60 protein-coding genes and 1 tRNA gene (1 of these 61 only partly in view) are annotated in these 57,671 nt (G+C 42.0%); 32 read left to right on the top strand and 29 right to left on the bottom strand.

From position 1 onward, the window contains the following. On the bottom strand, nt 1-157 hold the 5' portion of the coding sequence (locus RG47T_RS27020) for a type II toxin-antitoxin system RelE/ParE family toxin (protein WP_354524260.1). Its footprint begins 125 nt before the window's first position; 157 of the gene's 282 nt are visible here — the first part of the coding sequence; the start codon lies at nt 155-157; its stop codon lies beyond the left edge, outside the window. 369 nt (nt 158-526) lie between these two features. Here RG47T_RS27020 and RG47T_RS01655 point away from each other — a divergent pair, with 369 nt between their 5' ends. The 7 genes from RG47T_RS01655 (at nt 527) to RG47T_RS25510 (ending at nt 12,419) form a co-directional block, all read left to right on the top strand. After that, complete coding sequence (locus RG47T_RS01655; protein WP_074487654.1) at nt 527-1,570, top strand: hypothetical protein; 1,044 nt, start codon at nt 527-529, stop codon at nt 1,568-1,570. Between the two features lie 16 nt (nt 1,571-1,586). Then, a complete protein-coding gene (locus RG47T_RS01650) occupies nt 1,587-2,882 on the top strand; it encodes a hypothetical protein (protein WP_074487652.1) in 1,296 nt (431 codons plus the stop codon). 21 nt (nt 2,883-2,903) lie between these two features. Continuing rightward, a complete protein-coding gene (locus RG47T_RS01645; RefSeq protein ID WP_139235626.1) occupies nt 2,904-3,947 on the top strand; it encodes a hypothetical protein in 1,044 nt (347 codons plus the stop codon). Nucleotides 3,948-3,982: 35 nt separating this feature from the next. Next, the gene (locus RG47T_RS01640) at nt 3,983-7,249 is read left to right on the top strand and encodes a hypothetical protein (RefSeq protein WP_074487649.1); all 3,267 of its coding nucleotides are present in this window, start codon (nt 3,983-3,985) and stop codon (nt 7,247-7,249) included. Between the two features lie 30 nt (nt 7,250-7,279). Next, nucleotides 7,280-10,618: a DUF6443 domain-containing protein gene (locus RG47T_RS01635; RefSeq protein ID WP_074487647.1), complete on the top strand. Its 3,339-nt coding sequence runs from the start codon at nt 7,280-7,282 to the stop codon at nt 10,616-10,618. Between the two features lies 1 nt (nt 10,619). Continuing rightward, a complete protein-coding gene (locus RG47T_RS01630) occupies nt 10,620-11,048 on the top strand; it encodes a hypothetical protein (protein ID WP_139235627.1) in 429 nt (142 codons plus the stop codon). Nucleotides 11,049-11,732: 684 nt separating this feature from the next. Further along, nucleotides 11,733-12,419 (top strand): TIR domain-containing protein, encoded by a 687-nt coding sequence (locus tag RG47T_RS25510; protein ID WP_139302405.1) that lies wholly within the window; start codon nt 11,733-11,735, stop codon nt 12,417-12,419. 141 nt (nt 12,420-12,560) lie between these two features. Here the strand turns inward: RG47T_RS25510 and RG47T_RS01615 are convergent. Both RG47T_RS01615 and RG47T_RS01610 read right to left on the bottom strand, forming a co-directional pair. Next, a tRNA-Phe gene (locus RG47T_RS01615) sits at nt 12,561-12,633 on the bottom strand. 163 nt (nt 12,634-12,796) lie between these two features. Next, nucleotides 12,797-13,276 (bottom strand): hypothetical protein, encoded by a 480-nt coding sequence (locus RG47T_RS01610; RefSeq protein WP_074487644.1) that lies wholly within the window; start codon nt 13,274-13,276, stop codon nt 12,797-12,799. Nucleotides 13,277-13,322: 46 nt separating this feature from the next. Between RG47T_RS01610 and RG47T_RS01605 the strand changes: the two genes are divergently transcribed. Then, nucleotides 13,323-13,808, top strand: coding sequence for a serpin family protein (locus tag RG47T_RS01605; RefSeq protein WP_074487642.1), 486 nt, complete (start codon nt 13,323-13,325; stop codon nt 13,806-13,808). A gap of 7 nt (nt 13,809-13,815) precedes the next feature. Then, nucleotides 13,816-14,103, top strand: coding sequence for a YciI family protein (locus RG47T_RS01600; protein ID WP_074487640.1), 288 nt, complete (start codon nt 13,816-13,818; stop codon nt 14,101-14,103). A gap of 12 nt (nt 14,104-14,115) precedes the next feature. On the opposite strand, the gene RG47T_RS01595 is transcribed toward RG47T_RS01600, so the two are convergent. Continuing rightward, nucleotides 14,116-14,319: a type II toxin-antitoxin system antitoxin gene (locus tag RG47T_RS01595; protein WP_074487638.1), complete on the bottom strand. Its 204-nt coding sequence runs from the start codon at nt 14,317-14,319 to the stop codon at nt 14,116-14,118. A gap of 5 nt (nt 14,320-14,324) precedes the next feature. Beyond that, nucleotides 14,325-15,179 carry an SPFH domain-containing protein gene (locus tag RG47T_RS01590; RefSeq protein ID WP_074487636.1) on the bottom strand — a complete coding sequence of 285 codons (855 nt, stop codon included), beginning with the start codon at nt 15,177-15,179 and terminating at the stop codon, nt 14,325-14,327. 338 nt (nt 15,180-15,517) lie between these two features. On the opposite strand from RG47T_RS01590, the gene RG47T_RS01585 reads away from it, so the two are divergent. Then, nucleotides 15,518-15,901, top strand: coding sequence for a hypothetical protein (locus RG47T_RS01585; RefSeq protein ID WP_074487634.1), 384 nt, complete (start codon nt 15,518-15,520; stop codon nt 15,899-15,901). A gap of 135 nt (nt 15,902-16,036) precedes the next feature. Here the strand turns inward: RG47T_RS01585 and RG47T_RS01580 are convergent, their stop codons facing one another. The 5 genes from RG47T_RS01580 to rpsF all read right to left on the bottom strand — a co-directional run bounded on the left by RG47T_RS01580 (nt 16,037) and on the right by rpsF (nt 18,519). Further along, complete coding sequence (locus RG47T_RS01580) at nt 16,037-16,429, bottom strand: group III truncated hemoglobin (RefSeq protein ID WP_074487632.1); 393 nt, start codon at nt 16,427-16,429, stop codon at nt 16,037-16,039. Nucleotides 16,430-16,621: 192 nt separating this feature from the next. Further along, a complete protein-coding gene (gene mtgA, locus RG47T_RS01575; RefSeq protein ID WP_074487630.1) occupies nt 16,622-17,311 on the bottom strand; it encodes a monofunctional biosynthetic peptidoglycan transglycosylase in 690 nt (229 codons plus the stop codon). Between the two features lie 119 nt (nt 17,312-17,430). Then, nucleotides 17,431-17,874 (bottom strand): 50S ribosomal protein L9, encoded by a 444-nt coding sequence (gene rplI / locus RG47T_RS01570; RefSeq protein ID WP_074487628.1) that lies wholly within the window; start codon nt 17,872-17,874, stop codon nt 17,431-17,433. Between the two features lie 16 nt (nt 17,875-17,890). Next, the gene (rpsR, locus tag RG47T_RS01565) at nt 17,891-18,154 is read right to left on the bottom strand and encodes a 30S ribosomal protein S18 (RefSeq protein WP_074487626.1); all 264 of its coding nucleotides are present in this window, start codon (nt 18,152-18,154) and stop codon (nt 17,891-17,893) included. Next, the gene (gene rpsF, locus RG47T_RS01560) at nt 18,154-18,519 is read right to left on the bottom strand and encodes a 30S ribosomal protein S6 (protein ID WP_074487624.1); all 366 of its coding nucleotides are present in this window, start codon (nt 18,517-18,519) and stop codon (nt 18,154-18,156) included. The genes rpsR and rpsF overlap by 1 nt, the downstream gene beginning before the upstream one ends. Before the next feature lie 444 nt (nt 18,520-18,963). Between rpsF and RG47T_RS01555 the strand changes: the two genes are divergently transcribed. Continuing rightward, nucleotides 18,964-19,170, top strand: a complete 207-nt coding sequence (locus RG47T_RS01555) for a hypothetical protein (RefSeq protein WP_074487623.1) — start codon at nt 18,964-18,966, stop codon at nt 19,168-19,170. A gap of 117 nt (nt 19,171-19,287) precedes the next feature. Here the strand turns inward: RG47T_RS01555 and RG47T_RS01550 are convergent, their stop codons facing one another. The 3 genes from RG47T_RS01550 to RG47T_RS01540 form a co-directional block, all read right to left on the bottom strand. Next, the gene (locus RG47T_RS01550; RefSeq protein WP_074487622.1) at nt 19,288-20,838 is read right to left on the bottom strand and encodes a carboxylesterase/lipase family protein; all 1,551 of its coding nucleotides are present in this window, start codon (nt 20,836-20,838) and stop codon (nt 19,288-19,290) included. Between the two features lie 632 nt (nt 20,839-21,470). Next, nucleotides 21,471-22,193, bottom strand: a complete 723-nt coding sequence (locus tag RG47T_RS01545) for a LytR/AlgR family response regulator transcription factor (RefSeq protein WP_074487620.1) — start codon at nt 22,191-22,193, stop codon at nt 21,471-21,473. Next, on the bottom strand, nt 22,190-23,284 hold the full coding sequence (locus tag RG47T_RS01540) for a sensor histidine kinase (RefSeq protein WP_074487618.1): 1,095 nt from the start codon (nt 23,282-23,284) through the stop codon (nt 22,190-22,192). The genes RG47T_RS01545 and RG47T_RS01540 overlap by 4 nt, the downstream gene beginning before the upstream one ends. A gap of 260 nt (nt 23,285-23,544) precedes the next feature. On the opposite strand from RG47T_RS01540, the gene RG47T_RS01535 reads away from it, so the two are divergent. The 3 genes from RG47T_RS01535 to RG47T_RS01525 all read left to right on the top strand — a co-directional run bounded on the left by RG47T_RS01535 (nt 23,545) and on the right by RG47T_RS01525 (nt 27,883). Continuing rightward, a complete protein-coding gene (locus RG47T_RS01535; protein WP_074487617.1) occupies nt 23,545-26,394 on the top strand; it encodes a TonB-dependent receptor in 2,850 nt (949 codons plus the stop codon). A gap of 153 nt (nt 26,395-26,547) precedes the next feature. Then, a complete protein-coding gene (locus tag RG47T_RS01530; RefSeq protein WP_074487615.1) occupies nt 26,548-27,312 on the top strand; it encodes a dioxygenase family protein in 765 nt (254 codons plus the stop codon). A 16-nt stretch (nt 27,313-27,328) separates the two neighbouring features. After that, the gene (locus tag RG47T_RS01525; protein WP_074487614.1) at nt 27,329-27,883 is read left to right on the top strand and encodes a hypothetical protein; all 555 of its coding nucleotides are present in this window, start codon (nt 27,329-27,331) and stop codon (nt 27,881-27,883) included. A gap of 272 nt (nt 27,884-28,155) precedes the next feature. Here the strand turns inward: RG47T_RS01525 and RG47T_RS01520 are convergent, their stop codons facing one another. From RG47T_RS01520 to RG47T_RS01500, 5 genes are all read right to left on the bottom strand, one after another. After that, nucleotides 28,156-29,160, bottom strand: a complete 1,005-nt coding sequence (locus RG47T_RS01520) for a YXWGXW repeat-containing protein (protein ID WP_074487613.1) — start codon at nt 29,158-29,160, stop codon at nt 28,156-28,158. A 214-nt stretch (nt 29,161-29,374) separates the two neighbouring features. Then, complete coding sequence (locus RG47T_RS01515; protein ID WP_074487611.1) at nt 29,375-29,803, bottom strand: hypothetical protein; 429 nt, start codon at nt 29,801-29,803, stop codon at nt 29,375-29,377. 62 nt (nt 29,804-29,865) lie between these two features. Continuing rightward, entirely contained in the window at nt 29,866-30,540 is a 675-nt protein-coding gene (locus tag RG47T_RS01510; protein WP_074487610.1) for a hypothetical protein, read from the bottom strand. Nucleotides 30,541-30,561: 21 nt separating this feature from the next. Beyond that, the gene (locus RG47T_RS01505) at nt 30,562-31,053 is read right to left on the bottom strand and encodes a hypothetical protein (RefSeq protein ID WP_074487608.1); all 492 of its coding nucleotides are present in this window, start codon (nt 31,051-31,053) and stop codon (nt 30,562-30,564) included. Further along, nucleotides 31,050-31,922: a hypothetical protein gene (locus tag RG47T_RS01500; RefSeq protein ID WP_074487606.1), complete on the bottom strand. Its 873-nt coding sequence runs from the start codon at nt 31,920-31,922 to the stop codon at nt 31,050-31,052. The genes RG47T_RS01505 and RG47T_RS01500 overlap by 4 nt, the downstream gene beginning before the upstream one ends. 258 nt (nt 31,923-32,180) lie before the next feature. On the opposite strand from RG47T_RS01500, the gene RG47T_RS01495 reads away from it, so the two are divergent. The 3 genes from RG47T_RS01495 (at nt 32,181) to RG47T_RS01485 (ending at nt 36,244) form a co-directional block, all read left to right on the top strand. After that, the gene (locus RG47T_RS01495; RefSeq protein ID WP_074487604.1) at nt 32,181-32,498 is read left to right on the top strand and encodes a hypothetical protein; all 318 of its coding nucleotides are present in this window, start codon (nt 32,181-32,183) and stop codon (nt 32,496-32,498) included. Between the two features lie 68 nt (nt 32,499-32,566). Continuing rightward, complete coding sequence (locus RG47T_RS01490; protein WP_074487602.1) at nt 32,567-34,861, top strand: TonB-dependent receptor; 2,295 nt, start codon at nt 32,567-32,569, stop codon at nt 34,859-34,861. A 183-nt stretch (nt 34,862-35,044) separates the two neighbouring features. Next, nucleotides 35,045-36,244, top strand: a complete 1,200-nt coding sequence (locus tag RG47T_RS01485) for a glycosyltransferase (protein ID WP_074487600.1) — start codon at nt 35,045-35,047, stop codon at nt 36,242-36,244. A gap of 74 nt (nt 36,245-36,318) precedes the next feature. Here the strand turns inward: RG47T_RS01485 and RG47T_RS01480 are convergent, their stop codons facing one another. Genes RG47T_RS01480 through RG47T_RS01470 form a run of 3 tightly spaced genes read right to left on the bottom strand, consistent with a single transcriptional unit; the run spans nt 36,319 to nt 39,431 of the window. Further along, a complete protein-coding gene (locus tag RG47T_RS01480) occupies nt 36,319-37,122 on the bottom strand; it encodes an alpha-1,2-fucosyltransferase (protein ID WP_074487598.1) in 804 nt (267 codons plus the stop codon). Further along, complete coding sequence (locus RG47T_RS01475; protein WP_074487595.1) at nt 37,119-38,462, bottom strand: flippase; 1,344 nt, start codon at nt 38,460-38,462, stop codon at nt 37,119-37,121. The genes RG47T_RS01480 and RG47T_RS01475 overlap by 4 nt, the downstream gene beginning before the upstream one ends. Next, the gene (locus RG47T_RS01470; RefSeq protein WP_074487592.1) at nt 38,463-39,431 is read right to left on the bottom strand and encodes a hypothetical protein; all 969 of its coding nucleotides are present in this window, start codon (nt 39,429-39,431) and stop codon (nt 38,463-38,465) included. 257 nt (nt 39,432-39,688) lie between these two features. On the opposite strand from RG47T_RS01470, the gene RG47T_RS01465 reads away from it, so the two are divergent. After that, a complete protein-coding gene (locus tag RG47T_RS01465) occupies nt 39,689-40,546 on the top strand; it encodes an NAD(P)-dependent oxidoreductase (RefSeq protein WP_074487589.1) in 858 nt (285 codons plus the stop codon). A gap of 210 nt (nt 40,547-40,756) precedes the next feature. Next, entirely contained in the window at nt 40,757-41,662 is a 906-nt protein-coding gene (locus RG47T_RS01460; RefSeq protein ID WP_074487587.1) for a cation diffusion facilitator family transporter, read from the top strand. Nucleotide 41,663: 1 nt separating this feature from the next. Here the strand turns inward: RG47T_RS01460 and RG47T_RS01455 are convergent, their stop codons facing one another. From RG47T_RS01455 to RG47T_RS01445, 3 genes are all read right to left on the bottom strand, one after another. Continuing rightward, on the bottom strand, nt 41,664-42,080 hold the full coding sequence (locus RG47T_RS01455; protein WP_074487584.1) for a BLUF domain-containing protein: 417 nt from the start codon (nt 42,078-42,080) through the stop codon (nt 41,664-41,666). Between the two features lie 78 nt (nt 42,081-42,158). After that, entirely contained in the window at nt 42,159-42,671 is a 513-nt protein-coding gene (locus tag RG47T_RS01450; protein ID WP_074487582.1) for a GNAT family N-acetyltransferase, read from the bottom strand. A 35-nt stretch (nt 42,672-42,706) separates the two neighbouring features. Then, on the bottom strand, nt 42,707-43,042 hold the full coding sequence (locus RG47T_RS01445; protein WP_074487580.1) for a cupin domain-containing protein: 336 nt from the start codon (nt 43,040-43,042) through the stop codon (nt 42,707-42,709). A 170-nt stretch (nt 43,043-43,212) separates the two neighbouring features. On the opposite strand from RG47T_RS01445, the gene RG47T_RS25630 reads away from it, so the two are divergent. Further along, a complete protein-coding gene (locus RG47T_RS25630; protein WP_139235629.1) occupies nt 43,213-43,446 on the top strand; it encodes a hypothetical protein in 234 nt (77 codons plus the stop codon). Between the two features lie 71 nt (nt 43,447-43,517). Here RG47T_RS25630 and RG47T_RS01440 read toward each other — a convergent pair whose 3' ends face one another. Together RG47T_RS01440 and RG47T_RS01435 are read right to left on the bottom strand one after the other, a co-directional pair. Beyond that, on the bottom strand, nt 43,518-44,012 hold the full coding sequence (locus tag RG47T_RS01440) for a DUF2147 domain-containing protein (protein ID WP_074487579.1): 495 nt from the start codon (nt 44,010-44,012) through the stop codon (nt 43,518-43,520). Between the two features lie 101 nt (nt 44,013-44,113). Further along, on the bottom strand, nt 44,114-44,755 hold the full coding sequence (locus RG47T_RS01435; RefSeq protein ID WP_074487577.1) for an HAD family hydrolase: 642 nt from the start codon (nt 44,753-44,755) through the stop codon (nt 44,114-44,116). Between the two features lie 129 nt (nt 44,756-44,884). Between RG47T_RS01435 and RG47T_RS01430 the strand changes: the two genes are divergently transcribed. Beyond that, nucleotides 44,885-46,147 carry a metallophosphoesterase gene (locus tag RG47T_RS01430; RefSeq protein WP_074487576.1) on the top strand — a complete coding sequence of 421 codons (1,263 nt, stop codon included), beginning with the start codon at nt 44,885-44,887 and terminating at the stop codon, nt 46,145-46,147. Nucleotides 46,148-46,163: 16 nt separating this feature from the next. Here the strand turns inward: RG47T_RS01430 and RG47T_RS01425 are convergent, their stop codons facing one another. After that, entirely contained in the window at nt 46,164-46,526 is a 363-nt protein-coding gene (locus tag RG47T_RS01425) for a helix-turn-helix domain-containing protein (RefSeq protein WP_074487575.1), read from the bottom strand. A 213-nt stretch (nt 46,527-46,739) separates the two neighbouring features. On the opposite strand from RG47T_RS01425, the gene RG47T_RS01420 reads away from it, so the two are divergent. Continuing rightward, entirely contained in the window at nt 46,740-47,120 is a 381-nt protein-coding gene (locus RG47T_RS01420; RefSeq protein WP_074493021.1) for a response regulator, read from the top strand. Here RG47T_RS01420 and RG47T_RS01415 read toward each other — a convergent pair. Both RG47T_RS01415 and RG47T_RS01410 read right to left on the bottom strand, forming a co-directional pair. Further along, entirely contained in the window at nt 47,083-47,445 is a 363-nt protein-coding gene (locus RG47T_RS01415; protein WP_074487573.1) for a hypothetical protein, read from the bottom strand. The two genes, RG47T_RS01420 and RG47T_RS01415, sit on opposite strands and share 38 nt — an antisense overlap. 122 nt (nt 47,446-47,567) lie before the next feature. After that, complete coding sequence (locus tag RG47T_RS01410) at nt 47,568-48,263, bottom strand: S24 family peptidase (protein WP_074487572.1); 696 nt, start codon at nt 48,261-48,263, stop codon at nt 47,568-47,570. Between the two features lie 125 nt (nt 48,264-48,388). Between RG47T_RS01410 and RG47T_RS01405 the strand changes: the two genes are divergently transcribed. The 10 genes from RG47T_RS01405 (at nt 48,389) to RG47T_RS25905 (ending at nt 57,484) form a co-directional block, all read left to right on the top strand. Next, on the top strand, nt 48,389-48,592 hold the full coding sequence (locus tag RG47T_RS01405) for a hypothetical protein (RefSeq protein WP_074487571.1): 204 nt from the start codon (nt 48,389-48,391) through the stop codon (nt 48,590-48,592). 51 nt (nt 48,593-48,643) lie between these two features. Next, nucleotides 48,644-49,060 (top strand): hypothetical protein, encoded by a 417-nt coding sequence (locus RG47T_RS01400; protein WP_074487569.1) that lies wholly within the window; start codon nt 48,644-48,646, stop codon nt 49,058-49,060. A gap of 27 nt (nt 49,061-49,087) precedes the next feature. Continuing rightward, nucleotides 49,088-49,549 (top strand): terminase small subunit, encoded by a 462-nt coding sequence (locus tag RG47T_RS01395; RefSeq protein ID WP_074487568.1) that lies wholly within the window; start codon nt 49,088-49,090, stop codon nt 49,547-49,549. A gap of 12 nt (nt 49,550-49,561) precedes the next feature. Beyond that, nucleotides 49,562-50,773: a PBSX family phage terminase large subunit gene (locus tag RG47T_RS01390; protein WP_074487566.1), complete on the top strand. Its 1,212-nt coding sequence runs from the start codon at nt 49,562-49,564 to the stop codon at nt 50,771-50,773. A gap of 1 nt (nt 50,774) precedes the next feature. Continuing rightward, on the top strand, nt 50,775-51,473 hold the full coding sequence (locus tag RG47T_RS01385; protein ID WP_074487565.1) for a hypothetical protein: 699 nt from the start codon (nt 50,775-50,777) through the stop codon (nt 51,471-51,473). Nucleotides 51,474-51,786: 313 nt separating this feature from the next. Beyond that, a complete protein-coding gene (locus RG47T_RS01380) occupies nt 51,787-52,233 on the top strand; it encodes a hypothetical protein (RefSeq protein WP_074487564.1) in 447 nt (148 codons plus the stop codon). 32 nt (nt 52,234-52,265) lie between these two features. Further along, complete coding sequence (locus tag RG47T_RS01375; RefSeq protein WP_074487563.1) at nt 52,266-54,326, top strand: hypothetical protein; 2,061 nt, start codon at nt 52,266-52,268, stop codon at nt 54,324-54,326. A 103-nt stretch (nt 54,327-54,429) separates the two neighbouring features. Then, complete coding sequence (locus RG47T_RS01370; protein WP_074487562.1) at nt 54,430-56,409, top strand: hypothetical protein; 1,980 nt, start codon at nt 54,430-54,432, stop codon at nt 56,407-56,409. A 206-nt stretch (nt 56,410-56,615) separates the two neighbouring features. After that, on the top strand, nt 56,616-57,236 hold the full coding sequence (locus RG47T_RS01365; RefSeq protein ID WP_074487561.1) for a hypothetical protein: 621 nt from the start codon (nt 56,616-56,618) through the stop codon (nt 57,234-57,236). Between the two features lie 71 nt (nt 57,237-57,307). Next, a complete protein-coding gene (locus RG47T_RS25905) occupies nt 57,308-57,484 on the top strand; it encodes a hypothetical protein (protein WP_171972458.1) in 177 nt (58 codons plus the stop codon). Nucleotides 57,485-57,671 lie beyond the last annotated feature (187 nt).

The following is a 57,671-nucleotide window of genomic DNA, read 5'->3' as shown; positions in this document are numbered from 1 at the left end:
TTTTTATTTTCCCCTCCCAATGATAGTCTACGGAATCAACTAAATGCGCTTCTTCACCAATAAATTGAAAGATAACGCGGTAATTCTTATCTACCTTAACCGACCAGAAATCTTTCAAATCACCGCTTAATGAATGCAACCCATAAACCCGGCACATTCATGTCCTCAACAACTTCAGCCGCTTCGAGACGGGGCAGGATGAGCCTGATTTTGCTTTCTCAAATATAGCTTTATCCTTTATGGCGTATGCTTAAGATCATGGATAAAAATGTAACGTTAAATTTGGCAACATTTATTTTTCTTTTCTTAACCGAATATTATATTGAGATGCTTTTATTGGAGTAGACCAATTTATTTACTTAACTCTTTTTATAATTAGTAATTTATTTTTTAGTGAAATAGTTAAACCAAAAACTTGACTCGGGTAATTAATTTCTCACAGGTTAAATTTGAACGAGATCTATTAAGTGTCAAATCCACATCTTATCTTAGAGACAAGTTAAACACTTAAACGTATCACAACTTCATGAAAAAACTGCTACTGGCAATTCTGTCTTTATTAGCTACAGGCTATTCTCACGCACAACAATGGCAACCCTCTAATGGCAACATCTACTTTAACACAGGGAATGTCGGAATTGGTACTGCTGCTCCTGGTGCAAAGCTCGAAGTTGCAGGAACAGGACCAAGTCTATTTTTAGATAACGCACAACTATCCGCCAATAGAAATCCTTTAACAGGTACTGTGGTAGATGCAGCAAAAGGTTCAACAGTATTAGTTGTAGGTGCTAATTCAAATGGTGGTAATTTTCAATTTTATACCAGTTCAGCAACGGGTGGGAATGTTTACGAAAGAATGAGAATAACTGAGGCTGGAAATATTGGCATAGGTACCATCACTCCATCTGCTAAATTAAGTATACAAGGTACCGGAACTACATCAAATACTGGAGCCCCGGCAATTGCAGATTTATTCGGAACCTATGATCGCACCCGCTTGACCATTGGCAATAGCACCGTTACACAGGGAGGAACAAGAAGCAGCGCTATTGCTTTTTACAGCATGAATACAAGTGGTAGCGCTTACAAAACTAATTGGGAAATAGGCAATGATATAGGGGCCAAAGGCATTAACGATTTTTATATTTTTAGCGCAGACCTTAATAATGCCCCTTTTTATATCAGTTCGGTTGGCAATGTTGGGATCGGAACTTCTGTCCCAGGCGCATATAAACTTGCAGTAGCCGGGCCTATTCATACCCAAGCTGTAAATGTAGATATGACCGGTTGGTCAGATGATGTTTTTAATTCATCCTATGAGCTTAAACCACTTACTTCGTTAAAAAGCTATATCGTCAAAAATCACCATTTGCCAGATATGCCATCAGAAGATCGGGTCATTAAAAACGGCTTGGACCTCGGTGAGATCAGCAAAATACAAACTAAAAAAATTGAAGAATTGACGCTGTATCTGATTGAAAAAGACAGACAGTTAAAGTATCAACAATCGCAAATTAATGATTTAAAATCACAGATAAAAGCCTTGTTGAGATCATCAAATAAACAATAATAATCAACACGATTTCATGAAAAAACTTCTTTTGGCAATTCTGTCATTAATAGCAGTAAGCTATTCCTATGCTCAAACGACACTTTCAGTTGACGCGAATGGCGTTTTAAATGTTCCGAAGATTATTACTTCAACTTCATTAGGGCAATCGTTTTTTACGGGACATCAGATGGGTACAACCTATGGTTACGGAGGAGCAATATTTTCAGCCATAACGGATAATCCTAATGGTGTTCAAAATTATTATTATCACGGTATTACGAATAGTGTATTAAATTTTTCCGTTAGAGCAGACGGACAAGGGTATTTTGCCGGGAATGTAGGCATTGGGACATCGAGTCCAACTGCGGCATTACAAATTGTTAGAGGAGGTACGAATGCTACCTATGATTATCCGGCATTAAACATAACAACAAATGGTACTGGCAATATTTACGGGCCTATATTATACCTAAACGGTTTATCAGGAAATAGCGGCAGGATGTGGGGGCTAGTAAGCTCCGGTGCACTTGACGCTCCGGGTACAGGTGTAGCGGGAAATTTTGCTATTTATGATACCCAGGGTGGAAGTAGATTTGTAATCAATAGTTCAGGGAATGTGGGTATAGGTACGACAAGCCCACAGACAAGATTTCACATTAGTGATACCGGGACATCATCTAACTCAAATAGTGAATACAGTGGTAATCTGATCATTCAAGCCAATACGGGCGGTCGTAGTTTCACAACAGGCTCATCTTTGGAATTTGTAATACCGGCGAACACAGATGGCAGCAATCCTTGGGGTCAGGGAAGAATTATTACTGTCGCTGGTAATAGCAGCACTTTCGATGCAACGGGCAAGATGATAATGGGAACAAGAAGAATGTTCGATAAAGGAACAGGCAACGGAGTAACCTGGAATTATGGCGATGACCTGGTTATCGATGGGACAGGTAATATTGGGATAGGTACCACGAACCCTAATGGCTATAAGCTTGCGGTTAAAGGGACTTTACATTCACAAGCTGTACAGGTTGACATGAATGGTTGGTCGGATTATGTTTTTGACAAAGACTATGATCTAGCTTCTTTGAAAGACATCAAAACCTATATCGACAAAAATCATCACTTACCTGAAATTCCTTCGGCAGATAGAGTGGCAAAAGACGGTATTAATCTCGGCGAGATGAATGCTAAGCTGCTGAAGAAAATAGAGGAACTTACATTGTATCTGATCGAGAAAGATAATCAACTAAAAGAAGAGCAATCAATCAATAGAAAGCAGCAAGAACAATTAGACGTGATAACTAGAAAACTGAATATTAAGTAAATCAATTCTTATCACAATGTCATGAAAAGCTACGTATTAATATTAGTAATGCTATCTGTCTGCTGTGCCTCATATGCACAAAGCCAAATTATTACGACAGGTAATAATTTAGTAGACCCGACTAATCCCATGAGTGCAGATGTCGTTATTGGCAGCACCGCAGGTACAAGACACGACGGCAGTATCATGTGGTGGTCTAGCGGTAGTGCTTCCCGTATATCCGCTACCGGTGATGTTTTTAATTTTTCTATATGGAGCAGTACAACTCCGAACGTTACATTAGCTTCAGCGGTTGGCGGATCAAGTTCTTTTCAGGGTAAACTTGGCATAGGCACGCCTACTCCTCAAGCGTGGTTAGATATTGGAACAACTGCTAATAGCGGAGATCTGACAGCGGTTTTATCTCGCCTTTCAGAAGGGAATACAAATAATGGAGGGACATATCTTGGCATTAAAGCTTATGATAGCCAACCGACTGCTACGACCAGTAATTTAAGTGATATCAAGAGCTTTGCCATAGAACATAGTTTTTATGGCATAACCAATAGCTCTGTAAACTTTTTAAGGGGCCAAGGGCGAAATGGAGGGAGTATATCATTTAATACGAATGACAACTCCGAAAAAATGAGGATACTTTATAATGGGAATGTCGGCATTGGGACAAAGTCACCTGATGCCAAATTAACAGTATCCGGTACCATCCACTCCTCAGCGGTTTTAGTTGACCAAAATGTGCCAACTCCTGATTATGTTTTCGACAAGGAATATGATCTGGCGACCTTAAAAGAAGTGAAAACTTATATCGACAAAAATCACCATTTACCAGAAATACCCTCCGCAGCAGAAGTGGCTAAAGACGGCATTAACCTGGGCGAAATGAATACGAAACTGCTGAAAAAGATTGAAGAGCTGACCTTGTATCTGATTGAAAAGGACAAGGAAATAAAGCAGGAGAATTTAAAGCTGCAAAGTCAACAATCACAAATGGCTGCGATGAAACGGAACAATGATGCGAGATTCAAAAAGCTAAAAATCCAGATCAGTCAAATTAAAAGCAATAACTAGAACTTGTCACTGACTCCTTACAATACCCTAATCCAATGATCAAAAAAAATCCCCTAATTTTCGTGCTAAGCTTTTTGCTTATTATTGGCAATATAGCAAAATCACAAAACATCTATAACGCTCAAAATGATGTTCCAAAAGTTACCCCGCCATCTCCTAATGCGGCTACGCTGGGCAAATATGGTGATATTCCTGTAGGCCTTTACACTGGCATACCCAATGTATCTATACCGCTTTATACCAGTAAAGTCGGCTCTTTTACGCTACCTATTAGTTTATCTTACCATTCGCAGGGATTGAAGGTTGAAGAGAAAGCTGGTGTGATAGGATTAAACTGGGCATTAAATGCAGGCGGCGTAATCACAAGATCTGTAAGAGGACTGCCTGATGAAAATGGTACGGGATATTGGGCTCATGCCACTTGGACCAACGATTACCTCAGTAGTAATGAATCTATCGCATCAAGCTTTACCAAAGGTGAAATTGATATGCAGCCGGATTTATTTTATTTCAATTTTGGCGGCTACTCCGGAAAATTTGTAATCGATGCTACAACAGCGCATACTGTTCATATCATTCCCGCCCAGCCATCCTTAAGAATACAAATTTCAGATAATACGTTGAGCGGATTTGTTGTAACCGATGAGAAAGGCATTAAATATGTATTTAATGTCAAGGAAACCACAACAGATGATAATGCACCACCAACCATTCTTTCTTATACATCGGCTTGGTATCTCTCCAAAATCATTACACCGGCCGGGAATATTACTTTTAGCTATACTGATGAAACGACTTTTTACAGCCAGTTTATTGAGACAGATCATTTAACGACAGGGCCTGGATCAGATGCTGCACGATATAATCCCGGACACACCGCTGTTTATAACTATATTGAAATTGCATCAAAGGTTTTGTCATCTATCACCACGCCTAATGAGAATATTTCATTCAATAGTGCAAAAGACAGGCAGGATATGCCGAATGCATCCAGAATTGCTAGTTTGACTGTGGCTGATAATGCCAACCAGATCAAAAAGAAATTCACCTTTAGTTATAGTTATTTCGGCAGTGGCAATACGACAGTTAATGATAATTTTCGATTAAAACTTGACCAGGTAACAGAATGGTCTGTTGATAATACATTATCTAAGACTTATTCGTTACAATATTATAGTCCTGAAGATGTCCCATCAGTCAAATCATTAGCACAGGACTATTGGGGCTATTATAATGGAGCGACTAATTCCTCATTACTTCCATATATTGATCCTGCTATCTATGGGTTATATGTTACAGGTCAAGCTGGTGCAAGCGTTTATGGAAAAAGGGATCCTAATATTAAATATGCCATAATCGGTTGTTTAAAACAGATTAACTATCCAACTGGTGGCTCCACGCAATTTGTGTATGAAGCAAACGATTATGGTAAAGTCGGCAACAATGTCATCAGTGAGAAAGAGCGTATTCCACAGTCTCTTACAGCGGCGGCGATCAAATCCTCATCGGTAAGTCAACTTTCATCTACAAAAACATTTGTCATCGACACCGCTCAAAATGCAATTGTTACCACACAGGGAAGTTATAGTGGCGCCCCTCCGGTAGATAACGGTCCAAGCGTGTCGATTAACAGAATCAATTCGAATGGCACCCGGACCAGCATGCTGGCATATAGTATGATAAATAACACCTTAACAAGTTCGGTATACTTACTACCCGGCAATTATGAAATGATAGCCTCAGTTGACGGAGCAACACAGAGCGCTACCGGTATATTAAAATTTTTCTCACTTGGAAATGTTATACACACCAAACTTGCCGGCGGGGTAAGAATAAAGCAATTAATTAATACGGACCCGACTACTCAAAATGTCAATATTAAACAGTATGAATATAAGTCTAATACGGATACAACAGCATCTTCCGGTGTTTTGGTTTCTAGTCCAAATTTAATAAGTGTCAAGATATCTCACTCTTACGACTATTCCTGGCAGTTTAGAAGTGCCAATAGCTTGAATTATTTAGGAACTACGCAGGGAAGTTTTATCGGTTATGGTTTAGTAACTGAAAAAAACATAAGTGATAACTCGAACGGGAAAAAAGAATCTTATTTTACAACTGCATACGAGTATCCTAATATAAATTCTACTGTTAAGATGATTGTATATGACAATTCGATTCAGTCATCAAACGTAGACAGCTATCAATTGAAATTTATGACAGATTATGATGTATGCCGGGGGTTTTTAACAAAAGAAATAACTTATAATTCTTCTAACCAAATACTTAAAACCACCAATATAAATTATAATATATCAAATACAGTATTACTTTATACCACCAACTATTTTGAATTGGCTTCCAAGGCCGGGATGTATATTTGGATGTGCCATACAGGATGTAGTATATGTGACGGTACTGGTAATATATGTGTTACTTATGGATTGGAGAATATGTATCTGTTTGATACAAAGATCATTTGTCCCTGGATTTATAAAACATCTACAACAGAAACAGTCTACGATCAAAACGGGCTTAACCCAACCGCTACCTTAAACAATTACTATTATGATAATCCTACCCATGGATTGGTTACGCGGGTGGAGTTAACGAATAGTAAGGGAATTATACTCAAGACAGTAAATAAATATGCATCGGATAAAAGTCAGATCAGTAACCTGACGGCATCAGCAAGCCTGGCTCTAGACTCATTAGTAGCCAAAAACAATATAAGTCCTGTTATAGAAACAGAACAATATACAAATGGCGTTTTTAATTCCAGGCTACGGCATAATTACAAAATTTGGGACAGTGCAGGCAATATTGTATTTCCTGATACAATAAAATACCAAACGCTTTCAAATCCATTAGAAGCCCGGATGCAATTTGAGGGATATGATAATTTGGGAAATGTGTTGTCTTATCGGCAATCAGGCGGTTCTCCGACTACCTATTTATGGGGTTATAATAAACAATACCCGATAGTAGAGATTAAGAATGCAAATTTTGCAACTGTATCATCGGTATTAGCGAGTGCGGGTTATAATGTTGAGAACATTAGCAACCAGTCCTCCGTAAGTTCTACTGATTTAAATAATATCTGCACTGCCATCAAATCGGGCATCCCTAATGCGCAGGTTACGACCTATACCTACACGCCACTAGTGGGGGTAACGAGCGAAACTGATGCCAAGAACATGACAACGTATTACGAGTACGATAGTTTTCTGCGATTGATGAACATCAAGGATAAGGATGGCAACATCATTAAGCACATGGACTATCATTACCAGGGCCAATAACTTAAGCATTCAACCTATCACCTTAAGGACATGAAGAAACAAAGCAATAATCATAAGCAAGGCGTTAATGTAACGTCCTGTTTAGCTATTATCCTGGCATTTATCCTGCTGCTAATTAATAATGACGCAATCTGCCAAACGACAAGAACATTTCACGATACAACGATCACTACTTCAAAAACCTATAGCTATAATACGATCCTTATCCAGCCTAATACTGTTATTACACCGGCAGCCGGACAAAGTATTGTTTTTCAGGCTTTACCATCGGGCTGTTCACCGTTAAATACGGTCATCCGGAAATCACAAAACTATATCCTGACATCTGTTCCGCGGCAAGAGAATTACGTTCCGGGTCAACCGGGATATACCACATGCCAGCTAATGCAGACGGTGCAATTTATCGACGGTTTAGGCAGGCCGCTGCAAACCGTGCAGGTGAAAGGCAACCCTAATGCGAGCAGGGATTTGGTGCAACCCTTTGCATACGATGCTTACGGCCGGGAAGCAGTTAAATATCTACCCTATTCAGCTGCTGTTACGGATAGCACTTTTAAACCCAGTGCAATCGGAGACCAGGCCTCTTTTTATGGCACTCCTCCCATTGGGGTCGTGACCACATCGTTCCCGTTTAGTAAAACCATATTCGAACCTTCACCGCTGAATCGTATAACCGAACAGGGTGCGCCAGGTACAGCCTGGCAGCCGGGCGCTACTCCCGCCAATGACCATACCGTGCGGCTTGCTTATGGGAGTAATGACGGCACCACCTATTGGGCTAAACAATATGATGTAACGATAGACGGCTCGGGTAACCGTATTTTATCAACCTCGAAAAATTATGATGCCAATAGTTTATTTGTCACAATAACTGCTAATGAAAACTATACAGGAAGTGGGCGTGAAAACACGACTGAAGAATACAAGGACAAAGAAGGGCATGTAGTGCTTAAGCGCACATTTAACTTAAATACAGCTACCAATGCCCACGAAACTCTATCTACCTACTACGCATATGATGATCTCGGCAACCTGGCCTTTGTATTACCTCCGGGAGCCGGCCCCGATGGGGGATTATCCAGCGCAGCTAATCAAACCACATTGGATAACTATTGCTACCAGTATCGTTATGACAGCCGCAATCGTTTAAGTCAAAAGAAGCTGCCTGGTAAGAAGGATTGGGAGTACATGGTATATAACAAGCTGGACCAAGTTGTGGCTACGCAGGATGCCAAGTTGCGCCTTAGTAATCAATGGCTCTTTAGTAAATATGATGCCTTTGGCCGTGTGATCATCACCGGGGTCTGGGATAACGGAAACGTTGCTATAAATCCCGCAGATCTGCAGACGGCTATAAATGCAAATGCCAATCTATATGAAAGCCGTACGCCCGGAAATTATTACACCGCCGCTGCATTTCCAAGTACCTGGATTTCTACTATGACCATCAATTATTATGATGATTATACTTTTCCCGATCTACCCGCAGGTTACAGTGCGCCCTCAGGTTCCAGTACTGCTACCACAGGATTGTTGACCGGAACAAAAACGTGGGTATTAAACACTGCTGGTCAAATGTTATGGACGGTGGCCTATTATGATGACAAAGGGCGTAACACTTCGACTTACAACCAGCATTATCTGGGAGGTACGGTTAATAATGGAAACTATGATCTGATTACCAACACGTATGATTTTACCAGCGAAGTAACCGCATCCACCCGGCTGCATTATACCAATGGTAGCCTTGCGTTAACGGTAGCCAACACGTATGCCTATGACCACATGGGTCGCAAAACGCAAACGCATGAACAGATCAACGGCGGTACTAACGTATTGTTGAGTCAGATCGATTACAACGATATCGGGCAGGTGATGACCAAACACCTGGGCAATGACCTGCAAAAAATTAGCTATACTTATAATGAACGGGGTTGGTTAAGAACAGTTGGCACTAATGGGAACCTGTTTAGCCTTGACTTACGGTATGATCAACCGGATGGCACGACAACTGTACCTCAATTTAACGGAAACATCAGCCAGATGGGTTATTTGACCACCAAGGTAGCTACCCCAGGTATACGCACGTTTACTTACACTTATGATGCTTTAAACCGCTTGACCATTGCTGGTTTTGCAGGTGGCACAACTGCTGATGCCTTGAATGAGCAGATCAGCTATGATCTGATGGGCAACATCACCCAGCTGACCAGGAGCGGAAGCGGTGCCGGGACACTCAATTATACCAATTATACAGGTAATCAGTTAAATACAGTAACAGGCTACAGCCCGAGAAGCTACAGTTACGATCCGAATGGCAATGCCACTTCGGATGGCCAGGGTAAAGTAATCTCTTACAACCTGCTTAATCTGCCTCAAAATGTAACCCAGGGTACTACGACACTGGCTATGTATACCTACGATGCAACAGGTCAGAAACTGCGTAATACGGGCAGCGATGGATCTTGGGATTATATCAATGGCATCGTTTACAAAAACGGTGCAATAGCATTTATTAATACCGAAGAAGGCAGGATTGCCAATAATAACGGCACCTACAATTACGAGTATAACCTGCAGGATCATCTAGGTAACAACCGGGTGAGTATAGATCAATTTAACGGAACAGCTCGGATCTTACAGGAAGATGAGTATTATAGCTTTGGACTGCGCAAGAGCAACTATTTTCATGATAACCGTTATCTTTATAATGGCAAAGAAGTACAAACCGATTTAGCAAATCAGTACGATTATGGCGCAAGGTTCTATGATCCGGTAATTGGTAGATTCGGTACGATAGATCCAATGGCTGATGACTTTGAGCATTTATCGCCTTACAACTATGGGATGAATAATCCAATTAGCACCATTGATCCAGATGGTATGGAAGCAGAAAATATAATAGGTGATGGAGCAAGTAAAGAAAGCGAAAAACCTAAGCCGAAACCTAAGGCTCCTGAATTAAAACCAGTAACCTTGCAAGAAGTTGTTATTAAAGGCGTTAGGAATAGTTTAGCACCAGTAGGTACATTCTTTATAGAACATTCTAATGCAGTTCCCAAATGGCTACTTGCGATTGATACGTTTGTGCAAGAACTTCCTATAGTAAATGCTGCGGTAGATGTTGTAACGGCTGGCTTTGTATTGAATGATTTGACCAAAGACAGGCATATAAAAAAAGCACATAAATATAGTGGATTGACTGGTTCTCAAATAATTTCAAAATTCAAAAAAGGAAAAATTAGAGAAGTATTTCCTGAACAATACAATGATGAGACTTGGGAAAATATTGAGAAAGAAGCAAATCGAGGAATCAAAGAAGCTAGGACGGCGCGGAAATTGTTAAATGATAACAGATTTAATAAATAATATGGAACAGATAAAAGTTATGGTTACGGTCGATAGCGAAGATATTCTCTGGAATATTGTGAGCGAATCAGTAATTAGTTGCAATCATCCTGCATATATTTTGTTGTCAAAACAAATTGATTTAAAGCAATGGAAAAGAGACTATCTCAATTTATATAATAATTGGTTGTATAATGATGATAACAGAATATATAATATTGATGATCCTATTAATAAAAGTATGATTCTTGCATTAGCGGCTGTAAATAAACTAAATAAAAATGTCAAATTATTTTACTGGTTTGATGTAGATCGAGAAGAACATCCGGAATACAGATGGACTAAATGTCCACTCTCCAATGAGCCACTGATTACATTACCATCTTATATTCATAAAAATAACAGATATGTATCAACAGCGACTCCGTTGATATTCCCGAGTAACGAATAGTTTCTTTGTAGGGTTAAAAAAATGGATACTCTCATGCGGGCGTGAGCGTTTCGCTCGTGTCCATTAAGTATATATAAAGCAATCTTAAGCCCAGCCATAGGACTGGGCTTTTCCATTCTCTATCGCTTAGCTTTAGAATCCCTAATGAGGTAATATCTTGAATGCGGTTTAATATAATCTAACTAAATACCTGTCCTGCCAATATACTACATGACTGGCAAACTATAATATCAATGTAGGTCTAAGTGGTGGTATTAAACTTATAATTTGGATACAATTGCTGCTTTTCTTAAGTTAAGAATGATTTGATAATTCAGAATTGTCGGTGTTATCTCGTAATTCATGCTGGTTTAATTATTTACTAAAGACCATAGTGTCATCTAAAATACTACGCATGTCCACTTTATACAAAGTATATTGAACTTTCATTGAACCCCGGTGATTAGCAATATTTATTTATCGAAGATGTAATATTTAAAGTTTATTTATTCAAGAAACCTATCAATAAATTTGTTTATGAGTAAACCATCCTTAACTCATAAACAAGATCCTCTCCTTTTTAGCCCTTTTCAAACATTATTCCTGCTTAATCGGAATTTTTTGAACTGAAACTAACTGATTTTTAATCAGGATTTGTTCAAATATAAACGATGGTTTACTCATGAACGGTGGGGAAGTGACAAATTGAAACAGGCAATAGCGTATTATCGGGTTTCAACAGACAAACAGGGAAAAAGCGGCCTGGGATTGGAGGCTCAGCAATTTACAGTGGAACGATATTGTAATCAAAGTGATTATGATTTGATCACCTGTATCATTGAAGTGCAATCCACCCGAAAGTATCGTGCTGGTTTATTTGAGGCAATAACTACAACGCCATATTTTCCTACAAAAATATTTATTAGTCATGCTTCTTCAGATTCGCACTTGGTAGAGGAAGTCATTGATCTGCTTGAAAATATTGGTTTAAGTAGCAGTCAGATTTTTTGTAGCTCAATTGAAGGGTATGGAATAAAATTAGGTGATAATTTTCTTGAAGCTATTAAAAAAGAAATAGACGAATCCGTTCTTGTTCTCTTTATTTTAGGTAATAATTTCTATTCGAGTCCTGTATGCTTGTGCGAGATGGGCGCTGTTTGGGTTAAGTCCGTTCAACATATTCCCATATTGATTCCACCTTTCGATTTCTTAGACATTAAAGGTGTAATACCACTTACACAAGGCTTTAAAATTAATGATCCAAAAAAATGGAACTTGTTTAAATCAAAAATTGAAGTGGATTTTCAGCTTACGTCATTAGACCTATCAGCTTGGGAGCGAAAAAGGGATAAAGCGATTCGAGTTATTGAACGAATAATAAATTTGTCGTAATTACTTTCGTTTTTTTTCGAAAGTTTGCTTTTAAAAGTTAAATACTACCTATCAGCATTTCTTGTGTATTTGTTGTACCACTGTTGTACCAATAAAACAAAAAGGCCTTCAGATTTTTATCTAAAGGCCTAATTTTTAGTGTGGTATCAGCTGGGATCGAACCAGCGACACAAGGATTTTCAGTCCTTTGCTCTACCGACTGAGCTATGATACCATCGTCCGTTTCGGGAATGCAAATGTAGTGTCTTTTTCTATTTTATGAAACTTTTTTTCAAAATATCGCTAAAGGCACTGTTTATCAGCAATAAAAGTTTTTGAGCCTGCTAATGCCTTTGCTGCAAGCCGACAGTAAGAGCGAATTTTCTTTCCGAAAATATCTAATTTTTCTCTTTTAAATAAATAAGCGCGTTACGCAGACTGTCTAAACGGTCTGGGTCCATGTTTTTAACCTGGATGCTTAAGCTGGTGGCCATGGTATCAATATCACCTTTAGGGTCACCATAGGTCTGTACAATAATATCGTCGGCAATTGTTTTTAGCTGCAGGGTACCGGTTGTGGTAGTGCCCAGGTAGTCCAGATCATTAAACCGGTGCAGGTGGAACGAGAAATACTCTTGCTTGCCATTAGTATAAGTTTTGCGCAGGCGAACAAAGGCATTATTGGTAATGTTAAGCTCCCACTTTTTAAGTTTGGTATCACCGTACGAATTGTAGGCCTCTGCCAGGCATTTATTACTCCAGTACAGCCATTGCTGCTCGTCCATGGCGTAAGTAAAGCACAGGCCCGATAAACCGAGGGCAGCTATGCTAATGATCAAAAAATGCTTTTTAATTTTTACCCTCACAACGTTCAACATGGCAACTATTTGACATCCCTAAGTTAATAATTTGATACCTTTGTATATGCAATTTTCTGAAAATTCGAGAGTGTGGATCTACCAGGCCGACCGCAAGCTCAGCGACGCCGAAACCCAGCAGCTGCAACAGCAATTAAACAGCTTTACACAAAGCTGGACAGCACATAGCAATGCGCTTAAAGCCGGGGCAGAAATACGCTACAATCGCTTTATTGTGCTCATGGTAGACGAAAGCCAGGCCGGGGCCAGCGGTTGCTCAATCGATAAATCGGTTAATTTTATGAAACAGGTAGAGCAGCATTACGATATCAACCTTTTCGATCGCTTTAACCTGGCCTACCGCGATGGTAGCGAAGTACTGTCGGCCCCGCGCAACCAGTTCGAAGAATTGATTAAACAAGGCACCATTACCACCGATACTATTGTATTTAACAACCTGGTACAAAACCTGGCCGAACTTAATAGCAAATGGGAAGTGCCCTTTAAAAACAGCTGGCATCCGCAACTTTTCCGCGATCTTATAACTGTTTAACCCTAACATGTTCATCATCGACCTTAAATACATTGTGCCACTCGAGCAACTTGACGAGCACATGGCTGCGCACGTAAAATATCTCGACAAATATTACAAGGCTGATGTGTTTATCATGTCTGGACGCAAGGTTCCCCGCACAGGCGGCATCATACTAGCCCAAGCCGATTCTAAGGAAATATTGGAGAAAATTATTGCCGACGATCCTTTTCACCAACACAAACTGGCTAAATTTACCATCACAGAGTTCATCGCCTCCCAATCGCATCCAGATTTAAAGGGGTTAATCAGGTAATATTTAGTCCTTTTATTTCTTAAGTTTATTTTCTTTGCGCTCAATCCCTGTGTCTTGATCCTCTTCTTTCTTCAGTCTCCCTGCTTCTTTCAAAGCCTTGTGCAGCATCCACTCAATTTGGCCGTTAACGCTCCTAAACTCGTCTGAAGCCCATTTTTCAACCAGCTTCATCGTGTCTGCATCAATGCGTAAAGCGAACGACTTCTTCTCTGCCATTTTTTTTATTGATATAATGTACCTGTATTTACAATAGGCTGCGTTTCCCTGTCGCCACAAAGTACCACCATCAGGTTGCTTACCATGGCTGCTTTGCGTTCTTCGTCAAGGTTAATAATCTGTTTTTCGGATAATAGCTTCAAGGCGCTTTCAACCATCCCCACGGCACCTTCTACAATTTTATGCCGCGCAGCCACAATAGCCGATGCCTGCTGGCGCCTTAACATAGAGTGTGCAATTTCGGGCGCATAAGCCAGGTAACCTATCCGCGCCTCTACCACTTCTATTCCGGCCATTTCAAGGCGCTCTGCTATCTCTTTTTCAAGGGCGTTATTAATATCATCAAAATTAGTACTTAATGTAACAGACGCCCGCTCATCCTCAAAATGATCGTATGGAAAACTGCCGGCTAGTTTACGCACAGCCGAATCTGTTTGCACCTTTACAAATTGCTCATAATTATTTACCTCGAATGATGCCTTAAAGGTATCCTTAATGCGCCAAACCAATATCACACTAATTAAAATAGGGTTGCCCATTTTATCATTCACCTTAACTTTCTCACTCTCAAAATTACGGGCCTTTAAAGATAGCCCTATACGTTTCAATAAAGGATTTATCCAAAACAAACCGTTTTCATTAATGGTGCCTGTGTATTTACCAAACAAAAGTAAAACCTGTGCATTATTTGGGCTTACAATAATTAAACCCTTTAACTCAAACACAAGAATGATAAAACAAACTATAACCCATATCGGCTGCTCATAAAGCAAAGAAAATGCAATACCAACTACGGCAGCAATTGCACAGGCCACTGCAAAATAGCCATTATAAGGACTTAAGGTTTTTTCGGTTTTCATATTATTCAATTTGATATTAAAATGATATCACAATTGTAAGCAGTAATATTTTAATAAGCAAGGACATTGGAGAAATAATTTGCTTAAAATGAGTTACTTTAGAAGTTTAAACAAGTCGCTCTATACATTTGGACACGTTTATTTTCCATTGATCCCCGGCTCTTTATTCTTGATTCTCCCCTAGGCGTTGCCTGCGGCCCAGGCTATCCGCTCATACCACACAGGCATTAGCCACAAGGCCGGTATCCGCTCCTATCCTTAACGCAAGATATGTGCACCGACGAACAACATTGCCTAATCCCATCGCTTTTCCTTAATTTTACCACAAACACAAACAGATGAGCTGGGACGTAGTACTATTTAATTCAACCGAGGAAATTGCAGACTTGGAAACCCTTAATAAACAAGCGCTAAAACCGGCAGACTTCGGCAAGAAGCTTAAAGCCCATTTCCGCGCTATTGAAGAGGAAGATGCTTTCAGGATAATTTCGGTTCCCGATGGTAATATTGAATATGAATATACCGACCTGCCGTCCAACAACCTGCTCCTGAGCCTCGACGGCGAGCCTGCCCTTTTTGCCTTGGTAGAGTTTGCCAAAAACAATAAATACCAGATCTATGATGCCAGTTTAGACAGTATGCTTAACCTCGATAAGCCGCATGTAAATGGCTATAAAGATTACAGGGAAGAAGTGAAAGAGGATTTGAAGAAGAAAGATTAATTCATAACACAGATCCGTCATGCCGAACTTGTTTCGGCATCCCACTTGCTAAGTGTACAAATGCATAGTCTTTGACCTGTTCTGTGGGATCCCGAAACAAGTTCGGGACGACGTGCTTCCTTGGATTATTACACTCTACTGCACAAACCCATGTCCATGACTGCGGAAGTAAGCAATCTTATGCTCAAACATCTTCGCAATATTTCCGGCCCGCCACTTGGCTTCGCCGGCTTTTTCGCCGGTAAATAGTTCGTCTATAGTTGCGGTAAATAGGTTGAGCCAGTGTTCAAAATGCTCGTGCCCGACAGGCAGATTCATATGCGGCGGGAAAGGCCGGCCGTTGTAAGTATGTTCTTCCAGCAATAAGGTTTGCCAAAATGCGTACATCTTTTCCAGGTGCTGCGGCCAGCGATCCTGTATGCGCTCATTAAATATCGGGCCCAGCAATGCATCACCTTTTATTTTGGTGTAAAAAGTATCAACGAGGAGTTTAATGTCGTCGAGGGTGAGGATTTGATTGGCGGGCATGGTGCAATTTACATCATGAAGATTGAGTTATGGTAATTTGCAGGTCAAACAATGTCCTGCATTCACCCAACACGTCATGCAGAACTTGTTTCGGCATCCCACGCGTCAGGTCTAAGTATACTCATCAAGCAGATCGTCCTGTGGGATCCCGAAACAAGTTCAGGATGACGGACGGGTTCAGGTTCAGCGACCCTAAAAATCCAACGGCCCCAACCTTCTAATGTTCTTCCGGATCAAATACTGATGGTGCCTCAAATAATCGCTCGGGTTAATGGGCGACCAATGCAGCGGGTTTGGGAATATTGATGCAATGGCAGCAGCCTGGTAGGTTGTTAATTGCGATGCATGTTTATGAAAGTAAGCCTGCGAAGCTGCTTCCACACCGTAAATACCATCGCCCATTTCAATCACATTAAGGTATACCTCCATAATGCGGCGCTTGCTCCAGAAGGTCTCTATCAGCAGCGTAAAGTAGGCTTCAAAGCCTTTGCGTACATACGAGCGGCCCGGCCACAGGAAAACGTTTTTGGCAGTTTGCTGTGATATTGTACTCCCGCCCATCAACTTGTGACTGTGCGCATTTTTATCAATAGCACGTTCCATTGCCTTAAAGTCGAACCCGAAATGGTTCAAAAACTTCTGATCTTCGGCTGCCACGGCTGCGCGTTTCATCGGGTCGGCAATACTATCAAAACTTACCCAGTGCTTATCAATCTTCCAGTCTTTACCATCGGCCTTGCGCTCAAAGCCACGGGTTACCATTAGCCATGTTACCGGCGGGTTTACAAAGCGATATAGCAATACCCATAAAACGGTAATGCTGATAAAAGCAATCAGAAATATTTTAACAATACGCAGTATCAGTCTAAATATGCCTCGCATCAGGGGGATATCAAAAATGGGGTAAAAAAATAAGGTGCTCAGTAAATATACTAAACACCTTATTTCAATTTATATGTTCAAATCCGAAATCTAAATCCCGGAATCAGAAATCAATACAATTACTCGGCTACAACCTCGAAAGGAACCTTAACCTTAACTTCTTTGTGCAGGTTTAAGTTTGCAGTGTATTCACCAACAAATTTAGGGTCCTGATCAAAAGTGATACGGCGACGGTCAACTTCAAAGCCTTGTTTCTTCAATGCATCAGCTATCTGAATAGTGTTGATAGCACCGAAAATTTTACCGGTTTCACCAGCTTTGGCGCCAATGGTAAGTTTAACGTTTTCTAACTTGGCAGCAACCTCGTCAGCATCCTTACGGATTTTGTCTTGTTTAAACTGCGCTTGTTTTAAGTTTTCAGCTAATACTTTACGAGCCGACACGGTAGCTAAAATAGCCACACCCTGAGGGATCAAAAAGTTACGGCCGTAACCTGGTTTTACTTTAACGACTTCGTCTTTCTCACCGAGGTTTTTAACATCTTGTTTTAAAATAATGTCCATTTTTAAATCCTCCTGATTATTTTAACGAATCTGTTACGTAAGGTAATAAACCGATGTGGCGTGCACGTTTAACTGCTTGAGCCACTTTACGCTGGAACTTTAATGAAGTACCAGTTAAACGGCGAGGTAATACTTTACCCTGGTCGTTAACAAACTTCAAAAGGAAGTTAGCGTCTTTGTAATCGATGTATTTAATACCGTTCTTTTTAAAACGGCAATATTTTTTGCGGTTATCCTCCACTTTAGGAGCAGTAACATACTTAATTTGTTCTGTTGCCATTAGTTTGCTGTCTCCTCTGCTTTAGCTGATTTTTTGTTGAAAGCACCACTACGTTTTTTGTCATTGTAAGCAATGGCATGTTTGTCGAGGGCAATAGTTAAGAAACGCAATACGCGCTCATCACGTCTCAATTCAACTTCAAGTTTGTTAATTAATTCACCCGGAGCCTTAAATTCAGTTAAGTGATAGTATCCAGTTGTTTTCTTTTGGATTGGATACGCTAATTTTCTCAAACCCCAATTATCCTCTTGGACAATTTCGGCTCCGTTATCTGTAAGAATTTTGCTGAATTTGGCTATCGCCTCTTTCGCAACTTCGTCTGATAACAACGGGGTTAGAACGATCACGGTTTCGTACTGTTGCATTATTATACTTTGATTTTTAATGTTTTACCCGCTCTTAACGGGGACGCAAATGTAGGAATAATATTTTATTTAGCCAAGTGTAATTTAGTTGTGGATGAGTGATTTGTAAATGAGGCCCTGAATTGAATGAGCGGACTCTGAATGAGTGAGTAAAAGATGGGGGCCTTTTTTAATTCCCTCCCTAAACGGGAGGGGTGCGGCTGGCTGTGCCCTGGCAGGGAGGGATTTCTGCTATAACCCCTAATACTTAGTAAAGCAATAACAATGCTACTATCAATGCCGGCCCCGTATTATGCTCATACGCGCACAAGCCTTAACCACATTGGCCGGTATCCGCTCCACCCGGGTTTATGATGCAGTGCCACCAACCCCCACTCACTCACAACCGCTTTAACTCTTGGCACTAACATTGTACTATCCACCCAAATAATTAAAAACAACAATATGAGCCTATTAAAATATATTGCCATTGGCGCAGCAGTTGCGTATGGCATTAGCTATGCAGTTAAAAAGAATGAAGATAACGGCAAATCATTAATTGATGAACTGGCCGACAAAGCGCCCGATTTAGTAGACAAACTAAAAGAATACGCAAAAGACGCTATTGAGCAGGTAAGCGAACGCGCTAAGGAAGCTAAGCAAAGCTTCTAATCCCACCAGCCCCTAAAGGGGAGTGATAAAATAACTTTATAGAAAAGCCACCTTTCCGGGTGGCTTTTTCTTATTTTAATTACAGCAAAAGTCTAACTTCTATCCCCCTTCAGGGGGTTAGGGGGTTTTCAACATAAAATCCAATCGTTGCTTATCCAATAGCGTATGCGCAGACGTTTTATCGCCCAACACTATCACCTGATTGCTTTGCTCGTTAAACTGCGGCCATTGCGGTAGTCCGCTACCATTGGGGTTACCCGTCCTCATAAAATTAATCCAATAGGCCGACATGTTTTTGGCCAGTTGCCTATCTGCCGGCTGCCACGGGCGATTCAGGAATTTCAGGTCATCCAGCGCATAAGCAACCTCGGCCGTATGGAACGATTTATATTTTACATACTCGCCTTCTGCCGGTGGCCTGCGGGTAAAGTTGTAAACATAAACTGGTTTACTTTTACGGCTGCTTTGCAGTTTGGCCCACTGGTAACCCGATATCGCAAACGTGATGTCACGGTTTAAGTTCACCTGCGATTGCGCTGCTTCGGCATCCGTACCCGCCGGGTAATATTTCAGTATATCAGCCGCATGTGTACCATATTCGGCCCGGATCTGTTTAATATAAGTATCCTTATTTTTAATATCAGGAACAATGCCTTCATCAGCATTCCAACCGGTTAAAAGTGGCACATTATTTTGTTTATTTTCGGTATAAAGCTGGTAAACCGGCTCGGGCAGTACATTGTAACCATCAGCAATGGGTGCAAAATGGCCTTTAACTTTCTCCAGTAATTCTTTTGACGACATGGCCCTAAGATCCTGCAGCGAATTAACCTCAGCTGCCTGGGCTGCTTTTATGCCCTGGGCCTCAGCCGTGTTCAGATCCATCATTTGCCGGCTGGCATTAGCAATCATCATCGATCCGCTTTCGGCAATGGCCTTTTGAAATAAGCCCTTAGCTTTCGGCGAAGCTACCAGACAATTTACACTCATTGCCCCTGCCGATTGCCCCGCGATGGTCACATTTTCCGGGTCGCCGCCAAAGGCTGCAATGTTTTTCTTCACCCATTTCAGCGCAGCAATTTGGTCCATCAGCTCGTAGTTACCCGAACTATGTAAAAGAGATTCCTTGCTTAACTCCGGGTGGGCAAAAAAGCCGAACACCCCTACCCTGTAATTGATCGACACAAATACTATGTCCTTACGCGCCATAGCCTCACCATCATAAATAGGTACGCCGGCACCACCACTGCTAAAACCACCGCCATAGATCCACACAAAAACCGGCTTCTTGTTAGTATTAATAGTTTTAGTCCAAACGTTTAAATACAAGCAGTCCTCACTGATAGGTTCGGCCGGGATCAGAAATTCTTTAGTCCACACAAAAAATGGTTTGGGTTCGGCCTGCATCGGGCTCGGGCCAAAGGCATCGCATTTTTTAACACCATCCCAATGCGCGGCGGGCTGCGGGGCTTTCCAGCGCAGTGCACCAACAGGCGGCGCAGCAAATGGGATGCCTTTAAAAGAAGTTACATCGCCGGCAGAACTTTTAATACCAGACACCATGCCTGCCTCTGTTTTTACGGCATCGGGCAGATCATTATTTTGTTTAAAAGCAAGCAGTACACACCCTGCCAAGAGGACATATAATAGCGTAGAAAGTTTTTTCATTGGTAGGCTTTAATTGGTAACTAAAGCTAATTAATAATGTTTGATTGGCAAAGGAGGCGTTAATCCGTTTTTCATTAGGATCGGGTGACGCAGTATGAACTTCGGTCCCGCTTAATCGCCGCGGGAGGGCTTATTACTTTGGGGCGCCAAAGTAACCAAAGCGCCTGTCGGCAAAAGGCTTCTTTGCCGCACAAGCCACAGCAAACAGAACAACACAGGCCGGGATCTTTTGCCCCGCTTACGCTACATAGCCTTTACCCTGCTGCAAAATCTCCAATGCCTTTTCCTGCCCACAAGCCACCATTGTTCTGCCCGCTATTGCCGAAGCTGTTTGCCGACATTATAAAAGAAGCTAGAAAAGACATTGGGACAATCAAAGGAGCGGGAGGCCTGACGCAAAAGCGGGGCCGTGAAGTGGCATTTGTGCGGTGGAGCTTTTTTGCGTCTTGATTTTTGGTTACTTTTTATCAAGAAAAAGCAACTAAGCCCCTGCGGCCAGGAGCAGACTAACGATGATAATAGCACAGACAATTAATATTAGCCGGTGCGTTAATTAAAGCACTGTCTCTGTAGGTTTGGGATTACTTCGTCGTAACTATGACGATGGAGGATTAGCGTCTCGCCAATACACCTCAATTCCATTTACTAATAAACACATTAAAAGCATCCTTATACTGCTCGCCAACGCTGATATTTATACTGCCTATCTGCAGGGTATTGCGGGTAACAGAGTTGATCTGATCGAGCGATACAATAAATGAGCGATGCACGCGCATAAAACGGCGGGAAGGTAACTTCTCTTCGAGGGCTTTTAAACTGGTAAGAGAAAGCAAGGGTTTGGGGGCGCTTTTGAGCCAAACTTTTACATAATCCTTCAGGCCTTCTATATACAGGATATCACTAAGTGCAACGCGCACCAGCTGGTATTCTACTTTCAAAAAAAGATAATCCTCTTCCTGCTTAGGTTCCGGTTCGGCCTTGGCAATCATTTCCTGGTACTTGAGCGCTTTTTGGGCGGCTTTTAAAAACTCTTCGTAGTTGAAGGGCTTCAACAGGTAGTCCAGGGCATCAACTTTATAACCATCCAGCGCAAACTGGTTGTAGGCGGTGGTAAAAATAATACGAGGCTTGTTGGGCCTGCTGTCAAGCACACGGGCCAGCTCCATGCCATTAAGGTCGGGCATTTGGATATCTAGGAATATTAAATCTACGGCCTCGTCATTCAGGATCTTCAAAGCCTCCACCGCGCTCGACGAACGGCCTTTTAAACTTAAAAAAGGCGTTTGGTCAATAAATGCGCAAACCAGCCCCAGTGCTAAAGGTTCGTCATCAACAGCTATGCAATTTAATATCATGATAAGTCGAGCGTTAGTTTAACGATATAATGAGCATCGGCAGATCGTTCTGTGATGTCGAGCGTATATTTACCGGGGTACATCAAATCCAGCCGCCGCCGGGTATTAACCAAACCAATACCGCTGTTACCCTCCATTTGCACCTGCGAATCATCGAAAATGGTATTGTTAACATCCATACTTAGTTTCCCGCCTTCCTGTACAATCACAATACCAATATAGCTGGGATAGGTTGAACTGATGCCATGCTTAAAAGCATTTTCTACAAAAGGCAAGAATAACATTGGCGCTATTTGCTCATCTTTTAAATCCTCCGGGTAGCTAAAATTAAGGGTTACTTTTTCGGTTAGGCGTAATTTCATCAGTTCGATATAATCTTTAATAAACCCAATCTCTTTACTTAACAAGGTGGTACCGTGCTGGGTTTCATACAATAAATAACGCATCATGCGCGACAGCTTATGGATGGCCTCGCGCGACGCCGCTACATCAACCACGGTAAGCGCATAAATATTATTAAGGGTATTGAAAAAGAAATGCGGGTTAATCTGCGCTTTCAAAAACGATAGCTCTGAGGTTGTTTTTTCCTGCTCAAGTTCCTGGCGAAGCCGCTGGTCTTTCTGCCATTTCTGGATAGCTGTAACACTGGTACTAATTCCCAGAACCAGTGAAATAATAGTCAGCATCAGCACAGAGAAGTCTCGGTTATGGCCGCCATGATCACGCGGCCTTGGGGGGCCGTGCTGATGGAAGGCTTTATCCATCAATTGCGGAATGTGCAACCAGGGATCAACCAAATTATTAATAAACAAAACAGAAGCAACAAGCAGGATCAATAAGATAAAGAAATCGCGGGTGCGGTTTTGCAGCAGAAACTTAGGTACAAATATGTGCGCGTTAACATAATATGATATAATGAGCAATACCAACACAATACCCTGCTTTATCCAAAGCTGAATAGGTATGGCAATATTCCACGATAAGGGCTGATACACGAATAAAACCACCGCTATTACTGCCCATATTAAAACATGGATAAGTACAAGTACCGAAATAGATTTTTTGAATTTATGTTCCCGGGCTTCTTCCATGGAATTGATTTTTTAAACAAATACTTAATCAATATTAACCTTAATGCCGGGTAACTGCAATTAAAATCTATTAATCATAATCAAACACCGACGAAGGGTAAAAATTAATCGTTTAGTATAACTAAACAAAATCACCCCTTATTAAACAGCAACTTATAGGGTAAAATTGGGTTCCCGTCTACGTTTATCGGCTCATGGTCTATCGCCTTTTTTAATATGCTGCATACCTTATTGTTTTGCAGTATTAATTAAACACCCAAATGAAAATAATATACGCGCTACTTACTATTATGCTGTTTGCCGGCATTAAGCAGAGTAAAGCCCAAACAGCTAAAACCGTAAGCGGGATTGTAAAAGATTCGACAGGGCTGAGTGTTATTGGTGCTACCATAAAACTAAAAGCAGGCAAAGACAGCGTAATGACAGCCACCGATGCCAACGGAGCTTTTACCTTTAACAATGTACAAAGTGCCACGTTCGATCTTACGTTTACCTCCATCGGCTTTCAATCTTTAAAGCGGCATATTATAACTGCCGGTGATAACAAACCGGCTGCATTGGGTACCATCGTACTCAAGTTTGAATCGCACATGCTGAATGGCGTTACCATTACAGATATTAACCCTGTAAAGCTTAAAGAAGATACCATTGAGTTTAAAGCTGATGCTTATAAAGTACGCGACAATGCCCCGGTAGAGGACGTGCTAAAAAAGCTGCCAGGTGTTGATATTGATAAAGACGGCAATATGACGGCACAGGGCAAAAGCGTTACCAAAGTGCGTGTTAATGGTAAAGATTTTTTTGGCGGCGACCTTAAAACGGCCACCAAAAACCTGCCTGCCGACATTGTAGAGAATATCCAGATCATAGATGATTACGGCGACCAGGCCAACCTGACCGGTGTTAAAACCGGCGAACCCGAAAAAATACTGAACATTACTGTTAAGCCAAGCAAAAACTACGGCTACTTTGGCCAGGCAACCGTGGGCGATGGCGCCGATGCCATACCGCAGGAAAAAGATAACCGCTATGTAGCATCTGCCACGGCATTTAGCTTTAGCGGCGACCGCCAGCTGGCCTTGTTAGGCAATTTGAATAACACCAACACCAACCTGTTTAGCTTTGGCGGCGGTGGGCCGCGTAGTGGCGGTCCGGGTGGGCCACCGCCGGGGGCGGGTAGCTCAACAAGCGCCAATGGTATTACCACGGCACGTTCTCTCGGCTTAAACTATCGCGACTCGTGGGGTAAAAAAATTACCGCTTATGGCAGCTACAGCTATTCTGATAACACCACCAACACCATCAGCTCTACTATACAAAACAATGCAGCCCTGGGCAGCCAGATTATTAACAATGTGAGCAGCAACCAAACAGACGAGAAAATTAACCACCGCTTTAATTTCAACATCGAATATAAGCCAGATACGGTTAACTATTTAAAGTTTGTGCCAACCATTACTTATGCGGGTGTAAAAACCAACCAGTCGGCATCGAGCTTAATTCAGCAGAATGATGCAACCGTGTCTGACTATAACCTGCTCTCTACCTTAAGCTCATCGGCACCCAATTATGGCGCTAACTTATTGTACAACCATAGGTTTAACAGCAAGGGCCGTAATTTCAGCATCAATGTAAGCGCAGGTTCGGCCAAGCTGGATCAAACCCAGAACCCGGTTTACACCTACCTATCAGGCACCGCCAATGCGCCGATCAATCAACTGATCAATACCAATGTACGTACCGATACGGTGGGTACCACACTATCATACATGGAACCCATCAGCAAGCATTCTTACTTAGAGTTGAATTATGCTTACCACTATGCCTATACCACATCTGATAAAGAGACCGATACGCTGACCACACTGGGCACCCGTAACAACTACGCCTTGTTAAGCAACGATTATAATTTCACCTTTATCACCAATAAATTCGGGCTTAACTACCGCTATATTCAAAAAAAATACAACTACACGCTGGGGATCTCGGCGCAGCCGTCCATATTAGAGGGTAACTCACTTACCACCGGTACACAAACCCGTGTTACTACTTTTAACGTGGCGCCAACGGCCAGGTTTATCTATAACTTTTCGCGCAGCCAAAGCCTGAGCTTAAATTACAATGGTGCCAGCAACCAGCCTACTTATAACGAACTACAGCCGGTGGTCGATTTCTCTAATGCATCCTACCCGGTACAAGGTAATGCCAACCTGAAACCCGAGTTTAACAACAACTTTACGTTGCGGTATAACCAGTTCAACTTTGCATCGGGCAATATTTTGTTCACCAATTTATCGTTTACCCAAACAAATAATAAAATTGTAGCCAACACCATCAGCTATCCAAAAGTTTATACCCCTAATGCCAAGCTGGCCGGTACCATATTAACCAACTACTTAAATGCCGATGGTTTTTACGGCGGTAATGCCAATTATGTATTTGCCAAACCCTGGGAAAAGCGCAAGTATACACTGATGTTAACCGGTAACATTGCTTACAACAACAACATCTCCTACATTAGCAATGTGGCGGCAGATACTTACGACATGACCACCGAAAAAAACATTGCCAAAAACATGGTGATTACCCAGGGAACCAAATTCCGGCTGGATATTACCGATGTAATAGATGCCGAACTGAGTGCCAGCTACAGCATTAACCATACCGATAACTCTATTAGCACGGCCAATGTTAACAACAATTTTAAAACGATTAACCTGGGCTTAAACGGCAAAAATTATGTTTTTAAAGATTATACCCTGAGCTATGATTACAGCAAAGTAATTTACCAGGGCTATACCGGGGCTACCAACCCCAACATCTTAAACGTATATGCCGAAAGACGCTTTCTGAAGAATAACATCGGCACGCTGCGCTTGTCGGCTTTCGATTTGTTTAACCAAAATACGGGCTATACCTCAACCGGTACCGGTACGTATACCACCCAAACCCAGGCCAACCGCTTAGGCCGTTACTACCTGCTCAGCTTTACATTAAAGCTGCAAAAATTTGCAGGCAAACGCCCTTCGCCGGGTGATGGCCCTCCAGGCGGCCCGGGTGGCAGGTTCCCGGGTGGTGGCATGGGTGGTCCGCCGCCGGGTGGCGAATAATTAATACCAATGGCAATAAGCCGGTACACTGTAACAGGTTTATTACCATTCGTCGATACATACGGCTTATTTACCGATACACTTTTAATGATGCCTTGCAAAGCTGCTAATTTCATCCTATCAATTATTGATTAAACCTTTAACAAATAGGTTATGGAACGCAAAAACTTTTTACGGACACTTGCTTTTGCAGCAACAGCAGGGCCAATGGTATTAGAAGCTTGTTCAAAATCTTCGGATGCGACACCAACTACTACCACCGACGCAACAACTACAACTACCACCACCGGGACAACAACTACTACGGGTAGCTGTATAGTTACCCCAACAGAAGTAGAAGGCCCTTATCCTTATCCGGGTGGCGAAAGCACAAACCCACTGCTTCGGTCTGACGTTACGGGCGGGCAAACCGGGGTACCGCTTACGCTTAGCTTTGTAGTGGTTAATACCAACAGCAGCTGTAATGTATTAACAGGTGCCCGTGTTGATATCTGGCACTGCAATAAAGATGGTTATTATTCGGGCTATGGCAACCAAACCGGCGGCACCTCGGGCCTGGCTACAAGCTATACCGGCGAAACCTGGTTAAGGGGCTACCAAACAACAGACTCGGCAGGTGTAGCAAAATTCATCACCATATTTCCGGGTTGGTACCAGGGCCGTGCTACGCATATCCATATGGAAGTTTTTGTAGGCGGCGTGTTAAAAAAGACCGCCCAGGTAGCTTTTGATAAAACCACTGCCGATACTGTACATACAAGCAGCCTTTATAAAGCACATGGCATTAACACTACGCTTAACGCCAGCGACGGCATCTTCGGTAATTCGGCAACAGATTTGGCAAATGAAACCCTGGTACTTACCGGCAACATCACCGATGGCTACACAGGCACTTACACCATTGGTATTGCACTTTAAATTAAACAAATGATTTATGGCACTCGCATTAATTAAGCTAACATACAAACATGTGATAGATGCTTCGGCACAAACAGATTTAGAGCGTAACATCTTCCATGCTTCTTACCAGGAGTTCAGGATGAAATCTCAGGCTTATAATCCCGATGGCGACCTGCAAACCTTTAGCCAGATGAAGGCCAAAGATGGCCGTGCAAATTCGCTCCATTACAAGATCAGCTTTGCGGCCCTACACTTTCTGGCACCGCTTAATAACAAGATCCCTGTATTAACAGATGTGATGGGGAAACAGCTGGATTACGACAGCATTGTTTTTGAACTGATAGAATCTGACATAATGCAAATTAAAGCCCATAAAGTAGGCATAAAATTTACCACCGGGACGTATGTACTGCACCAGGTTATCGGCACTAACTTAGTTTTATCGGCAGAGGATGTACTGAACGAGAAAAGCAATTTCACAGAAACCTTTACGCTGAACATGGAAACAGGCCTGGCTATTACCAGTTACCGGGAGCTAAACACACGCATTGAACCAGACGTATTCAAATCACCGTTTAAGCACAATTAATAGAAGAGATGATCATTAAAGCACTGGGAATAGCACTGTTGATTATCATATTCTATTATTGCCTTACTATCAAAAAATACCCTAACCAGTAGTTAAGTATTAATATTTTCGAAAAAACAGCACCCCTATTAATAACTAAACAAACGCCCCGAACCAGAGCTGCCAATTGGCAGCTTTTTTTATGCTTATAATTAAGCGCTAAAAAAGGAGAGTTTGCTTCAAAAGCATATGAATAACAAAGGGGCATATAGCCCCTTTGTTATTCATACTTATTATCTGTGATGTTCATGCGGGGCGGGCCTACCACCGCCATGCGGCTCCCCATGTTGTACAGCCGGCCGGGCATGGTAAGCCATTGCGTTATGGTTATTATTTTGCATATGGTTTGATGCCCTGCTCATATTAGGCTGCGCCTGCATGTGCTGCTGCTGGGCATTATCATGATTATTGGGCTGGCTTCCGGTTTCTTGCGGGCGGTTTTGCTCTGCGTGATTACCCGCATTTACATTTGGGTTTCTGCCAGCCTCTCCTTCCCTGTTATTATCAGCATTACGCATGTTGGCACCATGCCCCTGGCTATCAAAATGATTGCCGTTTACCCTGTTCACGGCGGCAACACTTGGGCGGCCGTGGTTAACCGACGCCAGTTGGCCACGATCCTGACTTGCGTTTTGCTGGTGGCTTAACTGTTGCGAAGTAGGTTGCTCATGACGCTCGTTCATAGCCCTTTGCTCCTCATTATTAGGCCTTGCAGCAACCCCTCCGGGGCCATTAAAACTAGTTCTGTTAACCGTTGTATTATTAATTACCGTGTTATTTACATAGGTATTATGCACTATAGTTGTGTTTACATTATTAACAGCCGTATTGTATCTAAACACATTACCGGCCCAAACACCACCACCAAAACCTACACCACCGTAACCACAACCATAATTTATGCCGCCGTAAAAACCTACGTGCCGGCCCCAGTAGCCGCTGTGGTAAACATATACGCCACCATCATACCCCCAATAAGCAGGCGTCCACAAAAAGCCGAAATGAGGAGGCCTTACCCAAACCCCTGGTACCCAGTAATAACCATCATCGCCGTATGACCAATAGCCCGGTGTCCAGATATAACCATCGCCGGGGCACACCGGCTGTGTATAAACGGGTAGCGCAGGCGGCGCTATATGTACCGATAAACCAACACTCAAACTAACCTGAGCGTATAACTGCGGTGCTGTAAATGCCAGAACCGCTAAAAGCATTATTTTTTTTGCTATTTTTTTCATTTTACGGGGTATTAATATGAATTAAGACAACCTAACTTAGCTTGGGTTTAAAAAAAGTAATATTCTAATCCCATTCTAATGTGCTGGTCTGGTTGAATGCTGGCAGTAAAGTCTCATTTAACAACCTAATCATGAAAAGCCGGCAGCTGCAGATTATGCAATTGCTGGCTTTAAACGTTCTTTAAGATTATATGAAAGGAATATTTTATAATGGTTAATGGTTCCTTTTAGTAGTATCCACGCTAATCATATCAATGCTTTTATCCTGCCGCCAGGGTTTTGCAAGGGATACTTCATACCTAATTAGTTTTTCATTTAGGCGTTCAATAAAAAAGTATACATGTTCGTTTTTCTCATCCATGCCAAATTTTACAGCAATGCTAATCAAAGAACGAAGTGTTGCAAGTTTAATATCCTGAATATTAGAGGATATAATCCCTTTGGATAATGCCCGGCGATAAAAAACAGGATCGGTTTGCCATGGATAACATTGACATGTTAGGCGATAACCATAAATACTCCCTTCCTGTCCCACTACAAACATCCTGTCATTTTTGGGAACAGAAGCTGTATCAATCAGATAGTAGACAGTGTCCCTCTTTAATATAGTTTGGGCATGCAAAGCACTCGTTATTAAAAACATGATGATAACTATATAAGCTCGAAAGAAATTCACAAACTCACTTACTTAAGTTTATCTAAGATTTAATTGGAAATTCTAACCTCTTCATTAATTACATCATTCCCAAACAGGTAATTATATATGGGATAATCAATCTGGTTTGAGTAATCAAATGGATACGGTAATCCTCCTTTGATAAAACGTGTAAACACATGCCTGTGATTCACTTGCTTGTATAAAGGATAAATATGGTTTACTATTTTGAATAATTTCTTATACCACTCACCCGAAACATCTGCTTCCTCATTTACAGACGATATGATCCGTGTTTTTATTGGAATATGCCTTAATGTTTGGTAATTAGTGAAAGTAAAAGAATTTTCATAGTAAATAATATAGTGATTGGTCAACAAAGAGATTTTCAGACTTAGGAGCGTCACCCTTTCTATATTATTTTCTTTCGAATTGAAAAGGTTAATGCTCAGATCAATACTAGGAAACTGGTGATATAAATTATCATACACCTCTAATCCGCTAAATTCGGCTTTTACCTCGTTCAGTAAAGCAGTGCAATGCTCCGGAAGATCATTTGCGATTAATTGATTAATCTTAGTCTCTATAATATTCTTTACATCCTGATAACCTGCATAATCATTGTTTAAATGAGGCAATCCAATTGGATAATACCGATGTATAGCACTTAATAGTGCCAATATCTCTTCAGAAACTTTAACATCGACGCTTATATTTTGATCCATGATATATGTATATAATATTTACTAATTATAGTTACAGTAAGGAGCATTGGTCACCGGAATAGAACCAAGACAAGGCCCGGTTGAAAAAGCAGAACCAGCTCGATAAGCTTGTAAGTTAGCATTAATTAGTAATGTTAGTTCGCTTCTCAAATTACTAGAGGTGGTATCTTCAATTTCACTGGCGTGTATTGAATAAATCAATTGATTTAGCGCAAGATTATAAGCTTTTATAAAATTAGCAGAAGCATCTGTAGACGTTACACCATTATATGAAGGGATATTAAAACAAGTCGTTCCCAATACAACAGGAATAGTTGCGCTGGCCCCATTGTTGCTTTTTATAATCACATCTACACCTAAGTTATTGACAGATCCAGTCCATCCATTACCCACCTTAATTGTTGATATATGACCGCATAATAATGCATTATTTTGATCTACTGTTACGTCATCATAAGTAATTAAAGCAATTTCCTCTTCTGGTATTGCAACATCACAAGGTGTCGAATTCACCGTGTAATGTTTACTATCAATAGACTCATTAACCACAGGGGGGCATGGTGTTGGCCCTGGCTCATTGTGTCCGGGAATGGTTCCTGTACCAGAACCTCACCACTGCCTACACCGGGATAACCACCACTATCACCACCGCCCGGGCCATTATCATCTATTACAACACAAATTGTTTCTGTGTCTGTGTAAGTACATTTTGTTGGCCCACAACTATAATAATCGGTTGTTGTACACTCTAACGACTGTACTTGTACTTTGCTATCGCTTTTTACACCGATAGATGGGGCACCTAACTGTTGTATAATCCCGCCGGGTAAATAATTATATCCTTTAATAAAATTGCCTTGAAAATCCTCAACCAATATATATCCTGTATAGGCACGGGTACTGTCGGTACTATTTACATAGGCAGCATCCGGTACTTTGGTAACCAATTCTACATGTTGTTTTTTGTCCTTGTCTGCATATATTATCAGCCAGGTAAGCGAACTTACAGGCAGGCTATACCTACCACGGCGAATATAAAGTTCCTGTTCATAGGTAATGGGTACAACTACTGTCTTGCCAAATGATAAGTCTTGAATATAAGCTTTACCCCAGGTTGCACCCTTGGTAAGAAACTCTCGTAATGTTTTTGTTCTACCGGCGTTCGCCTCATTAGTTTTTACCTCAGTTGCCTTGGGTAAAATCTCTTTTGTAAAATAATTTTTGGCATCTGCAATTAACTTATCATCGCCTTGCAGTGTCGATACTTCAGAATTGGACGTATTAGCGTCTTTCTTGCAACTATGGATAACAATTGCTGCAATGATTAATAATACGGCTAAAAAAAGTTTTGTGAGATTTCCTTTTAGATAATTTTTATTCATGATTGCGATTAGGTTTTGACATAATACGAAAATTACCAATTACAAGTTAATGTATTTATCAAAAAACTGACTTATAAGTATCTATTAAGGATGTACTATTACTCAACACAGAAAACGATACGCCCTCCTTCTTGCCTAAACAATTTTAGTTTGCTGCTGTAAAATATTAGCAGATTGTTACTTTTACATGCTAAATGTTACAAAGTTGCTATACTGATATGAATAATATTGCACATATATCGGTTATATTTGAAGCGCATGACCATTAAACAACGATCGGCCAAAATATTGGCAGCATCCCTGCTGCTGATGACCTTCTTATTGGGTCAGCTTATCGTTATTGCGCACAGCCACAAACAAGCTTATGCCAGCCATCAAAACCAGTCTAAAAAAGACAACAGCGATGACAAGTGTAAAACCTGTGCCCAAAACAGCCATGCACAGCTGTTTTTTCAGCAACAACAAGATCTTTTTAGCCTGGCTGTTACCAATGTAAATTGTTACCAGTACCTGCAGGATAGCTATTATGGCGTTAATACGCATCAATCCTGTAACAGGGGGCCCCCGGTTAGTTAATAAACTTACAGCAGGCTGCTTAACCTGCACATTAGCTTATTACTTTTTATAAAAAGACTTCTTTTCTCATGACGATAAAATACTTGTTCAGCGCAATGCTGATCCTTTTCATCCCTGTTTATCTTTTGGCCAATGGCAATGTTACCGGTAAGGTTACTGATGCCAAAAGCGGCGAAACCGTACCGGGTGCAACCATAACAATCCCACAACTGCGCATTACTACCATTACAGATGGCAAGGGCCAGTTCACCATTAAATCATTACCCAACCAGGGAAAATATTTGGTACAGGTACAATCATTAGGTTATAAACCAATGGTTAAAACCATAGATTTTGCAGTATCGGGCTCACTTGACTTTAACTTAGAGCCAAGCAGCATAGAAACCCACGAGGTTATTATAACCGGCACACCCATTACTTCTAACAACCGGTACAACAGCACATCGGCTGCCGTGGTATCGCGCGAAGACCTGCTTGCCCCTTCATCAAACCTGATTGATGGTTTGTCGAGGCAGGTACCCGGTGTAAGCCAGATCACTACCGGCCCTGGTATTTCTAAACCCATCATTCGTGGTTTGGGCTATAACCGTGTGGTTACCCTAATGGATGGTGTAAAACAACAGGGCCAGCAATGGGGCGATGAGCACGGTGTAGAAATTGACCAAAACCAGGCCGACCGTGTAGAGGTACTGCGTGGTGCCGCTTCGCTCATGTATGGCTCTGACGCTATCGGCGGGGTTATTAACGTGCTCGAACCTTTGGCGCCTGCATCTGGCACTATTAAGGGCGAAGTACTGTCCAGCTACTCAACCAACAATGGGCTCAGCAACAGCTCGGTAATGTTAACCGGAAACGAGAATGGCTTTGTTTGGCGAGGCCGTGGTTCGTACCAAAATGCTTACTCCTTTAACACACCGGGTGGCTACTACATTAATAGTGGTTATAACAACACCAGTTTTAGCGGTATGCTGGGGCTTAACAAAGGCTGGGGCTATTCGCACTTAAACTTCTCATATTTTAAAGACAACATTGGCTTTTATGATTCTGATCCGGGCGACCCTTTGTATACCGGCAATGGCACCAGCCGTTCGCTCGATTACCCCCGCCAGGATATCCGCCAGTACAAAATCGCTTTAAATAATAATTTTATCATAGGTTCGGGGTCTTTAAAACTAGACCTGGGCTATCAGAAAAACCAGCGCAGGGAATTAGATGAGCCCACGCCTGCTCTATTCTTCGATCTTAATACTTACTCATTAGATGCTAAGTACTACCTGCCCGAAAGCAATGGCTGGCAACCTATATTTGGTATCAGCGCCAGCGATGCACATAGCGTAAACAAGGGTACCGAGTTTTTGATCCCCGCTTATGATCAAACCATGGCCGGTGCATTTGGCTACATCAAAAAAACATGGGGCCAAAATACGTTTAACTTCGGTTTGCGGTATGATTATGTGAACAACGATGGTAAGCAGCTATTTATTGATGGCGCACAAAAATTCACCGGGTTTAAAAACAACTTTAACAACGTTAGCGGCGCCACCGGTTATACCCATGTATTTAATGACCTGTTGAGCTTTAAAGCAAACGCCGGTACTGCTTTCCGCGCACCAAACCCTGCCGAGCTGGGCTCTAACGGTGTACACGAAGGTACATCCCGCTATGAAATTGGTAATCCCGATCTAAAACCCGAGCGCAGCTACCAGGCTGATGCCGCATTGGAGTTCGGCAAAAATATCATTACCGGGAGCTTGGGTATTTATGAAAACTATATTCATAACTACATCTACGCATCGGCCACCAAAGGCGACCAGATCACCCTTACCAATGATGCCGGTGCCCAGCAAACTTATGATGTTTACCGCTACGGCCAGGTTAACGCCAACCTTTACGGTATAGAAGGTAATCTCAATATCCACCCCACTTCGTTTCTGCATTTAGATAACATATTTAGTTATACCCATGCACAAAATGAATCGTTTGACAGGCCGCTGCCTTTAATACCGGCCGGAGTGATACGTAACACCTTACGTTTTGAACCTAAGGTAAAAGGGCTGAGCAATTTCTACATATCTGCCGGTTTGGATAATTACTTTAAACAAAGCCGGATAGATGCCACGTTTGAAACGCCAACCAACTCGTACACCTTAGTTAATGCCAGTATAGGCACTACCTTAAAACTAGGCTCACAGCCGTTAAAGCTGTACGTATCGGGATCAAACCTAACCAACAAAAAATATTACGATGCCCTGAGCCGGTTAAGGCCGGGCCGCCTATCGCAGGAAGACCCTACCTACGGCGTTTTTAACCCGGGCCGTAACATCACATTTGGTGTTTACTTACCGTTTAATATTCAAAAATAATTCCTTAATATCACAGCCAGAAAGCCCCTGTTGGGGCTTTACTGGTTTAAGGGTTTTTACCAAAAGGCATTAAACCGAAGTACCTTACAGGTTAACAAATCTTAACATTATAATAATTCTTACAACTCCGGGCAATATTTAGGGGAATATTTGTGAAAAAATCTTTACTTTGACGGCTCGTTTATGGCTTTAAAGGACAAAGTAATTGTAATACTAGGTAATACCCGTTTTGATAGCGCTATTAGAGCTACTTCGCTGTTTATAGCGCGCAACCTGGCTAAAAACAACAAAGTGTATTTTGTTGATTATCCTTTTACATTAAAGGATTACCTGGCGCATAGCAAATCTGATGAACTAAAAGTTCGTAAATCTAAATTTTCTCTTCTGTCAGATGGGTTTATGGATACCGATATCCCTAACCTTAAAGTTATTATTGCCCCGCCTGTAATCCCCATTAATTTCTTGCCAGAAGGTATTATCTTCCGGACAGCGCTAAAGGCCAACGAGGTTATTATTGGTACCCGTATAAAAAAGGTATTAAAAAAAGCAGGCGTTAAAGACTTCATTTTCATTAACTCCTTTAACTTTCACTACCCCGATCTGGCAAAAGCGATTAAGCCTGTTTTAACGGTTTACCAATGTGTGGACCCCATGATTGTGCCTTACGACATGAAACATGGAATTTTATCTGAAGACAAACTGGTTAAACAGAGCGACCTGGTAATTTGCACCAGCAAGGCACTTTATGACGAAAAGAAAAGCCAGAACCCCAATACCTACTTTGTACCCAACGCTGCCGATATAGACCATTGCAGCCAGGCCTTAAATGCCGCCCTGCCCTTACACCCAAAGCTTGCCAACCTCCCAAAGCCTATTATAGGTTATTTAGGCACGCTTGAGCGCCGTATGGACTATAGCCTGATACTGGAGGTTGTAAAAGCCAATCCAGAAAAAACATTTATTCTGGCCGGCCCGGTTTGGGATAATCATGTACCGCAGGAGTTGTTTAAAACAAAAAATGTACACATTACAGGCCCTGTACCTTATGCCGAGGTACCACAAATGATTAAAGGCTTTGATGTGGCTATTATCCCTTTTAAAAAGGATGAAGTAAGCGCCACCATATTCCCGCTTAAACTTTTTGAATACCTGTGTGCAGGCAAGCCGGTAGTAGTAACAGATTTTAACCCTGATTTAAAAGACTACACAGCCGGGACAGTTAGTTATGCAGGCAGCCCTGCTATATTCACCGCAGCACTTAACGAGGCTTTAAAAACTAATAGTCCCGAAAAGGTAGCAGAACGTGTAGCCGTATCTAAACTAAATACCTGGGCAAAGCGTACCGAAGATATTGAAGCGATTATCAGCAAGCATCTGAAATAATGTGCTAATTTGTTGATAGTTAATTTGACGATGCCCGTTTAGATGGATTAGGCATAACTGCCATCAACAAATTATTACGCCATTCCGTACCACTCAAACTTTTTGGTCATTACCCCTTTGGGGTGCTCTTTACCTATGCGGAAACCCATCCAGTTTTTGGGTGCAATAACCCTGTTCTTTTTTTCGCAAAGGTAGGTGGCCCACCAGGCGAAGGTACTGTTTGATATAATCGCAATATCGGCATTCATCAGCACCTGGAAATCGGTAATTTCATCATTGTGCGAAAACAGGTAATTGGGCTTTGCCGGGAAGTTCTCCTTCACAAAATCCATATCATCACTGCAGAAGATGATCTTATACTCGTCCTGGTTTTCAATGGCAGCCAGGCGTTGTTTAAAATATTCAATGGGTAACGAGATATCACGCTTGCCATAGTTCAAATAATCTGTACGGCGAATGTGCATTACAATGGTTTTTTCCTTACGGAAAAGTTCGCCATACTGCTTTTCGAAGTGAGCTATGTATTTCTTTTTAACCTTGATCTTAATAGAATTAGGCGTATTTTTAAGGTAGAAATCAGTTTGGTGAAAACCGTGATACAGCGTACGATCAGCCACTTTCAAAGGCTTCGGCACCTCAATATTTTGTATATAGATCTCCTTAAACTTACCGAACTTATACAATAGCTTGCCCAACACAGCATAGGCTTTAGTGCCCATATAATTATACGGCCCCAAATCAAAATACTTATAGATAGAAGAGTGCCGCGGGTTAGGTATAAAAATCCAATTACCTTTATTAGCCGCCTTTACGTACTGATAAAAGTGGAATTGAAATAGCTGGTTCCCCAATCGCCCGCAGTAAGTTACCCCCGTCATGCTTTAATAAAAATTGGTTTAATGTATTTGTTATACATCTCCGGATAAAAGCCAAAGGCATACACCCATGTATTTTTAAGGTTAATGTTCAGCTCGCGTTTCAGTATAATTTGTGCTATTACAAACCCGACAACGTTTGATGCCAGCGTAGCCCAGGCCGCACCCATTACTCCATATTTTTTAATGAACAGATAATTTAACAAGGCGTTGCAGCTCCCCGAAATCAGCACAATAATAAAGGTAAGTTTAGGTTTGCCCATACTATCCAGCACGGTACCAAACTGGCGGCCATAAGGGATAAGCAGGCAATATAAAACCGTAACCCGAAGCACAGGTATGGTATCTGCATAAGTTTGCCCGGCTATAATTTCAACAATGTATCCTGCGAAAAAGAACAACACGATAAGCCCCGGAAGCAAAATAGCCAGTACCGCCCCTACCGATTTCTCGTACAGGTATTTCACAGCCTCTTTCCCTTCGCTGGCCATGCGGCTGGCACTTTGCGGAAAAACGATGGTAGCGATAGAACTGGTAGGGATCTCAACCAGGTTGGTGATCCTCACGGCAACATTGTACGCCCCTGCCGAAGCAGCAGATATAATCCCGCCCAGCATCATCTGGTCGATAGTATTAGAGAGCATGGCGCTAATGGTGGTGCCAAAAGCATATTTACCGTAATGGAATAGCTTAAGCATCCAATCTTTTTGCCAGGCCCAAGCCATTTGAAACCTGTCGCGTACAAACAGGTAGGATATGATAGCACTAATTAACGTACTGATAACCTGTACATAAACCAGGTTTATTAAGGTAAGCTTAGTGAAACCCAGCCAGGCTAACAGGATATACAGAAACAACCCGCCCTGCCTGATCAATGTGCTGACAAAGATGCCTTGAAATTTAAGACCCGATTGCTCTACCGATTGAAACTGCGTTAACAAGCCCGAAAATATAAATACAAGCGTATATAACATTAGCATAGGCACCAGTTCGGGCAGCTTCCACAAATGCGATAAAAAGGCAGCCAGGCTGTAATTGATGATAATAAACAGGATGGTTAATGCACCGCTGATGGTAACCGAAGCAGAGATGATCTTCGGCCGCTCCTCATCGCTTGCGCCCGACAGGTATTTAATGAGTGCACTTTGCACCAGCCCGTTGCGGATAAACTCTAATATAGTGGTAGTTGCTGTAAACAGTGTCCAGGCGCCAAACTCGTATTTGGTGAGCAGGCGCACCAGCATGTAAAAACTGCCGAACCCCAGTAACACACCCGACATACTTTGCAACACCGTAAGCACGGCCGATTTGATCCAATACAGATCCTTCTTTTTGCCCTCCATTTAAACCTGCGCTTGCTTAACCATATAATTTTGCTGTATATACTGTGTTACCTCATCATCGGTTTTGGCATGCAGTATTTTAGCACCCGATAATTTAGGAAACAGCGTATTAAAGCAATTGAAATGGTGCTCGGGTCCTTTTTTGGAGATCACCAGGTTAACCCCGCCAAAGTAACTGGCCAGGGCTGCCGTACCGCCATGTACAGATATAAAGTGACCGGCATTGGCGTAAACCATTAATTGCAGGTGGTTAAAGTTATTGGCCTTGCCTTTATTCTCTTTCCAAAGGTCTTCCATCAATATCACTTCCGGGTGGGTTTCGGCCAGCCAGTCAAACTCATTGAGGTCGTAAATATCGCTGTTGTCCATAGTGATATTCTCGGGCCGCGGGCGGTTGTACACAATGGTATAGTCTTTTTTTAAATTGCTGATGATGAAATCAAGTGCCTCTATGCTGTAAAAGCTCACCGGTGGGCCATCCCACTCCATGTTGTAGCGGTTGGCTATAATAAGCAATGGTTTGTCGTATACATAAACATTATTTTTATAATGCTCTTTCAAAGGCACGGCCAACCACTTGCTCATGTCGTAATCCTGGCTGTATAAAATGCGTGGCGTTTCGAAATTATAGTTGCCTTGGTTAGTACGTACTTCAAAATCTTCGTGATGCTCTGGCGAAAAAAAGTAAAGTTCTTTAGTAAACTTGGCCGAGTGCGTACTTTTTAGCGTGCCATTTTTATAATGCCAATAGGCAAAAGGCAAAACAAACTCCAGTTCGGGTGCAAACTCACCATCAAAAGAGATATCCTTATACCTTTTCTTAAAAACGTAATCGTTAAACACGTATTTAAGCTGCGCCATTTCGCAGTTATAGGTGTCCCTGTAAAAGTATCTTAACTCGGGCGGCGCACTTGGGTAGCGCAGCCTTACGTATAAGCTAAACAGCTTGTTGGTAAGTGTAAAAGGCATATCCAGTAAAGTTAATTTTTTATGCCGAAGTATAAAATACCATTAGCGCCGATTATCGCATAAAGTGCTTTTTTGTTGCCCAGGGAAACTTTCTTATTGCCTATAGGTTAAACCCAATACTATCTATAAAATGAGATTACATAAATACCCAGGTACTTTGAGCAAAAGGGTATCAATTTCATCAACATTAAACCCATTGGCGAATCTGTTGACGTTTAATTGCAAAAAACAGGTTTAAGCAGTAACTATGTACCACTATGAGCAACACTAAATTAGGCTGGGCCGGCTTGGGCAACATGGGTACGCCCATGGTAAAAAATTTACTTAAAGCCGGTTTCCCGGTAACGGTTTATAACCGTACTAAAGAGAAAGAACAGGAAGCCGTGGCTGCAGGAGCAGCTTCAGCCGCATCGGCAGCAGAACTGACCAGGCTAAGTGACATTATCCTGATTATGGTATCTGACGATAACGCCGTTAAAGAACTGTTTAATGGTGAAAACGGCTTACTGCATGGCAATGCCGCGGGTAAACTGTTTATCAATGTAAGCACGGTATCGCCTGCTACGTCTCAGTTTATAAACGAAAGCTGCATGGCTAAAGGCGCTGCATTTTTAGAAGCACCGGTATCTGGCAGTGTTAAACCCGCGCAGGATGGCACCCTGATTATGTTGGTTGGCGGCGAACCCGAAAACCTGGAGAAAGCCAAACCGATACTGGATGTATTGGGTAAACTAACTGTACATAACGGCCCTGTAGGCTCGGGTAGTGCGGCTAAGCTGGCTATTAACTACTTTTTGGCGGTAACGCTGCAAGGCCTGGCCGAGACGGTACTTTTTGCCAAAGCAAACGGCATCAGCACCGAAAATATGCTTACCATTGTTAACGAAGGCGCAGTAGGCAGCGGCATTACCAAACTAAAAACCGGCCCCATTTTAAATAACGAATTCCCGGCGGCGTTTGCGCTTAAACATATCACTAAAGATTTGCGCCTGGCTACAGAGCAGGGCATTGATTCGCCGTTATCCGGACCGGTTTATACCAGCTACAAGGCTGCTATGGATAGCGGCTTGGGTGAAGAGGACTTAATGGCGATTATTAAGTATCTGGAGAAGTAAAATAAATTCTCCCTGTTGTCATTTTGTCATTCTGAACGTAGTGAAGAATCTTCTTCGCCCTGTTTATTCGATGTGTTTATTACAAAAGATTCTTCACTACGTTCAGAATGACAAGTTAGATTGATAGTAATACGTTAAGCGCAATGACGTTTATCCACAACCTTTCACTCCTTATTGTGTTACCCCTACTTACAACGACTAAATCAAATCATGGCCGAATCGAAATCATCAGTATATGGGGCACTGGCAGCAAACACAGGGATAGCTGTACTTAAATTTGTAGCAGCAAGTATCAGCGGTAGTTCGGCGATGTTGTCTGAGGCTATCCATAGTACGGTTGATGCCGGTAATGGGTTACTGATCTTACTGGGCATAAGCCGAAGCAAGCGCCCTGCTGATGACCAGCACCCTTTTGGGCATGGCAAGGAGGTTTACTTCTGGTCGCTGATTGTTTCAATATTGATATTTGGCCTTGGTGGTGGTATGTCTATTTATGAAGGCATCGAGCACCTACGCCATCCTGAAGAACTAGGCAATCCCTTTTGGAACTACATGGTATTGGGCGGCGCTTTCCTCTTCGAGGGGGCATCTTTTGTACTCGCTATCCGCAATTTTAACAAAGAGAAAGGCAACGGTAGTTTTTGGACCGAACTGCGAAAAAGTAAAGATCCCGCATCATTTGCCGTAATTTATGAAGATGCTGCTGCTTTGCTGGGGTTGATTATTGCTTTTTTAGGCGTATTTCTGGGCCACTACTTTAACAACCTTTTGTTTGATGGTGCGGCATCGTTAATTATCGGCCTGGTGCTGGCCTTTGTAGCCATTATTATGGTGATAGAAAGCCGCGACCTGCTGATAGGTGAAAGTGCACGATCTGAAATGATTGACGGTATCTGCAACCTGGTACTGGCCGACCCGGATGTACAGCATGTACGCAGACCGCTGACCATGCAAATGGCACCCAATGAAATTTTGCTAGCCTTAGATGTGCAGTTTAAAGAAATATCGGGCATCCAGGTTACCAAAGTGATTAGCCGGTTAGAGGGTAATATCCGTACGCAGTTTCCAGACATTAAGCGCATTTACATTGAGGCCCGTAACTTAGCAGTAGTTTAAATTATACCATATTGTTGGCGCTGGCAAATGTTTTAAGTACAATTACTGCCGGGTGAGTTTGGTCTTCAATTAACAATCCATTATTACGTACATCTATAAAATCTTCAAACTCTTTTACCATTTTTTTATCAACGGATTTAAAGCCCATTGACCAATTCTGGAAGTTTCTCTTTTCCATATTCCCGCTAATAATCTGGATGATATTTTTATGGCGTTTATCTGCTTTGATGGTTTCGTATGTAGCGTCCAAAATATCGGCTTCGCCTTCCAGCACCTGCACAAAAGCACCTTCGCCATAAAGCAGCATACCGGTAAGGTTTCTATCTGTGTTGTTTTTACGGCTAACGGTTAATAGCTCAAACAATTGTTCATTATTCATCAGCTCGGTAGCCGAACTCATATAAATTAAATATTTCATTGGGTCAAAACAGCATTACTGTTTCCAGATACGAAAAATACCTGCTTCAGGATTTTTGAAATTTCATTTCTATCAAATTTACAAAAGCGGCTTCTCCATTACCAGCAGTTCTATAGGTGCTTTTGCTATTCCAAAACGTTCATCATTGGGGAAAGGCCTTATCTCACCCGTTTTTACATATCCATGCCGCTCGTACCAGGCAATCAGCTCGCTGCGGGTAGTTATTACGGTAATAGTTATCGCATTGCAGTTTTTGCTCCGGGCATATTCATCAGCTTTGGCTAATAACATTTTGCCTACACCCTTACCCTGTTCCACCGGCGAAACGGTAAGCATACCCAGGTAAAGCTGAGCACCCTTAACCTCCAAGTAAACACAGCCGGTTATACAGCCACCGTGATCAATATTTTTCAGGATGGCAACATTATTATCCTGCAGGTAGCTTAACACAATAACATTGTCAATACGCTGGCCATCCAGCAGGTGCGATTCATTGGTCCACCCCTGTTTAGCACTTTCGCCACGGTAGGCACTGTTTACAAGTGCGGTTAATTCGTCGGTATCAATAATTGTAGCAATGGTAATGGGCATGCGTCAAAAATAAACATCCCGTTAAAATATCACAACTACAGCTTCTGATAATCTTCGCGCACCGGGCTAAAAACATCAATCAGTTTACAAGCTGTTACCGCCCTGCCGCTGTGCCATACATTAGATGGGATAACCGCATACATACCCTTATCCAGAACCTGTGCATTACCATCGATGGTAAGCTCAAAAACACCTTCCAGTACAAATGACAACTGCTCGTGCACGTGCTGATGATGAGGCACTGTACTACCAGCCGTAACATCAATAAAATTAAGGGTATTGTTAGCCGTGTGAACCAGTTTAGAGAAATAGCCGGGCGCTATCTCCTTTACCGGGATATCGGCAAACAGTTTAAAAAATGTAGTATCCATATGGGTGGCAAAGTACTTATTTACAAACAAAATAAAATGGCTGCCCGCATCATTTACAAGAGTTATTATATCTTATTTGTGACACAATATTGGCATCATACCAAGAAAAAACATTAAACCTTACAGTTAATATACAGTTAAACACATATACAAATAGCGTATTATAACTTATGAAAACGATTAAAAATTTATTAGTAGCTACAGGCATAGCGCTTACCATGCTGGTGGCCGGCACAAGTACTACAGAGGCAAAACCAGTTGCCGAATTTCAAAGGATTATAGTTAGAACCGGGCCTCCTGTGCATCACCGCGTTTACCATCGCAGGCCTTACCGCCGTGTTTATCACAGGCCGTACCACCGCCCGTTCCACCGTCCATACCATCGCCCGCACCACAGGTATTAATCTGTGATAGCTTATAAAACAGGAAAGCCTTAAAAAATTTTGAAGGCTTTCCTGTTTTATATTAGTTAGGGTTATCTGCTGGTTAGCAAACGGTCGCTAGATGAGATGCGGTTAAATTTGATGCTTTTACCAATAAATTTAAAATGCCAGTAACCGGTTACTTTCAATATTCCTTCTTTATCAATACTTGCACAAGAGTTCCATTCGTGGCCATTTTTGGCATCATAAATAACACCATTTTCCCAGGAGTTTGATGAGGTATTATATTCGAGGTTTTTTAACACCTGCATGCCAAGCACTTTACGGGTACGTAAACTTTTATCCGGGTTTTTGTAATCCAGGCGGGTATCCATTGGTTTACTTTTATCGTCGCTGTCGTCAAACCATACAATAGAAGCTTTAAAACTGTCTCCATCCTTATACACCTGTACCACAATGTTTTTTTCACTACCCATCCAGGTACCAATAATCTGGTCGCAGTTGGATGATGTGGCAATGCCATTAGCCGCAAATAAGGTGAGCAACAGCGTTATTCCTAATCCCCTCAGTGTAAGTAACTTCTCCATATAAGCCTATTTGCAGTAATTGAGCCATCTTAATGCCACGCAAATGACAATAAAATGACTTTAAATAAAGCTATGACTTATTTATGTCAAAAATGAGGAGTTTATAAAATATTTTTTAGCGCTTCCAGCTCTTTTAAGGTAGCAACCTGGTCTTGTTCAACTACGCCGAAGCCATATGCTGCAAAAATAAACGGTACACCCGCCTTTTTACTGGCCTCATAATCGCCCATGGTATCGCCTACATAAACTGGGGCCTTAAGCTCATAATCATTAACCACATCTACAATATTTTGCCATTTGGGCTGTGTTTTGGTACCATAGCATTGGTGGCCTATAAACAAACCGTCAAGCCCGTCCATTTTTAAAAAGGTTTCGATATAACCGCTCTGGCAATTGCTTACGATAAACAGTTTGTAACGCGTAGCCAAATCTTTCAAGGTTTCCAGCAATTGCGGGTACCAGGTACCACCTTTACGGTGCAGCACTTCCAGTTCGCTTTTTGCTGCTATCCCCTTAAACTCGTTACGCTGTTCTGCTGTAATATAAGGGAACAGCTTTTCGAATATGGCATCGTAGGCCATACCCACAATAGAGGCCACATGGGCAACCGTTACATCGTCTTTAATATAATCAACCTGCTGTTTGGCAGCCTGCCAGGCCTCGGCTACGTTGGCGGTAGAATCCCAAAGCGTACCATCGAGGTCAAATATGATGCTGTCGTATTTATTTTTAAGTGTATCCATGAAGTGTCAAAAATAGCATTTTATCTTTCCACCCCTCATAAATGCTTTCCGAAATATTTACCTTGTACCGGGCAACAATACTAACCCTTAACAGGTTATGCTCTATTACATTTAACTATTGGTTTTTATATGCACCGTGGCGGCTTTTTAACTTTCTTTATTATTGTTTCCTGCATTACCCTCTTGCTAGACTGGTATGTATTTTCTGGACTAAAAACGTTAAGCATAGGCTGGCCGCAACGCGCCAGGCTAATTACCCAGTATGGCTTCCTGCTTGTTTCTGTTGGCGTAACGGTAGTATTTCTGCTGGGTTTCGGTAGCTTTAGTACAGCCAGGGGTATGACGCCTTTTCACGAATGGATGCTGAGTTTATTTCTCACCATTTTTGTAACCAAGCTGGTTTTTATTATCGTATTATCACTTGGCGACCTGGGGCGTTTTATAACCGGCGTTGCCAGCAATGTTGCCAAACCTGCAGCACAGCAAACCCAGCCATACTTCCCAAACAGGCGTAAGTTTATCAGCGAACTGGCCGTGCTTTTAGCAGCCTTCCCTTTTGCAGGTTTTTTATATGGCATGGTGCGCGGCAAGTATGATTATAAGGTACATCGCCAAACCATTTATTATGATGACCTGCCCGATGCTTTTGATGGCTTTACCATTACGCAGCTATCAGACATCCACTCGGGTAGTTTCGATAATGCCAGGGCTGTACAAAGGGGTGTGGATTTAGCCAATGCGCAAAAATCTGACCTGTTTGTTTTTACCGGCGACCTGGTGAATAATGCGGCCTGGGAAATTGAACCATATATCAATACTTTCGGCCAGCTAAAAGCTCCTTTCGGCCAATTCTCTGTATTGGGCAACCACGATTATGGCGATTATATACAATGGGACAGCGCCGCCGAAAAAGCAAAGAACCTGGAAACCCTGAAACAGCACCACAAAGCATTAGGCTACAGATTGCTACTGGACGAAAACGTAATACTGGAAAAGAACGGGCAAAAACTGGCCCTTATTGGTGTAGAAAACTGGGGCAAAGGCTTTATCCAGATTGGCGACCTGAACAAGGCCATGCAAGGCGTTGACCCCAATGCCTTTAAAATACTATTATCTCACGACCCTACCCACTGGGAAGAAAAGGTGAGATACAACCCTAATAAAATCCATTTAACCTTAGCAGGCCATACCCACGGCGCACAGTTTGGCGTTGAAGTGGCCGGTATAAGATGGAGCCCTGTACAATACCGCTATGTAGATTGGGCCGGACTGGTGCAAAATAATGGCCGCTACCTGTACGTAAACCGCGGATTTGGGTTCTTAGCCTTCTCGGGCCGGGTAGGGATATGGCCGGAAATTACGGTAATTACGCTGAAAAAGAAAGTGGCTTAACTATCTAATGAATTTCTTAGCCTGCTTTCTGCTGGCTATTAAACCCGTTATCACGAATCTCTTTGAGCTCTAATTCGTAGGCGCGCATGCGGGCATGTAAAATATCTACCTCCGTGCGCAGCATCTGGATCTCGGTGATCAGCTTGGCCGATTCGGGTTTGCTGATCTTTTTATCGCCGGTACCCAATATCAGCCACTCGGGCGAATACTTTAACTGGAAGCAAAGCTTACGGATGAGATAGTAGCTCATCTCCTGCTTTTGATTTACAATTTTGCTAATAAACCCCTGGTCAACGCCAATAGCATTGGCTAAAGCCAGTTGCCCGCCGTGATCTTTTACAATCACTTTCATACGCTTCACTATTGCATCGTCTGTCATATTCAATCAAAATACAGGCACCTGCTTTCGGCTACCAAATTTGCAGGCAATATTAGGTTATTTTGCGTTAGCACGATAATTTTAAACGGATTAGATTTTAAATCAGCATACAACTTAATCCGCTATATACTGATTTTATTAATAATAAAAATATTATATTATTAATAAAATCAGTATATTTATAAGTTGCTAAACCAGTTAAAATCACCTGATTTGAAAATCTTAGTCATTGAAGACAATAAAGATATTTTAGAGATAATCAATATCATCCTTAGCGACGATGGATATGAAGTAGTATCACATCGGGACGGGTCATGTATTGACCATCTGAAAGATATTAATCCGGGACTGATTATTACGGACGAGCTATTACCCGGTACGAAAGGCAGCGAACTTTGCCACCGGCTAAAAGAAAGCGAGGAGTTTAAACACATCCCGGTGGTACTTATGTCAGCATCGCAGGCTCTCGAAAACATTGCCATAAAGTGCAGGGCCGACGCCTATATGGCAAAGCCGTTTGATATGGATGCACTTACAGAACTGGTTAAAGATCTGCTTAGTAAACAACAGTCCGATTCAGTTTTTGAAGTATAACACCCAGCTTATGATCATAAGCTTTCAGCGTAATTCTTTTTTCTTTATAATGTGCTAACAACTCGTTAAGCTCTTCACCCAAAGCCAGCCTGTGTGTGTTTATTTTAGTGATCTGCGGGTCATCGCCAGGGTCGTTGGTAATGGTTTGCCTCAAGGCATGCTGTATAGTACGCAACTTATTATCGGCTGCTTTTTGCAAAAACAACTGGGGCACATCTTTATTCTCTTCTATAACTTTATGAACAGACCTGTTTCTGAAAAAGTTAATAAACAGCGCCAGCGCACCAACAAAAACGGTACAAATAAGTACAATAGTAAAGTCCATTAATTAGGATATTGGAAATAAAATAAGGTATTAATAACTTAGGTATTAGCAACCGTAATATTACTAAAATTAGTAATATTTAAAAATATAACAATTTTCCCAAACAGATATTCTTTAAAGCACTAATGATTATGCTTTTTGTGGATGTCCTTTACCAGGCAAAGCTTCTTAATTTCCGATTTTTTAATTACAAATGGTGCGTATTTAAGGCGGTTACCAATCATCTCTGTGGTATTGTCAGAATGTGCAATTACCTCGTCATCACTGTCGCCTATTAACAGGCGTTTGTACATCCGGTAATCGCCCCATTCAATGTAGTATACCTCGCCGGGTAAGATTTTTTTATCATGGATTATTTTAAGCGCAACCCAGCAACCGTTTTCGAGGTATGGATACATAGAGTGCCCCCAAACCGGCAAAGCAAAATCACATTCCTCAATACCGGGAAAGTTCATATAACCTACCGGTGCAGCGTCGTTCAGGTCGTTATATACTTCTACGCCCGAGGCCGTTGCGGTAACCTCATACATGGGGATGCCTTCAAAAATCTTCGCTTCTGCCTTTTTTTCAACAACTGCCGGCTTATGCCCTTCAAAAAAATCTTTAAAATATTCTTTAAATATTCTGAGTTTTTCTGGATCTATATTCTGCCTGCTCTTTATTATTTCTGTAATAGAGCTTGGTGAATTAAAACCCAGTATTTCGGCCAGTTCTGCATTACCGTTAAAGGCCTTTCCACGTAATTGATTGTATAATATGATAAATTCAAGCGTTTCTGGCCGGATGTTTTTGATCTTATTGATTTTGGCTTCTTCCATAATGTTAATAACTTTTTACAGAAAGTTTCTTTAAATACAGAATTTTCTTTATTTTTGTTTTGTAATTAATCATTAAAGATACATAGAAATATTGATAATTACACCAACCTAATACAGAACAAGCCATGATGCACATCGTATACTCAGTTTTTAACAAAACCGCCAACGAAAATCAAACCAATAACCGGGCAGACCAGCAGCAAACCGAAGTTGATTTGGCGCTGAGACTGGCAGCATACAAGCAAGTGTGCAACAAGTACCACGATGAAATTATGGCTATCCGTAAATATATGCCGCAATGGCAACCAAAATTTAGTTGTGAATTGTGAGTTGCACTTTACTCACAACTAAACAAAAACGATAACTCAAAACTTAAATATATGAACACGATAATCAGGATTCCGCAGAAACTGCGGAACGAGTTGTGGTGGCTCGTAGTGCAGGTAGATTTCGACTACAGCCGCATTACCATTGCCGACCACGAGACCAACGACGATGAAATTACCATTTGGCTGGAAGACAAGCACGACTTTAAAAACTCGCTGGATGAATGCCTGCGTCTCAACATTTCCCTCAAGCAGTTTGCACGGTTGATTAAGGAAGAAGGCCTCAACAGTTATGAAAGCACGCAGATGCACGCCAAAAAGAAGTTTCTATACAAAACCCGGGTAATGATTAACGAAGCCATAGGCTGGTATATTAATGATGCAAGCCCGGTTGAACAGGGATGGGCCCGCGAAGCTTTGCTGAAACAACTATTAACTCAACTGGTAGAAACTGAGATTTTCGCGATCTGATTTATGCCAATTAGCATATTAAACATAATGAATACGAAGCGACGAGTTTTCCATTCCAAATCAGATCTGGAAGGTTGGATCAGCAGCTATTTTAAATATATAGAGGGCGATTTTGAACTGGCCTTACCACCGCCAAGATCAAAGCTCGAAACCGAACGGGTGGCGCACAAAATATGGTTGCGCGAACCCGAGCCGCCTACCATTAGCGGCCTGGCCTACTACCTCGGTTTTGAAAGCCGGCAGGCATTTGACCAATATGAAGTGAGCGGCCGGTTTGGCCCCGAGTTAAAGCGCGGGCGGTTACGAATAGAGACCGAGTATGAGAAAAAGCTCCATAACTCCTCATCAACCGGGGCCATGTTTGCGCTCAAGGCTATGGGCTGGAATGAAAAGGCTGAAATCATGCCCATGCTTAACGGGGATATTACCATCCACATTATTGATACCGGCGCCCAACCCGCTGCCTCAGAAAAAGAAGTTGAACTATAAATTCTCATTGCCATGTTTAAAACAACCGTACTTTTTAAAAGCAATTATCAGGCTACCGGCCATGTGGTTGTTAACCAGGGCGGCACCAGTTCGGGTAAAACGTATGCCATATTGCAAGTGCTGTTTTGCATTGCATGTGAACAGGCGCAGCAGGTAATTACCGTTGTTGGGCAGGATATACCCAACCTTAAAGCCGGTGCATTGCGCGATGCGCAGAAGATTCAGCAGGATTCGCCAATACTGCAGCAGCATATTAAAAGCTACAATAAAACAGACAGGATATTTGAGTTTCACAATGGCTCTGTTATGGAGTTTAAAAGCTACGATAACGGTCAGGATGCTAAATCGGGCAAACGCAACTACTTGTTTATTAACGAAGCAAACGGCATTACCTGGAGCATTTACAGCGAACTTTCCCTGCGTACCAGCAAACGGATTTATATTGACTATAACCCCAACGTATCTTTCTGGGTACATGAGCAGCTACAGGGACAACCCGATGTGCAGTACCTTATATCAGACCATCGCCACAACCCATTTGCAGAAGCACATGTGCGCAACAAAGTAGAGCGGTTGAAGGAAACCGATTATGAGCAGTGGAAAGTATATGCCCGTGGCCTCACCGGCAAGCTAAACGGCCTGATATTTACCAACTGGCACACCTGCAACCAGATTCCTCCCGATGCCAAACTGCTTGCCTACGGCCTCGATTTTGGTTTCACCAATGACGAAACCGGCTGCCTGGAAGTATACCTGCAAAATGGCGAACTATGGGTTAACGAACTGATATACGAAACAGGACTAACCAACCCGGATATCTCACAGCGGCTTAAACAATTGAAGGTGAACAAAAACACAGAGATTATTGCCGATAGCGCCGAACCCAAATCAATAGAAGAGCTCCGCCGGTTGGGCTGGTACATTACAGGTGCAAAAAAAGGCCCGGATAGTATTAAAAACTCGATCGATATTTTAAAACGTTACCAGATCAATATTACCCAAAGCAGTGTAAACCTGCGCAAAGAACTGATGCGTTATCAATGGAAGGTTGACCAGTCGGGTAAGCCGCTAAACGAGCCGACTGATACCTGGAACCACCTGATCGACCCGCTGCGTTACATTGCCCTCGGTAAGCTCAGGATCAATAATACCGGCAAAACCAAATCATTTTTACCATGGCAAACACCTGCTGTTTTTCAAGACGATACCTTAAATCTTTTTTAAAATGAGAGCCCAAATATTAAAAACCACCGGCGGCAAGCTGCACATTAAAATACCCGAACACCTGCATGAGGTAACGCTGGGGCAACTGATCGAGATGCAATCGACAGAGAACATGAGCGATCTGGAAGCTATCCAGATCCTGTCGGGCATACCGATGAGCGAGTTGCAGAACATTAAGAACTTCGGCGATCTGCAATTATTTAATAACCATGTGGCCGCCTTATCACTGCAGATCAAAAACCTGTACAACAGTGAAAGTTTGCCCAAAACCATCACTTTTACCATTGACGGCAAGCCTGTAAAAGTAAAAGTGATCAGCAATTTATCGATAGAACCTGCCGGGGCATTTTTGGCGGCCCGAGATGTAATTACCGAAGAAATTAACGACCATATTGAGCAGCATGGCGATAACTGGCAGGCCAACTTTAACCCCTCGCTAAAAACCTGCGCCATGCTGCTGGCCCATTACTTTTACTGCACCGTAAGCGGCAACTGGTACAACGAATACAAGGCCGAAGAATTTTACGACGAGGTAATTAAGCTACCCTTTACAGATGCCCTGCCCATAGCTAAATATTTTTTTTTGAATTATCCAAACTTATCGAAACCGAAAATAAGCTGCTGGCTTCGCGTGCAACTGCTCTGGAAGAAAAGGCTGGCATTAAGTCGTTTCAAAAATTCGGGTATGTTAACACAGTAAATGCCCTGGCAGGCGGCGACGTTACCAAATGGGCGCAAATAGTCAACCTGCCCTACTCGGTTGTCCTAACCAAGTTACTGCTTAACCAAACCGAGGCACATTATCAGAAAAGGTATCATGAATTGATGCAGGCACAGTAATCATCATAATAATACGTCATGCTGAACTTGTTTCAGCATCCCACAGCACGGGTGTACAAATGCATAGTTTTTGACCTGTCATGTGGAATCCCGAAACAAGTTCGGGATAACGGCGGATATTTCCGGATAGGCACATTTATTAACTCAAAACTTACTCATTCAAAACTAAAACCATGGCTATACGCAACCAAATACAAGCTGTTGTACATACTCTCGGCAGCAGCCCGTCATTCATCTACGGTTCGGCAAACGAACTCAATTTACTGGCAGATCAGGAAAACTTCCCCTGCGTATTTATGTACCCGCTGCAACCCATTACGGTAACCCCGTGCACCAATGGGTCGGTGGATAATACCTATACCGTCTACCTCGAATTTTTGTTCAAAACAGATTTCGACCAGTACACGGCCGACAACGAAACCTACATTAGCCAGGCCCTGCAAATGGCTAACGAGTTTATTGTAAAAGCCGCCACTTACCGCCAGGGCGATGGCCGCTACTTTAAAATCAAAGCCGGCGAAAAAGCCAAATGCACGCCCGTATACAACAAGTACGATGTAAATACAACCGGCGTAAGCCTCAGCATTACTTTGGCTACCATGTATTTCCAGGCTTATTAATAACCTTAATCACCCTCAAATAGAACCAACACATGAGCTTAATTGCAAGCATCTATAACGATACCACCACCGCGCCGGGGTTAGCTGGTTACGTTTATGTAACCGGCACTATCTATATCAAAATAACAGACGAAAACGGCAGGCCCACCAATGGCAATGGCATTATTGTAACCGTTCAAAGAAATGCCGACGGACAAATTACGAACGAAGATTACGTTGTACCAGGCCAAAACTTACCCATTTACTCGGGTACCATTAACCGCAGTCAAAACGGGCAGGTATTTAATTCCGTATCTTACACAGTGGTTAGCGCCAGTCCGGCCGCTGCTGCCCCGCCTGCTACAACCTGCAATGTGGTAATTAATTCGGTTAGCATTATTCAAAAAGAATCTAGTCCGGGTGCTCAAAACGGGCAGATTACCATCAATGCCTATTCCAGCTATGTGCTGCTGTACAGTCTCGATAATATTAACTTTCAATCATCGCCCACATTTAGCAACCTGGCGGGCGGCGCTTACAATGCCTATATTAAAGATACCAATGGCTGCGCAGCAAGTTACGCCTTCGATATCGGTACAACGCAAAACCTGTTGGTTAACGACCCATCGGTTAATCTGGGCGGTGGCAATATATCCCGCTGGAGTGCGGCTTTTAATCCCGTCGTTTTCACTTATCAGCGTAAAGATTTTGCCGTAACCAATATCTTTAATAGCTCCATCAGCAGTGGCACGCAGTTTATTGTTAATGCCGATACCAGCAGCATTAAAGCCGGCGATAGCGTGTATATTAATGCGGGGGCTTACCTTGGCGTTTACACAGTAGATGTTCCACTAACCAATGGCTTCGTAATCAAAAATCCGTTTATGGCCGGCAGCAACACTATTGGTTATATAAATTGTAATACGCTGCGCAGTTATTATAAAGTAACTACACAAATTAACTTTCAAGATCAAAATGGTGCCACAAAAACCATTATATCAACCAATCGCCCGGATAAAACAGGTTTTATTAGGGCCGATTTTTCCAGCTTTTTGCAGAGCCTGTTACAGCCTGTTGACAATAGTGACTACACACAAGTAAACTACCGCGATACGAGCCTGAGCGCAAGCTACCAACTGGCCTACCGGGAAAGCTGGACCGACGCTGCCAAAAACGAGCAATCATCTGCATGGGTTAGCATCGGCAACCCTTTTTACATCACCTACTCAGCCAAACAATTGGGCGACCAGCATGGTGGCAATATGGCGGCTTATGTGCCTTTCAAAACCGTGATCAATCCCAATCAGCTGGCCAAATGGGTAACAGATTTTGCCGAACCTGCTTACAGCACCGGCTACCCGTTTGATATTGGCTTTATCTACAGCGAAGACCTGATTGGCCTCGATCTGTATTACGAAATGGTGATGCTCGATGCCAACCGCCAGCCATTATCGGGCACACCGGGCAATGTGCTTTTATTGAATGACGACAGCAGCTATTTGCTGGGGCAGGACAACAGCCGTTTCATTATCAATAGCTACGGCGCCACACAAAACCTCACACCAAATCAGCTGGGCTTAAACAGGCTAATGATTAATGCCGGCTTCCCGCGGGAGGCTTATTATTTTAACCTTACTTTAAAATACAAGGATGCCGGTAATAACCCACATGCCGTAACGCAAACCCAAACCGTGCGCATTGACAATACGGTAGACGATCAGTCGGTTTACCTGCGCTGGATAGGTTTGAGCGGAGCCTGGAACTATTACCGTTTTGTTTACAATCAGGAGGTTACGCTGGATGTGCAGAACGCCGTGATTATTAAAAACTTCGTATCCGACTGGGAAAATCAACAGGGTATTGAGGAAGTGATCAGTAAAAGTGCCGGCCAAAAAATGAAGGTAATGGCCGAAGATCTTTCGGTAGCAGATATTAAAGGCCTGCAAGCCGTTAAATATTCGCCCAAGGTGCAAATGCTCATCAACAGCAATCCCATTAAATGGCAAACTGTGGTACTCAATACAGCCACCTTTACCGAATACGAAACCCGTTACGGCCAGTATGCTTTCAGCGTTACGTTTAACCTGCCATCAATTAATATACAGACGCAGTAGTTCATAGATCATAGTTGATAGTTCATAGCCGAAGTGTGTATGAACTATTAACCATAAACTAAGAGAACTACCATGATCTGTCAACCATTACCATGAATTAAAAATGAACCTACAAGTATACATCAATGACCAGCTGGTCGATCTGTCGGACGATAGTCCGCTGGCGCTTACCTTCCAGATCAATAACCTGGCCGAGGTGAAGAACCAGCAGGGTAATACCTCCAACCAGTTTAAACTGCCGCTTACACAGCGCAACCGAACGATTTTGGGCTACCCGGATGAGATTGCATTTTGCACAGACGCGCCCTATACCCAATACCCGGCCCGCATTATACAGGACGGTATGGAAATAGTACCCAATGCCGTTGCAGAACTTAATAGCATAGAGCAGGACACCGCCAACGTAACCATACTATCTGGCAACGTCGATTTTTTTGATGCCATAGATGGTAAGATTTATGATATGGGCAATATTGCTACAACCTATGGCGCAAACACACCATTTAAACCCTACGACCATGCCTGGACAATTGACAATGTAGCCATATCGCAAACCAAAACAGAAGGCTGGATCTGGCCCATTGTTGATTATGGCAAAATAGAAACCGATGTTACCAAACCTATTGATGTACGCTATCTGCGGCCCGGATTTTTCTTAAAAACCGCCATTGAAGTGATGGTGGGGAATGCCGGGTTTAAAGCAACCGGCTCATTAATAGCAAACGCACTTTATCAAAAACTCATTGTACAATTTGCCAATGATAACTTTCAGCATAGTACAGACATGCAAAACGCCCGGGATAGCTATTCCATTTCTGTACAAAAAACCAGCGATCAGTTTTGTGCCGAAAGTAATTCAGATAGCTTTGCAAACGGCACGGTTACTTTTTCACAAATTAATGCCGACCCATCGCATGCCTTTACGGCAAATACCTTTGTAGCGCCAATAAATATGGCTGTAACCATTGAATTTAACTATGATCTGCGTGTAAGAGGTACCCGCAAAAATCATTCGGCAGGCATCCATGTATTTATCCGTACTGCAGTTTTAAATACTGTTACAGATTTGGCTACAAATAACCACAATGCAGATCAGCCTGTTAATGTGTATGCCGTATATAACAAGCAAAAACTCTCGTGCGATGTTAACCTGGTTAAAAACCAACGTGTTATTATTGGCTACAACCTACCCCTTAAAGGCTCCGAAGCTTATGTTAATAAGGGCGCACTATTTACCATTACCAACAAACAGGCCGATGTAATATACGGGCAAACCATTCAGTGCGAACGCATCTTTCCGGATATTAGTCAGAAAGATCTGCTTAAAGACACGCTGCAACATTTTGGCGTAATATGCCAGACCGATAATACTACCAAAACGGTGAACTTTGCTTTTTTTAAAGACATTGTAAACAACATACCCATTGCTTATGACTGGACGGGTAAATGCCTTGACCAGGGCAAAACCATAACGTTTCAGTTAGGCGGCTACGCTCAGGTAAATTATATGAAATATAAGCAGGATGATAACGTGCTGCCCAATGGTTTTGCCGATAGCCAGATTAACATTGCCGATGCCACCCTCCCCGCCACTGCCGATTTATTTGAAAGCCAGTTTGCCCCTACCCTTAACCGCCCATGGATTGGCGGCACCATTGCCCAAATTAACAAAGTAGACCAAAGCGACCCCAACAATACAGATTTCAGTGTGAGCACCCAACCCCGTATTTTAATTAATGACACCCGCTTTGTAAACACGCCGGTAACATTTACCGATGGCAGCGGCAAAACACGCGTGCTCAATAACGATTACGTATCTGTGCCCTATTTTTACCGGCAGGGCGGTGAAGAGAGTTTATTATTCAACGAACTGCGCCTTAAATATTACCCCGATTTGGAGCGGATATTAAAGCAAAGCAAAAAGGTGATCCGTTACTTTTTACTTACCCCTCGCGATGTTTTGGAGCTGGATTTACTGATCCCTGTTTACCTGCAGCAGGATAGCTGTTATTACTATATTAATAAAGTAGATAGTTGGCAGAAAGGGCAACCAACCAAGGTAGAGTTAGTGAAATTGGGATAGATCAGTTCAAACCTGAAAGACTCATTAAAAGAAATAAACAAAGCCATCCCAGAATTTACCGACGGTATGGAAAACGGCCTGAAAGCCATAGTTAAAATGCTGTGTGATGTGGTTACATCTGTAATGCAGCTTATTTTTTAATTTATTTGGAAATCATATATTAGTCACTTATATTTACTAATAAAATTAGTAAACCAACTTATTACATGACTTCACAAATTAACACCGCCAATCAAAAAATCGGGTTTAAAAATAAAGGACTAATTATTGCCATTATTTGCATAGCAATTATTGGATTAATAGTAAGTTTAAACTGGCACCAGTTACGTGCACAATACCATTTACTCACAGGCCACCAATTTAAAGCAGGAGATAAACTTTATGCTACTCCCAAAATATTTGAGGGAGACCCTAAAAACAATTCAGTTATACTAATGAGATTAGTGCGGCCATTAACCGTAGCTGATATTGACAAAATGAATATCAATGCTGCAAAAAAAGAGGTACTTAAAAAAAACATAGATCCGCAAGCTCAAAGTTATTTGATTTATGGAGGTGAGTCAGCTGATTACCAAAGGTTTAATGAAGCCCACACTGCATTTGCCGGCAAATATTTAGGCAAAGCGGTATTAAATTTTCGGAATGTTACTGATAAAAAACTTGTTCCCGAAACATTTTGTATAATCGAACCAAACGAAGATGTGATGATTGGTAAATATCTGCACCTGGCTACTATTCCCGAAAATTACACCTGGGCCGACAATACTTTCTATACTTTTTATGATAGTTTAACAGACCAGGAATTACCAAAATTTATTAAAAAATAATTTTTTGATAAAGACATATTGCCTTTATTTTTAAATAAAAATATGCCAATTGGCATATTAAACACAATTATATGTCTGATCAAAATAACAACCTCGATCCGGAGCTGCTTAGCCAGCTCCCACAGTATAAAGCAGGTTTTGATAACCTGCGCGATGCTGTAAATAATCTCAATAAAGAGATTGTAAACTCAACAGATAAGTTCACCAAACTCAATATGCAAACAAGGAACTGTAAACTGGGTGTCTAAATAAAAAGTACTATTAAAGTCTGATGTGGTAACATCTGTAATGCAGCTTATTTTTTATTTATTTTGAAATCACATATTAGTTATTTATATTTACTAATAAAATTAGCAAAACCTCATTCTCACAATGAACGACCAATCAAACACAAAACCACAAAAAAAAAGTATTAACAAAGGATTATTAATTGGC

This window comes from Mucilaginibacter polytrichastri (assembly GCF_001911425.1).
GTDB lineage: Bacteria > Bacteroidota > Bacteroidia > Sphingobacteriales > Sphingobacteriaceae > Mucilaginibacter > Mucilaginibacter polytrichastri.
This window is presented reverse-complemented; position numbering and strand designations above follow the sequence as displayed.

Coding starts and splice junctions, on each gene's coding strand:
- RG47T_RS01640 (WP_074487649.1), top strand. CDS start 3,983: ATGATCAAAAAAAATCCCCTAATTTTCGTGCTAAGCTTTTTGCTTATT.
- RG47T_RS01475 (WP_074487595.1), bottom strand. CDS start 38,462: ATGGAGGGCAAAAAGAAGGATCTGTATTGGATCAAATCGGCCGTGCTT.
- RG47T_RS01460 (WP_074487587.1), top strand. CDS start 40,757: ATGGCCGAATCGAAATCATCAGTATATGGGGCACTGGCAGCAAACACA.
- RG47T_RS01600 (WP_074487640.1), top strand. CDS start 13,816: ATGTTCATCATCGACCTTAAATACATTGTGCCACTCGAGCAACTTGAC.
- RG47T_RS01510 (WP_074487610.1), bottom strand. CDS start 30,540: ATGGATCAAAATATAAGCGTCGATGTTAAAGTTTCTGAAGAGATATTG.
- RG47T_RS01540 (WP_074487618.1), bottom strand. CDS start 23,284: ATGGAAGAAGCCCGGGAACATAAATTCAAAAAATCTATTTCGGTACTT.
- RG47T_RS01580 (WP_074487632.1), bottom strand. CDS start 16,429: ATGCCCGCCAATCAAATCCTCACCCTCGACGACATTAAACTCCTCGTT.
- RG47T_RS01650 (WP_074487652.1), top strand. CDS start 1,587: ATGAAAAAACTTCTTTTGGCAATTCTGTCATTAATAGCAGTAAGCTAT.
- RG47T_RS01590 (WP_074487636.1), bottom strand. CDS start 15,179: ATGAAAACCGAAAAAACCTTAAGTCCTTATAATGGCTATTTTGCAGTG.
- RG47T_RS01445 (WP_074487580.1), bottom strand. CDS start 43,042: ATGGATACTACATTTTTTAAACTGTTTGCCGATATCCCGGTAAAGGAG.
- RG47T_RS01405 (WP_074487571.1), top strand. CDS start 48,389: ATGATGCACATCGTATACTCAGTTTTTAACAAAACCGCCAACGAAAAT.
- RG47T_RS01605 (WP_074487642.1), top strand. CDS start 13,323: ATGCAATTTTCTGAAAATTCGAGAGTGTGGATCTACCAGGCCGACCGC.
- RG47T_RS01595 (WP_074487638.1), bottom strand. CDS start 14,319: ATGGCAGAGAAGAAGTCGTTCGCTTTACGCATTGATGCAGACACGATG.
- RG47T_RS01370 (WP_074487562.1), top strand. CDS start 54,430: ATGAACCTACAAGTATACATCAATGACCAGCTGGTCGATCTGTCGGAC.
- rplI (WP_074487628.1), bottom strand. CDS start 17,874: ATGGACATTATTTTAAAACAAGATGTTAAAAACCTCGGTGAGAAAGAC.
- RG47T_RS01630 (WP_139235627.1), top strand. CDS start 10,620: ATGGAACAGATAAAAGTTATGGTTACGGTCGATAGCGAAGATATTCTC.
- RG47T_RS01390 (WP_074487566.1), top strand. CDS start 49,562: ATGTTTAAAACAACCGTACTTTTTAAAAGCAATTATCAGGCTACCGGC.
- RG47T_RS01395 (WP_074487568.1), top strand. CDS start 49,088: ATGAATACGAAGCGACGAGTTTTCCATTCCAAATCAGATCTGGAAGGT.
- RG47T_RS01375 (WP_074487563.1), top strand. CDS start 52,266: ATGAGCTTAATTGCAAGCATCTATAACGATACCACCACCGCGCCGGGG.
- RG47T_RS01470 (WP_074487592.1), bottom strand. CDS start 39,431: ATGCCTTTTACACTTACCAACAAGCTGTTTAGCTTATACGTAAGGCTG.
- RG47T_RS01490 (WP_074487602.1), top strand. CDS start 32,567: ATGACGATAAAATACTTGTTCAGCGCAATGCTGATCCTTTTCATCCCT.
- rpsF (WP_074487624.1), bottom strand. CDS start 18,519: ATGCAACAGTACGAAACCGTGATCGTTCTAACCCCGTTGTTATCAGAC.
- RG47T_RS01535 (WP_074487617.1), top strand. CDS start 23,545: ATGAAAATAATATACGCGCTACTTACTATTATGCTGTTTGCCGGCATT.
- RG47T_RS01555 (WP_074487623.1), top strand. CDS start 18,964: ATGAGCCTATTAAAATATATTGCCATTGGCGCAGCAGTTGCGTATGGC.
- RG47T_RS01365 (WP_074487561.1), top strand. CDS start 56,616: ATGACTTCACAAATTAACACCGCCAATCAAAAAATCGGGTTTAAAAAT.
- RG47T_RS01545 (WP_074487620.1), bottom strand. CDS start 22,193: ATGATATTAAATTGCATAGCTGTTGATGACGAACCTTTAGCACTGGGG.
- RG47T_RS01385 (WP_074487565.1), top strand. CDS start 50,775: ATGAGAGCCCAAATATTAAAAACCACCGGCGGCAAGCTGCACATTAAA.
- RG47T_RS01410 (WP_074487572.1), bottom strand. CDS start 48,263: ATGGAAGAAGCCAAAATCAATAAGATCAAAAACATCCGGCCAGAAACG.
- mtgA (WP_074487630.1), bottom strand. CDS start 17,311: ATGCGAGGCATATTTAGACTGATACTGCGTATTGTTAAAATATTTCTG.
- RG47T_RS01515 (WP_074487611.1), bottom strand. CDS start 29,803: ATGTTTTTAATAACGAGTGCTTTGCATGCCCAAACTATATTAAAGAGG.
- RG47T_RS01430 (WP_074487576.1), top strand. CDS start 44,885: ATGCACCGTGGCGGCTTTTTAACTTTCTTTATTATTGTTTCCTGCATT.
- RG47T_RS01455 (WP_074487584.1), bottom strand. CDS start 42,080: ATGAAATATTTAATTTATATGAGTTCGGCTACCGAGCTGATGAATAAT.
- RG47T_RS01450 (WP_074487582.1), bottom strand. CDS start 42,671: ATGCCCATTACCATTGCTACAATTATTGATACCGACGAATTAACCGCA.
- RG47T_RS01380 (WP_074487564.1), top strand. CDS start 51,787: ATGGCTATACGCAACCAAATACAAGCTGTTGTACATACTCTCGGCAGC.
- RG47T_RS01415 (WP_074487573.1), bottom strand. CDS start 47,445: ATGGACTTTACTATTGTACTTATTTGTACCGTTTTTGTTGGTGCGCTG.
- RG47T_RS01520 (WP_074487613.1), bottom strand. CDS start 29,160: ATGAAAAAAATAGCAAAAAAAATAATGCTTTTAGCGGTTCTGGCATTT.
- RG47T_RS01610 (WP_074487644.1), bottom strand. CDS start 13,276: ATGTTGAACGTTGTGAGGGTAAAAATTAAAAAGCATTTTTTGATCATT.
- RG47T_RS01655 (WP_074487654.1), top strand. CDS start 527: ATGAAAAAACTGCTACTGGCAATTCTGTCTTTATTAGCTACAGGCTAT.
- RG47T_RS01480 (WP_074487598.1), bottom strand. CDS start 37,122: ATGACGGGGGTAACTTACTGCGGGCGATTGGGGAACCAGCTATTTCAA.
- RG47T_RS01425 (WP_074487575.1), bottom strand. CDS start 46,526: ATGACAGACGATGCAATAGTGAAGCGTATGAAAGTGATTGTAAAAGAT.
- RG47T_RS25630 (WP_139235629.1), top strand. CDS start 43,213: ATGAAAACGATTAAAAATTTATTAGTAGCTACAGGCATAGCGCTTACC.
- RG47T_RS01635 (WP_074487647.1), top strand. CDS start 7,280: ATGAAGAAACAAAGCAATAATCATAAGCAAGGCGTTAATGTAACGTCC.
- RG47T_RS01530 (WP_074487615.1), top strand. CDS start 26,548: ATGGAACGCAAAAACTTTTTACGGACACTTGCTTTTGCAGCAACAGCA.
- RG47T_RS01400 (WP_074487569.1), top strand. CDS start 48,644: ATGAACACGATAATCAGGATTCCGCAGAAACTGCGGAACGAGTTGTGG.
- RG47T_RS01465 (WP_074487589.1), top strand. CDS start 39,689: ATGAGCAACACTAAATTAGGCTGGGCCGGCTTGGGCAACATGGGTACG.
- rpsR (WP_074487626.1), bottom strand. CDS start 18,154: ATGGCAACAGAACAAATTAAGTATGTTACTGCTCCTAAAGTGGAGGAT.
- RG47T_RS01485 (WP_074487600.1), top strand. CDS start 35,045: ATGGCTTTAAAGGACAAAGTAATTGTAATACTAGGTAATACCCGTTTT.
- RG47T_RS01645 (WP_139235626.1), top strand. CDS start 2,904: ATGAAAAGCTACGTATTAATATTAGTAATGCTATCTGTCTGCTGTGCC.
- RG47T_RS01585 (WP_074487634.1), top strand. CDS start 15,518: ATGAGCTGGGACGTAGTACTATTTAATTCAACCGAGGAAATTGCAGAC.
- RG47T_RS01440 (WP_074487579.1), bottom strand. CDS start 44,012: ATGGAGAAGTTACTTACACTGAGGGGATTAGGAATAACGCTGTTGCTC.
- RG47T_RS01525 (WP_074487614.1), top strand. CDS start 27,329: ATGGCACTCGCATTAATTAAGCTAACATACAAACATGTGATAGATGCT.
- RG47T_RS01435 (WP_074487577.1), bottom strand. CDS start 44,755: ATGGATACACTTAAAAATAAATACGACAGCATCATATTTGACCTCGAT.
- RG47T_RS25905 (WP_171972458.1), top strand. CDS start 57,308: ATGTCTGATCAAAATAACAACCTCGATCCGGAGCTGCTTAGCCAGCTC.
- RG47T_RS01500 (WP_074487606.1), bottom strand. CDS start 31,922: ATGAATAAAAATTATCTAAAAGGAAATCTCACAAAACTTTTTTTAGCC.
- RG47T_RS01550 (WP_074487622.1), bottom strand. CDS start 20,838: ATGAAAAAACTTTCTACGCTATTATATGTCCTCTTGGCAGGGTGTGTA.
- RG47T_RS01495 (WP_074487604.1), top strand. CDS start 32,181: ATGACCATTAAACAACGATCGGCCAAAATATTGGCAGCATCCCTGCTG.